The following is a 57,128-nucleotide window of genomic DNA, read 5'->3' as shown; positions in this document are numbered from 1 at the left end:
TCGGCGTGAGCGTTGCCCATTGAGAACAACAAGGGTATTGAGCTAAGTATTGCGGGTAGGCGCATATTTCATTCCTTGAAATAGTGAGCGTTTCACTGAAAACAGTTAGGTAGAGTGTAGCGAGATGAAAGCTAAAGCGATAGCGTAAATTAACGCCAGAGTTTGCAGGCCTGAAACGAAAAAAGCCTGCATAAATGCAGGCTTTTTAAAGGTGGTGCCCGGAGGCGGAATCGAACCACCGACACGAGGATTTTCAATCCTCTGCTCTACCGACTGAGCTATCCGGGCGACGGGCGCTATTAAACGAATTTTACCGGTTTAAGTCAACCGAAAATGGTAAAAAAAATGAAATAATTGGGCATCGGCTAAATGCCGTACAACAACTGCTAAAAGATTAAACAAAAAGGCGGCCTAGGCCGCCTTTTTGTTTAGTTTGGATACGTAGGTGATGGGTAATCACTGCTCTCTTAGCGGACATTGGGTAAATGCCTTTTAGAGTGGGCTTAACATGCTGAGTGAGCGTGTTAGTCACAAGCAAACGGGTAAGCTTGCTGTTGTTCCCTTGTATTTTTCACTGTGATTAGTGTAATTAAATATAAGGGGCGAGTGTTTGCTAAGATTGTTGGTATATAAGTTTATTGAGCAACAACTGTTGTTTATTTCCCGATAATGAGGTGAAATAAACCTCAAGTTTAATGAAAGTTAATGATGAGGTGATAAATGCGCTTAGATCGCACCGACAAAAAGATTTTGGACCTGATGCAACAAAACGGTCGGATTAGTAATCTTGAGTTGGCGGAGCAAATAGGCTTATCGCCTTCGCCTTGTTCAAGGCGAGTAAAAGCCCTTGAAGATGCTGGGCTTATAGACAAGCACGTTACTCTGCTCAATGAAAAGAAGCTTAATTTAAACCTTACCGCCTATATTCATATCTCTATGGATAGGCATACACCAGAGCGCTTCGAAAACTTTCAAAAGATCATCAGCGCTTACGAAGAAGTGATGGAGTGTGTATTGGTTACCGGTACCGATGCAGATTATCAGCTAAAAGTTGTGGTACCGGATATGGATCATTACCAAGCCTTTTTACTGGGTAAACTGACTCGTATAGACGGAGTAACAGGTGTGCGTTCAAGCTTTGTATTACAGCAAGTCTTAAACAATACCGCATTGCCTTTATCGCACATAAAATAAAAGCGCCAGAAGCGCTTTTATATTTTTACTTGTTTAGCTTAGCCTTGTTGGCGTTTTAGAAAGGCTTGGCGGCAGCCATCATAGTTTGCGATGAGAATATCGCTTTCAGCTTTTTCATAAGGCAGTAAGCTGCCTATTACCATGCGTTTTTGACCGGTGCCAATGGTTTCGCCCGCTTCACTAATCACAAACTTAAGTATAGCAACACCGCGTTTACCATTAGGGATAAACTCACCGCCAGCAAATTCAAGCTGAGGGGAACAAGTGGGTAAGCGTTCAAAATGTAAACTCATGTTCTCGTATATGACTAAAGGGCGTTTACGGTTGAGCATTAGGCCTTGTTCTTCCAGTAGAGGCACCAGAATATGCGGGAAATTTTGGCCAGAAAAGCGCACGTAATCTTTAATTAAGTCACCAATAATGGCTTGGTCTTTTAAGTTGTCACCGCTGCGGGTGAGCTGTAGGTATTCTTTCTCGTTCTGGTCGACGAGCTGACAAGCATCTTGTTGTTGCTTGATGCTTAGTGGAACACCATCTGTCACCATCCCTGCAAAGGTAAACTGCATATCTTGGTTAAGACCTAGTTCACTTAGCATAACTGAAAACAATAAGTCGCCCGGCACACAAAAGCGTGACGAGTCTGCATCGTGAATGGCGTTGAAGTCGTTCGCGACTCCTTTGGCGAAGTCACAGGCTTGTTGTCGACTAAAAACAAACTGTTGATCTTCACGGCTAAAATATTGGCTTAAATTCATATTCGATTCACTTGCTTAACTCGGCGACCGGCGATTTTAGCAAAATTTACTCATAGGGTGGTCATATCAGTATAAAAGTTTTTTTTTATTTTTTTCATCGCTGAATATTCTGCACCAACTTTTAGCACTTTTAATAAGCAGTTCTTTTCATTCATTTAATTAAATTTATCCACAAGGAGATAAAATTATAAATTGAGTCTTTTATCAAAAAAAGGCTTTTCAAGACCCTCTTTCTGCCCTACCTTTACACAGTAACCACATTAAAAGGGTGGTGTTCGGGGGGCGTTTTTACCTCGATGATAATTTCAAACTATCAGGGAAGAGAGCGAGCAAGGTATGGCAAAGAAGTCACGCTATTGGGGAACGCTAGTATTGGGTGCAGTTATTGTATTGGTCAGTGGGGCTACTACCTGGGTGGCGCTATTTGATAAAAATGCGCCCGCTTTCCAATTAAGTTTCGTGTTTCATCGCCCTGATGGCAGCACTACGCTTAATGTTGATTGCGAGAACCTCCGTTATTCGCTACGCCAAACCTTTAACGACCAAATTGCTACTAGTGAATCAGTACAGCAGCTTTCTATGTTGGTCTGTTCAGACATTTATGCGCTATTAACTCAAGTTCCCAAGCAAATTGCTTCGCCTAATTGGGGTGAGCAGGGCAACGAAAAGCTGATTCAATGGACTCAAGGGCAAGATGTGTGGATGTGGCGCTGGCAAGGTAAGTATGAGCCTGCTTTACGCCCAGTATTCAACGAGCTAGATGGTTTAATACAGCGAATGCCTGATTCAGCTTTTGCGGGAGGTACTAGCCTTAGCCCTCAGTTCCGCTAGCTTTAACTAAGGATAAGGTATTGTCTTTCAAGCCATTTAAATACGGTAATAAAGCACAGGCCAGCTTGGCAGAATCGTGGCGCACTATGTCACTGTCTTCATCAATTAAATCTGCGTAAATCACTTGGTACTTTTGCTGAAGAGTACTCAAATCTTCAACGTCTACTACTTGGGCGCGCTCTAAATTGTAGCTAGCGATCATCTCATCGCTGGGAATGTGATTGTTTACTACGATAGCGTCAAGTGAGCGGCCAAGGTAATGCTCTAAGTCAGAGATAAAGTGCTCTAAATTATAGCCATCAGTTTCGCCAAACTTAGTCATGATATTACTCACGTACACCAGCTTTGCTTTGCTGTTTACAATGGCTTGTTTTACTCCGGGTACTAATAAATTAGGGATAATGCTGGTAAATAGGTCGCCAGGGCCTAATACAATTGCTTCAACCGTATTGATGCGCTCAATAACCGGAGGATATACGCGTACTTGTTCTGCGTGATGGGGCACTAAAAATACATTGGCGATTTTTTCGCGCTGGTCACCGCGGGGTAAATCGATAGCGCTTTCACCAAAAATACGCTCGCCGCTCGTTAGCTCTGCGACCAATGTGGATTTATCAATGGTAACGGGCAGAATCTCGCCTTCAACATCTAGCATTTGGGCTAAACCTTGAATGCCTTCAGAAAACGAACCACTGTATTGAGACAACATGGTTAACAACATATTGCCAGCGCTGTGGCCTGATAAGCGTTTGCCTTTGGTAAAGCGTTTTAAAAGGAGTTTACGGGCGAGCTCTCGGTAGGGAGAAAGTGCTAATACGCACTTAAGAATATCGCCTGGAGGCAGTATGCCTAGCTCATCGCGTAAGCGCCCTGTGCTGCCACCGCTATCGGTCATTGATACTATGGCGCTAATCGCTAGGTGATCGGCATCTCTCAGTGCCGACAGCAGTACAAAGTGGCCACTGCCGCCGCCAATAGTGGCAATGGACAAAGGGCGATGTGGAAAATTAGGTGTCACTATCTACTCCGAGATCTTGGTCGCAATCCAATTTGCTACTAGGTAGCCTAATTGAGTTTAGTACACTAAACAAAGGCGTTTAACTTGGCAATGATATTTCTGTCATAGTCTTGCAATCAAAGCGTCACTTTTTGGTCAACTATCCCTCTTAGATTAACCTTAACAAGGATAGTTTGGCGAATCGTATGGCTACTAAACAGATCTATCAAAGCTTATGGCTTTCAGATATTCACCTTGGTTGTAAAGACTGCAAAGCCGAAATGCTGCTGCAACTGTTACAACAAACTAAAGCGAAACGTATCTTCTTAGTGGGAGATATTGTGGATGTTTGGGCGCTTAAGCGGAGAGTTTATTGGCCTGAATCTCACAATCAAGTGTTGCAGCACTTAATGAATTTAGCCAAAAGCGCGTGTGAAGTGGTGTATATCCCCGGTAATCATGATCAATTATTTAAGGCATACGACGGTATGGATCTCGCCGACGTGACAGTGAGCAAGCAGTATCTGTACACCAGCATCACGGGTAAGCAGATATTGATGGTGCACGGTGACCAATTTGATGAAGAAGTATGCTTTGGTCGCTTTTACGCTAAGTTAGGCGATAACCTCTACGATTTCTTATTGTTCCTTAATCGCTCTTCGAGCAAAATTCGTCACGCTATGGGGTATCCCTACTGGTCGTTAGCCGGTTACATCAAAAGCAAAATTGCTAAAGCCACTGAAGCTATCGCTCGTTACCGCGATGCCGTGGTGAATGAGGCCGTTAAGCAAGGCGTAGATGTGGTAATTTGCGGCCATATACATCACCCTGAGTTAAGCCTTCAAAAGGGGGTGGTATACGCCAACGACGGCGATTGGATAGAAAACTGTACCCTGTTATGTGAAACCATGGATGGTCAGTTACAGTTACGCCGTTGGGACGACCGATTAAAAACCACTGTGGAATTGGTGGCTGTTGCCTTAGCTGAGCCGCAAGCACAAGCCTTAAGTGCTGAAAAAGTAGCTTAATTGATTATTAAATTGGCAGTTGAGCGCTTTGTGCAATTTTTTTTGCTTTGAGCGTTGACAAGCACCATGAAAATCCGTTTAATAGCGCTCGCTCGATACAGCGTATCAGCAGTACCAACAGTGTGCCGATTTAGCTCAGTTGGTAGAGCAACTGACTTGTAATCAGTAGGTCGCCAGTTCGACTCCGGCAATCGGCACCATCCATTTAAAGCCTCGTCTTATGACGAGGCTTTTTGGTTTCTGGCGTTTTAGTTTTGATCTTCACTTAGTCATTTGGCATTTGTTAAGCGGTGGTTTATGCTCGCAAGACTTGATGATGGTTAATAGGAAGCCCAATGCTAAAGGCGCTTAAAGAATTGCTGCAAGCCACAATTGATGGCTCTACAGACGAAAATGCCCCCAATGTAGAGTTAGCTGCTACCATTTTGTTGGTGCAACTAAGCCAAAGTGATAATCAACAAAGCAATAGTGAATCTGCGGTGATTATGCGCAAGATAAAGCGCTTGTTTGAGTTAACAGACAAAGAAGCGGAGAACTTGTTTATTCAAGCGCAGACCCAAGCTACTCAAGCCATTTCGGTATTCGACTTTACCCGCCACGTTAAAGAGCTCGAATACCAACAGCGCTATTTGTTTACCGAAGCACTGTGGAAAGTCGCATACGCCGATGGGGTGATTGACCCTCAAGAAGAAGCGCTCATCCGCCAAGTGTCAGATTTAATCTACTTAAGTCACAGTGACTATCTCAAAGCTAAAATGTCGGCTCAGCCCTCTTAAATTAGTGCTGGTGGCTGGCTACAGTTTGGTGTAGTTGGCTGGCCATATCTTGTAATTGGTTGGCGATGCCAGTGAGCTGTTCGGTATTGTCCAGCAGCGCAGAGCTGCTTTTTGAGTTGTGCTGACTAAAATCAGATACCTGCGAACTCACATCAATAATTTCTGCCACTGTTACCGCTTGCTGCTGCATCACTTGAGCCATTTGGCCTACGCCTTCTGAAATATCTTTTACCAGGGTAATAATGTTATGCAGAATTTGGCCACTTTGTTCCACTACTTGGTGACCTTGTTGCACATCAGCGGAACAGGTTTCTAATAAACTGCGGATTTGCTGAGTTGACTGACTACTGCGTAGGCTTAGCTCTCTTACTTGGTCGGCTACCACCGAAAACCCACGCCCTTGCTCGCCAGCTCGGGCTGCTTCTATCGCAGCGTTTAACGCCAATAGGTTGGTTTGATTGGCAATGTCACTAATAATGTCGGTTACGCTGTTTATTTGTTGATTACTACTGAGGATTTTTTGCATCGAATGCTCGGTTTGGCTAATCGCTTGAGCGCTTTCCTCAGCGTTCCCAGATGCTTGCTGAGAAAGCCCTAATAGCTGCTCGGTAGCTTGATTAGCTTGCGCTAACACTTTTTCCATTTGAGACAGGTTTTGGTTTATCTGGCTAATAGATTGATGCTGGTCAGCCGAACTTTGGGCAATTTGAGCGGCTTTATTGTTCATTTCCTGCACTGTGCTCGACATATCCGTAGCCGAACTTACCAACTGGGTAGAGCTATCGCTGGCGTGTTCCACAACTTGTTGTAATTGGTGTTTAGAATGTTCAGAGGCTTGGGCTATATTCTGGTTGGTTAGCTGGGCTTGTTTGGCTTGTTGATAGGCCTGATCGCGCAAACGTAATGCATAGTTTTGGCCTATCCACAGTAATAACAGCGGTAATAGAAAGCCTGAGAATAACTCAATGGTCATCGCCTTTTCAGGCAATTGCATCTGCGGAAAGCTCGCCCCGTTAAAATGAGCAAGCAACATCGCCAAACCTAAACAGAATAATATGGCTGTCCATACATTGCCCCATAAGCGGTTCGTGGCAAGGTAGCTCAGTAGAGAGAGGGTGGGTAGCCAATACAAGTGGGGAGAATCAAGCAAGCCACCCGATTGATAGATGATATTCATGGCATGCAATACCATCCCACTTAAGGCCAAATTGCCTACCAGCAAATAGTGCCAGCCTGCGCGCAATAAACCACTTGCCACAAGGGCGATAACAATCAACGCCAAAGAGCTAAATATCAGCGCTTGCTGCTCATATTTCTGCCATTTAAAGGCGCTGTAAATACCGACCAATAAACCAAAAAATAAGTAAAACAACAGAGTCTTAATCGCTTGCTGTTGATCCTCGGCAATAGCGCTGCGCGGTTTAAAGATATGTCCGTATATCTCAACTGGGTTTAGCATAATTGGGCTCTTAGTTTAGTGAGTGAGGTAAAACAGGTCTGTCCACTTAGCGATACTGAAAGTGCATTAACAAAAACGCAACATGCATAGAGGTGAAATGTGCGTGAGTTAAAAAATATACAGCTAGCCTGCTGTTTGAATTTTTTTGACTGAATTTTCAGCGTTTTTACTAATTTCGAACAGAAAGTGTTGCTTCTTTGTCCACTTAAACAAAAGCACGAGATAAGCCCTTTACCTTTAAACTGGCTTATGTATAATTCGTTTCCGTTGCAGGGGCGTAGTTCCAATGGCAGAACGTCGGATTCCAAATCCGAATGTTGGGAGTTCGAATCTCTCCGCCCCTGCCAAAATTTAAAGGCCAGCTTATTAGCTGGCCTTTTTCATATCTGCTTTCTCTTATGTTTTCTAACGCTTAGCCCAAACCAAATGTGCTAATTGTATTTCAATGTCACTGATCGGCAGTTAGAATAATCACGTTATAGTTTTTTTCACTTGCGGATGAAATTTAGTGATACAAGCTCACCCTGTGACGGCGAATAATTCAACTTCGCCTCAAGTCGCCGTAGTAGGTGGTGGAATCGCCGGTTCAGCAGCAGCGCTTAAGCTGGCTGAGTTGGGCGCCAATGTTAGTCTGTTTGAAGCAGGTCCCAGCTTAGTGAATGGGCCTCCGGCTTGCCATTTACATGCCGGCGGTAACCTGTACCGAGAAATCTCCGACGAGCAATGCCTTAAGCTGCTTGAGCAATCAATTAATACCTTGCGGGTGTTTCCGCATGCGGTCAATCTTCGCCCCACCGTGATTAGTGTGCCGAGCAACGACCCTGGTGAGCCAGAGGCGCTATTGCCACGTTTGCGTAAGGTGCAAGCTCACTATGCGCAGCTTATTAAAAGCGATCCACAAAACCAAAAGCTTGGCCCTGCTGAAGATTACTACCGTTTATACAATAAACAGCAGCTTGAAGAGCTAGCCACACGAGAAACGCCGCAGCAGCCACAGTCAATGGATGAGTGGATGATCCCAGTGGCTAAACATCTCGATTTATCGGCATTTAAGTTTCCTTTTGTACAAGTGCAGGAATACGGTGTAAGTTTGCTGCGCGTAGCAGCCATGGTAAAACTGGCGACTGAGCAACTGCCCAATTGCCAGGTTTATACCCAATCAAAAGTAACGCACATCGAACAGCTCAAAGGAGATAAACCACGCTGGCGAGTGGATTACCAAAGCGAGCAGGGCAACCACAGTATAGAAGTAGATTACCTGATTAATGCCTGTGGTTACCGCAGTGGCAGCATCGACGATATGGCCAAACTTAGCCGCAGTCGCATGGTCGAATTTAAGGCCGCTTATTTAGCTAATTGGCCCAGCCAACAAGGCCGTTGGCCAGAGCTAATTGTGCACGGCGAGCGTGGCACACCTAACGGCATGGCACAGCTAACACCTTACCCAGATGGTCTATTTCAGCTACATGGTATGACCGACACCATCACCTTATTTAAAGGTGGTTTGGTAAAGTCTAGCGAGAGTAGTGCTCAGCCAGAGTTAAGCCCAATGCTTACGCGTAAGTTAACCCAAGGCTGGCAAACTGAAGAAGTAGAACAGCGTACCGCCGAGGCGGTAAAACATATGTCGCGTTACTTGCCGAGTTTTAGTGATGCAAGTGTGGCTGGGCGGCCACTATTTGGCGCACAACAAATACCGGGTAGTGATCCAAGCCTGCGTGCAGCTAGTGTATCTTTTGATAAAACCCACTATGCGCGTACCGAGATTGTTAAGTTTTCTTCAGCCCTAAGCGCCGCCGAGCAAATTATCGACAACATCCGTGATTTGGGATTGCTTGGTGATAAACTTGCGCATTCAGCCTTAAATGAATTAAACAGCACCCAAGGCTTGGCCTATAGCCAAGTTTTATCGCTAGCCGAGCAATTGGCAGCGCAACGCAATTACCCGTTGTCTTTAGCTCGCTAAGGCAGTGAACAAGATAAACAAAGGCTAGCACTGCTAGCCTTTTTAATAAGGAGCTAACCATGCCTATTCAACATTTTGAGAGTAAAGCCCGCATGAGCCGAGCGGTAGTGCACAACAACACCGTTTATTTGTGTGGCCAAGTGGCTAAAGACACCAGCCATGGCATTGCCGAACAAACGCGAACCACCATAGAAAAAGTGGAAGAGCTGCTAGCCAAAGTGGGTTCCGACAAATCTAAATTGCTTAGCGTAACTATTTACGTGCGAACCATGGACGATTTTACCGAAATGAACAAAGTATGGGATGCATGGGTCGCCGACGTTACCCCGCCAGCACGCGCCTGTGTGCAAGCCCATATGGCCCGCGAAGAAATATTGGTAGAGATGTCGGTAACCGCAGCGGTATAGCCTTCATTCAGTGGCCCATTGGCTTAATGGGCTGAATGACTTGGCTTATTAATAATGGTTTTGTAAATTAAGGCTTGTTGTCACTCAAGCACAAGGAAGCGTTTATCTTTACTCTTAAACTTGATGATTTATCTGGTGCACAAATTATTGCGCTGCTGCAAGAGCACCTTAATGATATGCACGCTACCTCGCCACCAGAGAGTGTGCATGCCCTAGATTTATCCGGCTTAAAACACCCAAGTGTGCAGTTTTGGACAATATGGGACGGTGACAAACTGGCTGGTTGCGGGGCCACTAAACAGCTTGATGAACAGCATGCTGAGATTAAGTCTATGCGAACATCTGCCGCTTATAAGAACCAAGGAGTGGCGTCTACAGTGCTACTGCACCTTATTGAACAAGCAAAAACCAGCGGCGTTAAGCGACTCAGTCTTGAAACCGGTTCTATGGACTACTTTGTACCAGCCCATGGTTTGTACTTGAAACATGGCTTTGAGTTTTGTGGGCCGTTTGCTGATTACAGCGAAGATCCTAATAGCAAATTTATGTGTTTGAACTTATAGTTTTTAAGGCTGGCATAGTACTTATTTAACAGGACTTTAGTTGGTTTATAACATTGCCTAGCAATGTTATAAACCCGTATCTTAAGGCGTTTACAGTACTTTTTGCATGTTGTTCTGCGCTTAGTCTAAGGCTCTACGCGTTATCAACAACACTAGGTGAAACCTAAGCAAATCGTTCTAACACTAGCGCAAATTTTTCTGGAATATGACTGCGCTCTTTCAAGTTATATACACTGTTTAACGAACAATTGGCTTTCATCGCAAAAACAGAAGGTGGTATGCCTTTTTTGCGTAATGCTTTCCAAAACTGCTTTCCATTAAGCGTGCTCATACTATCTCAATTACCCTCAAGTAAGTTGTTGAACTGATTAATAAGAACGGGCGTTAAGGCAAAAATGTTCACTGGCCTTAGTGTTTTTCGCTCGTTTACTGCTAGCAAATTAACTGTGCGCGGGTATTTAACGAGAATTATATGACAATTTAATTACATCATTATGGTGTTTTTGCGGCATGTTATCTGGATCAGTGTTTAACTAATTTTCACAAATATGCATTTTTTTGTTTACTTTTATTTAATGGTAAACATAATGATAACGATTCTCATATGCATTTTGAAAAGGAAGACAATGCACCTATTTAAACTTGTACTCGGTTCTTCAGTATTGCTAGCAAATATTGCTTACGCTGAGGTAAAACAAAATGATGTTGTTGAGCACTATGCTGAATTAGCCCACGCGGTATACAGCGATTCACTCAGCAGCGCAGTAACACTGCAAACAGCTACTCAGCAGCTAATTAACGCCCCGTCAGAACAGTCTTTAAATGCTGCTAAGCAAGCTTGGTTAGATGCACGTCGTTTTTACCAACAAAGCGAAGTATTTCGTTTTGGTAACCCAGTCGTTGACGAATGGGAAGGGCAACTTAATGCATGGCCGCTAGACGAAGGCTTAATCGACTATGTAGCAACAGACTACCAATATGAGTTGGGCAACCCTGGCGCCACCGCCAACATTGTGGCAAACACTAGCTTGCAAGTGGGCGAAGACACTGTTGATTTAACAAATATTACTCCAGAGCTATTGGCCTCTCTAAACGAACTGGCTGGGTCTGAAGCAAACGTAGCCACTGGTTACCATGCGATAGAGTTTTTACTTTGGGGCCAAGATTTACATGGCACTAAAGCAGGAGCTGGTGAGCGTGCTTACACCGATTACGCCAAAGGCGACACCTGTACCAATGGCCATTGTGAACGCCGTGCGGCTTACTTAGCGGCAGTGACTCAACTGCTAATTGATGACTTAAGCTGGATGAGCAAGCAGTGGCAAAAAGGCGGCGATTACCAAACTAAATTGATCGCTGAGCCTAGCGAGCAAGCGCTACGCCGCATGATGTTTGGTATGGGCAGTTTGTCTTTGGGTGAGCTAGCGGGCGAGCGTATGAAAGTTGCACTAGAAGCCAACTCAACCGAAGATGAGCACGATTGCTTTAGCGACAACACTCACAACTCGCACTACTACAATAACCAAGGTATTAGTAATGTTTACTTTGGTCAGTTCAAACGTTTAGACGGCTCTACCTTAAGTGGCCCAAGTTTGAACGATTTGGTAAAACAAAAAGACTCGGCTGTTGCAGCCAGCAATACCAAAATGTTTAATCAGTCTATGGCAGAAACAGCCAAGTTAGTGGCTAGCGCCGAACAAAGCGGTGTCTACTTTGATCAATTGATCGCCGCCAGCAACACCGATGGTCATGCCTTAATTAATGGCACCATTTTAGCGTTAGTTGAGCAAACACGCGCCATTGAAGCCAGTGCAAAAGTATTAGGTATTGAGAACCTGAATCCTGATACCGCAGACCACGAATTCTAAAAAATAGCATTCAATAACATTAGGGAGCATAAGCTCCCTTTCGTGGTTTTTGTTCCACCATTCTTGGGAGAGAGTGAGCGTGAAAAATATTTTATTTACAACTGGCTTAGTGTTGCTAGCGGCCAGCTTTAGCAGCATTGCCAACCCTAAAAAGCCCGGTGGTGATACCACTACTACTCGCATCGACGAAAATGCCTTCTCCTTGCCCGCCGCCAACTTAGACTTTGAAGGTAGGCTTAACTTTAGTACCGGCAATAGCTTCTTTCGTAACCCTTGGGTAGTGGCGCCTGCCACTACCATTGCGCGTGATGGTTTGGGCCCTCTGTTTAATACTAATGGTTGCCAGAACTGTCACCTTAAAGACGGCCGCGGTCACCCAGCTCCGGTGGGCGCTTCCAACGCGGTGTCGATGTTAGTACGCATTAGCATTCCGGCGGTAAGCGACGAACAAAAAGTCACAGAGGCGCAAAACGGGGTCGTGCCAGAACCAACTTATGGCGGACAAATTCAAGACCAAGCCAACCCTGGCATTAAGCCAGAAGCACGAGTACGTTTTGCCTATACCGACAAACCGTTTAGCTTTGCCGATGGCAGTAGCATTACCTTACGTGACCCTGAGTTGATAGTAGATCAGCTGGGTTATGGTGAGATGCACTCCGATACCATGTTCTCGCCACGTATTGCCTCACCAATGATTGGTTTGGGTTTGCTAGAAAGTATTCGCGAGCAAGACATACTGGCCAACGCAGATCCAGATGACAGCAACAACGATGGCATTCGAGGCCTTGCCAACCGAGTGTGGGATGCGCAGCAGCAACAATTCACCCTTGGTCGTTTTGGTTGGAAGGCCGGCCAACCGAACTTGATGCAGCAAAACGCAGCGGCATTTAATGGTGACATAGGCATTACGAGTTTGTTGTTCAGCAAAGATCATTGTACTGCTGCTCAAACCGATTGTTTGAAGGCGACCTCGGGCGTAGATCCCGATGGCTCAGAGGTGAGCAACAAGCTACTGGGGTTTGTTGAGTTTTATACTCGGCATTTAGCCGTGCCTAAACGCCGTATTGAAGATGCCGAGCAAGTGGCGTTGGGTGATTCCTTATTTAGCCAAGTCAGTTGTGATAGTTGTCATAAACGCAGTTTTACTACCGCCAAGCGTGATAACTTACCTGCATTAAGCGAGCAAATTATCTACCCCTATACCGATATGTTGTTGCATGATATGGGACCAGAGTTAGCCGACGGCCGTGGCGAGTACCTTGCCAACGGGCAGCAGTGGCGTACTCCACCTTTATGGGGTGTGGGGCTTACCGAAACGGTAAATGGCCACAGCCAATTACTGCACGACGGGCGCGCTCGCAATGTTACCGAAGCGATTGTTTGGCATGGCGGAGAAGCTGAACCGGCCAAGCAAGCCTTTGCCAAATTAGACAAAACCCAGCGCGAGGCGCTAGTGGCGTTTGTTAATTCACTCTAAGGATTGACCATGAATAAGCAGTTTTTACGCGGCCTTACCCTAGGCGTACTAGGGGTACTGGGGCTTAGTTGTGCCAGCGCGTATGCTAAAACATCACAAACAGAATGGCTGCAGCAGGAGCAAATAAGCATTGCTAAAGCCAGTGCTAACTTGCTTGAGCAAGCGCACAGCTATCAGCAACAAGTTGAACGTTACTGCGCCGAGCCAAGCGTGCAAGGTTTGCTAAATACCCAGCAAATGTGGAAGCAAAACTATTTAGCGTACTTGCCCTTACAATCAAGCGCGTTAGGCCCGTTGGTCGACTTAAAGTTAAACTGGGCAATCAGTTACTGGCCAGACAAAAAAGATACTACAGGGCGCAAAGTAAAAGCGGCTTTGTCTAATGCGCCAGCGCCGCTAAGCGATACCCACAGTAATCTTAGAGTTCATGAGTATTTGTTGTTTGAAGCAATTAGCGATCACCAACGTTGCTCGTTATTGCCGGGTACAATAAGCCGCTATGTTAGTGCGATAGAGCAGGTGCACGGTGGCCTGCAAAGTAGCGAATTAGCAGCCTTAGAAATAGCTCAACTGCGCAGCGACGTACTCAATAGTTACCGGCTACAAACTAGCGTGATGTTACGTAAATATCGCGCTATGTACTCGGCCAAACACCAGCGACTGCGCCCTTATCAAGGCGAAGCGTGGCGTGCCGACATTAGTGCTCAGTTATTAGCCGAGCAATTAGTATTGCTGCATAACAGATACGAGCAAGACTTAGCGCTGTACTTAAGCAGTGTTGACGCAAAGTTGGCTAAACAAGTGAGCGGGCAATTTAACGACTTAGTCCCGTTAATGCCAAGCCAAGAGCCTAGCGGTGACAATGCATCACTAGAGGCGTGGCAATTGGCCGAGCCTAAGCTCGCCAAGTTAGATAGCTTGTTTGCTAATCAAATACCGCAGGCCTTAGAGATAGAGTTAGGGTTTAATAATAACGATGGCGACTAAACTTAGCCGCCGTAGCTTGTTGCAACAGATGTTGAGCTTAGCTGCGGGAGCCAGTTTATTCAGCCCCGCAGGCATTGCTCATGCTTTAACGAGTGAGGGCGCGCAGGCCGAAGAATACCTATTGTTAGGCTGCACCAAGCAACACGGTAAACACCAACTCAGCGCAATGGCTAGCAATGGCGATTTGCGTTATCAGTTAGATTTGCCTGCCCGTGGTCATCAAGTAGCCGTTGCTAAAGCTGAGCAACAAATCGCAGCGTGTATTGCACGCCGCCCGGGCCATTTCATTCATGTGTTTAACCCCCATACTGGCCAGAAAATCCATGAACTTACGCCGCCAGCATCGATGCATTTTTACGGGCATGCGGTGTTTTCTGAAGATGCAAACAAGCTTTACGTTACCGCAGGTTATACCGCTAATAGCCAAGGGGCTATATTGGTGTATCTACAACAGGAAAACACGTGGCAACTAAGCCAAACATGGCCACTCGCTAGTTTAGGCCCCCACCAATTATTACTCCTGCCGGGCAAACGTTTGGTGGTGGCTGTCGGCGGTATTCATACTCAAGGTAGAGACAAACTTAATCTTGATGATATGCAGCCAGCGTTAATGTATTTAAACAGTGAATCGGGTGAGCAATTGCTTAGCCGTAGCCTAGATAATTCACAGTTAAGTATTCGTCATCTTAGTTATTTGCCGCAAACAGATACTGTGTGGCTGGCATGCCAAGGGCAAAACCCTAACCAAACAGTTCGCTCGCTAATCTACTCCCACAAAGGCGAGCAAGCCTGCCAAGCCTTAGATCCCGATGCGGATTATTGGTCTTTGTTTGAACACTATATTGGCAGTGTGGTGTGCAGTAATGGCACAGTGTTAGCGAGCTCCCCGCGAGGCGCTAAATTAGCGGCCTGGTCTGAAGCTGACAGAGAGCTTCAACAACTAATACATGTTGATGATGTATGTGGATTAGCGGCGCATGAAAAGGGCTGGGTGGCCTCAACCGGTCAAGGCCAGCTGCTTAACACATCAAGCAAGTTAAAGCGCCAACACACGGCGCTGCAATGGGATAATCACCTTAGCATAGTGGCAACCTTATAAAAGTTTAACAATGTCGTTTGCTGCGGGGGGAGGCGCTTCTGGTTACCTTGTCTGAGTCCCTGTGGGAAAACTTATCGAGCAATCAATATGTTAGCCAATGGGCTTATGTAGAATTGTCATTAGCAACCTTAATCGTAATGCATTTCAACATACTTATTCAGGAGAAGTTAAGATTGAACAGCAGCAAGAAAAGCTGGTGATCATCAACCACAACTTGTCTGATGATACGCATAATGATGATTTGAGTTTTGGGCTGGGCTTAGAGCTAACCGAGCGCTTGATGAAGCAATATGGTTGGTACTATTTAAATCACGCTACAACTAATGGGCGAAGAGTTGAAGTGCACTTTAGTTCTTCTTCATGCTGCTAGTTTAGGTGTTGGCTCGTTTACAAACAAAACCCGCTAACTAGCGGGTTTTGTCGTTTCTATATGGGCAATAAATAGATTATGAGCTGTATTGCACTGCGTTGGTATGTGGGTCTACATAGCTGTCTTTAGCTGCAGACAATTCAAAGTTACTCTTACGGCCGTGCTCTTCAAATATTTCTTCTAAGGCGAGTTTCTGTTGGGCATTGGTTTGCTCAAATCGTATATGCAGTTGTAACTTCTGCTGCCCTTTTGTGGTTTTCTTCTCGATAATTTGACCGGCAATATCAAACTGTTTATTGCGGCCTTTGTGCAGATACGACAGGTTTAACACCAAGGGTTGATTGCTTTGTATTGACAAGTTACTTGGCACAATAACGCTTACGCCGCCCAAGCTGATGTCTTGAGTTAAGCCTTGCGCCCGCTCGCGGCCTTGAGTCATTGTAAAATGTAAGCCTGTAGGCACTCGAGGGTGGCTGCGTTTCTCATCTTTCTGTTTGGTTTCTGCTTTTAAATTGCTATCTAACGAGAAGCGTTGCAGTAAATCGGTAACATTATTCGCCACTTTAGCGAGTTGACCAGCCACTAAGGCAGAGGTTTCTGACTTGTTGTGGCTTTCTTCGATGATTTCTTGCAGATCACTTTGAGTCTGCTTAAGAATAGCTAATTGTTGGTTTTGGTTCTCAACTTGTTCATCAATGTTTTGCTGCGCCTCGGCCACCAATTGAATCTTCTCTGTTACCTCAATAATGCCTTGCTCGGTTTGTTGAGAGGTTTCGCGGCTCTGTTCCACCTTGCTGGTCACTTCACCCATGCTATTAACCACTTGCTTAACACCCTCTGTAAGCTGGGTAATAAGCTTAGAAATTTCATTGGTAGAGCTGCCTGTTCGCGCCGCTAAATTGCGTACTTCGTCAGCCACAACCGCAAAGCCTCGGCCTTGTTCGCCAGCACGCGCGGCCTCAATGGCGGCATTTAAAGCCAGTAAGTTAGTTTGGTCTGCAATGCCTCGAATAGAATCTACAATGCCGTACACTTCTTCGGCGGTGCCACTTAGTTCTTGAATAAAACTACTGGCTCGCGTGGTTTCTTCAGAAGTGGTGGTCATCATCGAGATGTTTTGACCCACGAGTGCAGAGGCGTTAGTGGACAGCTGATTACACTGGGTGACCATGGTTAGGGTTTCGGCGGCAATTTCACTGAGGCGTGATGTTGATTCCTCAAGCGTTTGCGAATTTTCATACATGTTACTAAAGCGCTGCTGTTCGTTCCTATTCGCTTGGCTTATTTGGGTTGATAGCTCTGATACTTGGTTAGACGACAAATTAATACTGCTAGAAGCTTGTTGAATTTCACCTAGTGCTTCTTGTAGTGATTGACGCATCAACTCAATGTGATGGGCTAACATTCCAAGCTCATTTTTACTGATGATACTGTTTAGCTCAGGATCAGATTTTAAATCGCCGCGGCTAATTTTTCGACTAATAGCAACTAAGGAATTTACTGGAACGGTGGTATCTCTAATCACAACCCACGCCACTATTGAACTCAATAACACCATGACTAGCGCCAGACCAATACTGTTGTTCACTAGGCTATTGAGTTTGTGTTCAGCGTGATCGGCGTAGATCAACACGGCTTTGTTCATCGCAGCCATGCTTTTATGGTTGGCTGCAAGAAATGCTTCGGCATTTTGCGTTGAGGGATTTTGTTGCAAGCTGGCGGCAGCACTTAGCTGCGTTTTCCATAAAGAATCTACTTGGCGTAGCTGGTCAATAAACGGCTGGTGATTAGGCCGAGGCAGCTCTATCGCGCTTGTCATGCCTATATCGGAGAAGGTTCGGCCACCTTGTAGCAGGGCTTTAAGTGATTGCTGATAAAGGGCCACGGTTTTGTCAGCTGCCAATAAACCGGGTAACTGTTGGTCTTTTTGAGTGCTTCTAAACAACTCTTCAGCAGAGAATTTTTTGGTTAGCATTCGCTGGCGACCAGCAACATTTACTATTAAGGCGTCTGCGTGATTTTGTTTCAGTGAACTGGTCACTAGAATCACTTCACCTAACATGGCTGCAGCGAGTAGCACTGGCAATACAAATAATTTCTTGCGAATCGAGATCGAGCTAAGCATAGTTGCTATCCCTGCAAATTAATAACGTAGTCATTATAGTGCATCTTATTCATAATATTAATAATACTATCGGATAGCATGACCTTACTCACTGCGCTGCTTTGCAACAGCTCAGTTTAACGCCATGCAAAGGGTGCTGGTTCGTCGGTTAGCTCGCTTTTGCTTGCTTGGATCGTAACAGGTGCAAGGGATTACCTTTAGTAAAGACCAACAAGTTACCCAGCAGCACAGTCGCCACGCCCATTAGTGCAACGGGTGTCCATTGGTAGCCTTCAAATAGGGTGGATAAACCCAAAGCAACCACTGGAAACAAAACCGTAGCATAGGCGGCTTTTTGTGGCCCTAGGCGGCCCACTAGCACTAAGTAAAAGCTAAAACCAAGTACCGAACCTACAATGGCTAGATATAGCAAACTACCTAGGTACAAGGGCTCGTTGCTAAAAGCAAAATCTTCACCACTGATTAAACCCCATAACAGCAACAACATTGCACCGTAAGCCATGCCATAACCATTCACCGACAATACCGACAAGCCTTGTTTTTGTTGCTTAGCCGACAGCATATTGCCTAAGGAGAAACAGTAAGTGCCCGCTAGCGCCATTAATAAGCCCATGAGCTGTTGGCTGGCGGTATCACTTTGGCGCATATCTGGGTAGAACAGCAATACAATGCCGCTAATGCCTAGTATCCCGCCACTGATTAAACGTAAGCTGGGCTTTTGGCCATGAAATAGCCAGCTATTGGCCATGTTCATAATGGTCGCAATAGAGAAAATAATTGAGATGAGCCCGCTAGGAATGTATTGAGCTGCGTGGTAAAACAACATGAAGTTACAGCTAAACAAGCATAAACCCAGCAGTAAACAGCTTAGGTGCTGTTTAAGGTTAAGTGATTGTAAGCGGCGGCTTAATACTAGAAACACCATTAATACCAACGCGGCAATGGCAAAACGGTACATAATGGAGTTTGCGATGGGAACATCGCCAATTTGATAGGCAATGGCTAACCAAGTGGTGCCCCAAATAAACACTGTGGCGATGTAGATAAACGCAATCATGCCAACACTCCTTGTTCACTCGTTAAACGAGAATGACTAAAAGTGTAGTGTCTCAAGCTTAGGCTGAGAAGTATTACAAACGCTTGCTATAAACGGCGCTTTTTATAGATTCTTGCGGTTTAGTTTAAGCCATAGTTCAGCTTATGAAGATAAGATATCTTTAGTCAGCTTTAAGCGGTGTTTGCCACGGCTAGCTTTGGTTTCTAGGTAGTAGTGGTTGTCTACTTTACGGTAAACACCAGTGCTTTCTAGCTCGGTAACCTTAATGCCATTTTCTTCAAGCGCGGTTTGTTTACGTGGATTGTTACTCAATAACTTAAGCTGCGACACGCCCATTGCTTTAAGCATTTGTGCTGCTTCGCTAAAGTCACGTAAGTCGTCGTCAAAACCCAGTTGGTTATTCGCCGAGTAGGTGTCTATGCCTTTGATCTGTAATTGATAAGCATCTAGCTTGTTGTATAAACCAATGCCGCGGCCTTCTTGGCGCATATATAAAATAATGCCGCCTTGTTCAGCCATTTTCTCAATGGCTTCATTGAGCTGCTCACCACAATCGCACCGTGATGAACCAAAGACATCACCAGTTAAACACTCTGAATGAATGCGTACTAAAGGTGTGGTTTGTTGGCTATCGGCACTTTTGAATACCAAGGCTACGTGCTCTTTGTCGCTATTAAGTGCGGTAAATGACAGCATTTCAGCAGGAATATCACTACGTCGACCCACCTGAAAGGGGACTCGAGTGCGAATACTGCTAGGGTTTTCTGATTGCTTCATTTATGCGCTCCATTACAACTGCCTATGGCGAGGGCGAAGTGTATAAATTCATTATACCAAATGCAAAGCATTCCTAAGTGGAAAACTCCTCGCCCTAATTTAAGTTGATTTAAAATGCCTCGTCTACGTTGAAATAGAAGCCTCTTTCACCGTCGCCAAAGCCCATATCTAAGCGCAAGTTAACGCGGCTTTTTACTTCAAAGCGATAACCAAAACCTGCGTTTGGTAAGATTTCTTGAGAGCTGAATTGATCAACCTCTGGCGCGACAGCGCCTGCACCGAGCCAAAATACCATGCCATGTCGGCCGGGCAGGTCCCAACGGTATTCGGCTTGGCTCATTAGCATTTGTTTGTCGCGATAGCGGCCAGTGGCATAGCCACGTAAGGCAGAACCCCCACCCACAGTAGACAACATATGCCAAGGCACGTCACCGTTGGTGAAGCGGCTTTTAAATTGCCAAGCAAATACGCTATCTCTTGGTCCCATCTGCAGGTATTCGCTGTAGTTAAGGTTTAAGGTGCGAAAATTTTCACTACTGCCAAAAGAAGGGTGGTAAAAGCCAGCATCTAGTTCTATCAAACGCCCGTTGTAAGGATTCCTCACCACGTCGCGCGTATCGTAGTTGCCTTTAAAGGTTAACCCCACCGCAGTGGAACTTTCATCAAGTATCGAGCTATCAACCAAGCTATCGTTTGTCTCAATGTTATTTGCCTTGGCGTAACTAAAATCAAAGCCACCACCAATAAATGACGAATCCGCCACCCGTTTTAACAAAGTGGGGCGCAATGAAAACTGACGATGATTGAAGTCGACCTTGTTATCACTTTGGTGATTTTCTTGATAACCCACACCATAAAACACGTCGGGAGCGTCGGCGATTTCTGCATCTACATAGAGCCGCCATTGGTCTTCTTTTAAGAAGCTGCGATTATCAATCACCACGCCCATTGAACCGTTTATTGAGGCAAAGCCGTTTATCACCAATGACGAGGTTTGGCTAACATGATCATCTTTATCGACTTGATATAAACCAATTGCCGATATCCCCACACCCAAAGACATTTCTGGGTTGTAAAAGGGACCTGGCAACACGCTAAAGTCGATGGGTTTAGTGTCGTCATAACCGCCATCTGCGCCAAGTTTATCCAATATATTGTCTACCCAGCTAGGCTCGCTATTTTCTTGTTCGCTGGGTTCCTGCATGTCTGAAGCGCTTACCAAACCAGTAAAGCCGAATAAGACACTTAGCGTTAGATTACGCAATGGCTTCATTTAGTTGACGGTTCCTTGGTCGAAGTGAGCTTGTAGCTCTATTTCATCCTGTAGCTGATTAAAATGACTAATCGCTAAAAATTTACGGTTACTAAAGCCACTTTGCCAAAGGTGTTTAGGAATATGGCTAAAGTTGCCTTGGAATTTAGGTGCCACTGTTAGCCACTGCTGAGCAACCCCGGCTAAATCAATACCATAAACCGTGGCTGGCAGTGAAAGAGGTAAGGGGCTTAAGCGCTTAGCGTAAAGAGGCGCTAATAGTGGCCAGCTTTCATCCGCTTCGGCTAAGGCCTGCGGCACGATGTAAGGCGCTTGTTGTTTGCCCAATTGGTAGTGACGTTTTAACAGCATAAATTTACTGGGTAGGGCGATGTTTGAGTCCCACCAATGTCCATCTATAGCATCAAAAAAGGCATTGGTTTGTGCTTTAGAAACCGGGTGTAACTGGGTAATAGAGGCCGATAGCCATTGTGTCATGTGCTGGTTGTATAGCTCACGACTCATGACTAGGTTGTTCATTATCAAGGCCAAGCCTATTTTAGCGCCAAGCATATTCGAATAAAGATCTTCGGGTGAGTAGGCCGACACCGTTTCAGACCACGGTTTCCAGCTGCGATAGCCATGCCATTGAGCAATTTCATGAGCTTCTGCCATTGAGTAAGCCATACGAGCCGCCAGCTGTGCGGCTAGCTCTAGGCGTTGCTGTGGACTTAGCTGGTCGATTGAAAAAGCTTGGAAACGTAACTCTCTAGGGCCAATTTCAGCCGGCAGCTCAATACTAAAAGCTTGGCCAAGCTGTGGGTAAATGCGTTGGAACAGCGCCACGGTATTGTCGGCGGTATCTCGCACGTGCGCTAAGTCAATAAAACCGCCGCGAAGGGTATAGATTTGGCCGTTATTTTCACCGTGTCTGCGGCCGTTAGGCTCGCCACGTTGTAAGCTCCAAGTACCGGCCTCGTATGCATGTGGGCCTATTTCATCCAGCGATAAAGTATTGGCGTAGCGAAACATAGGCACTTGTATACTGCCTACTTTCACTTTGTGGTTGTTGCCAAATGCGCAGCAGGGGCGCACGTCTTCAGGCATTCTTGCTAAGCTAAATTGCAGAGGCGTTTGCTGGCTAAGTACCACCATATCTGGCTGTTCAGTTAAGGCTGCTGCTACAGCTTCTTCACTGGGATGGTTGCGGCTTTGCCAGTCACTAGACGAGCAAGCGCTAAGCGTACTCAACAGGAGCAAAGTAATCAGCGTTGTAAGGCGCTGCTGGACTGCGATGGCAAGCCTATTAATAAAGTTTGGCATTATTGAATAAATAACTCGATAGCTTGGCTAACTGTGGCAGGGTGCTCATTGCTAATGTTATGAGGCGCTTCAGGGATCACCACCATGGGGGCATCCAAATAGCGGGATAATTGCTTACCTTGTTCCAGCGGAAATACGCGGTCATTTTCACCCCAAACTAATAGGGTGGGTGGCATTAATTTGGGATCGACTTGCGGCGCGAGCTGATCGCGATAGCTGGGTAAGCTATCAATCAGTTGGCGCTTTTGATCTTGCCAAAGGGCGAAATAGCGTTGATATATTTGCTCATCAATGGCGTGTGGCAATGGAGGAAAACGGGTGAATACGCCTTCGAATAGGTGGCGCATTTGTTGGCGGTTTTCCGGAACAAAAATGTCTGCTGGGTGGTCGCGGTCAAAACGTTGGCTTAACTCTGCTAAGTTTTGGTCACTAATAAAAGTGCCAGGGCTGGCAAGTATTACCGCTTTATCGATGCCTTGCTGGTTTGCCATCATATCGTAAGCCACTAAGCCGCCGTAGGAAATGCCTACCAAGTTGTAGTGTGCAACCCGCAGCTGGCTGAGCAGTTGATTTACTGCTGCGCGCTGGGTGGTAATGTTAGCGGTGCCTTGGCTAAATGAGTCACCAAACCATGCTAAATCGGGAGCAATAATAGTGTGGTGCTGACTAAGCTCTAGCATCATGGGTAGCCAAGTGGTAGTAGCGGTGCCGCCAAAACCATGCAACATCACTAAGGGTTTACCCTGACCACCTACCCAGTAACGCAGTTCTCCGCCTTCGGCTAGGTGTAGCTCACTCTGGGTGAAACCTGCCTTGGTAAGCTGTGAGTGATCAAGTTGCTCTTTCACTGACAAAGCCGAACAGCCACTCAAGCTAACTGCCAGCAATACAGTGAGTAACCAAGGTTTTAGCTGAGCTAAGTATGTCACTAGAAACGGTATCCTAAGCCCAGCATAAAGCTACTGCGCTTGCCAAAACCGACTTCGAGTAAGGCATCAACATGTTCTGTGAGTGACATTTGACCACCAATCAGAGCATTCCAACGTTCTTCTAAGTGCTGGGTTACGGTAAATTTACCGCCAGAGGGCAGTGGCGGTGGCAGGTTAATGCCTATGTCATCTAAGTTACCGCTAAAGGTTTGCTCTACGTTTTGATACATTGCGCCACCCCAAATCTGGATGTCGCGGCCGCCAGTTTCCCAGCGGTATCCTAAGCGCGGGGTTACCACTATGGTGCTAATCTCACCGTCAAGTATGTCTAAATCGGTATTGGTATAGTTCACATCGAGTAAGGCAAACCAATTGTCTATACCGCCTACCAAAGTGGTACCTGCGCCATAGGTAATGCCACTAAATTCAAGGTTAAAATCAAAGGCCGGGCCGATAGGATTTCCTGCTAGATTCACCTGTACGTTGGCAACACTGCTGCCTTTGGTTTGGCCTAATAGCCCATATACGTTGAGAAATGGCAGTACCCAAACATCACCACGCAAGGTGAGCGTTTCCGATTCTTGAATAGCGTGGCTACCCTCAACGCCCACTAAGTTATCAATAACATCACCTAAACCAGAAAACGCTACGCTATCTACTATTAGTGGCTGCGACATGCTCATGTAATTAATGCTAAAGCCATAAGGCTTTGGCAATTTATGGCCTAAATCGATGGCTTCTTGCGCCCAAATAGGAAAGTAAGCATCGTATTGCTCGGCTTCAGGTGTGGGTTCTAACAAGCTTTCCGCAACGCTGAGTAATGGGGATAACAAGGCCGCAGTAATAAGGCTGCGCAACACGTTGAGCATTTTCATTTACAAGTGAGTCTCAAATAACACGTTAATAAAACTAAGCAGCGATCGCCAAAGTCACCTTGCGAGCAAAGTGTTTACGTCCGTGTTGTTTGGAGGGTGGTGCGTTGATAGATTCGCGCACAACAGATCCTGAAAGGCTTACAGGTTCTTTGCTTAAAAATAAGTCGGCAAATGGTATTTAAGTTCAAATCCGATTGCAAGTAATTACTCTAATTGTTGGTTTTGCATTCTTGGCGTTAAAGATTATGATGGATATCACATTAAATGGCGGCGCTAACCATAAGGAGATGGGATGCCAAACCACAAGACCCACCATCAACTTATTCAGCATAGTCACGTATTTGAACGTTTAAATAATGCCCGAGCGGTGCTGCACAATAGCGTTAATTTAGGTGAGCAGCTGGGTTTTGCCCGTTGGTCTAACTGTGACGACCGTACCTCTTACCTAAAGCCTGAGCATCATACCTTGAGTGTTTACTTATCTGGCGGCTACCGCACTAAGCGGGTGATAGGTAAAAAACAGCTGGGTGGTGGGGCACCTGGAAAACTGTGCTTAATGCCTGCAGGGCACGAGTCTCACTGGCAAGTTGACGGCGAGCTGGGCTTTGTTCATCTGTATTTTAGTGACCTTGATCTAAGCCGCAGTGTGGAGCAAGTGTGGGATAAAGGAGCCAGCCAAATACAGCTGCAAGATAAAACCTTTATCGACGACCCCGCAGTAAACAGCCTAATTCAGCAATGGGCCTTAAACCTTAATTGGCAAGATAGCGGCGACCGGCTTGCTTTGGACCAAGTGAGCCAATTGCTGCTTGGGCATATTGTTAAACACTACGTTGATAAAGCACTGCCAAGTTTGGTCATCAAAGGCGGATTAGCGCCCTTTCAATTACAGCGCTGTAAAGACTATATAGAAGCCCACCTAGCCGAAAACATAAGCCTTAATCATCTGGCGCAGTTAGTGGATCTCAGTGACTACCATTTTGCGCGAATGTTTAAACAAACTAGCGGGCTTAGCCCACATCAATATTTAAGTACACGGCGAGTAACAAGGGCTAAGCGCTTATTGCAAAATGAAGAGTTGAGTTTGGCTGAGATTGCCTATCAAGTGGGGTTTTCTTCGCAGGCGCATTTTAGCGCCCGCTTTAAGCAGCTTACCGGCTTTAGTCCAAAGGCATATCGACTATCCAGACTTGGAAAGTAGCTAGGTTTAAATAATGACCGGAAAGTCTTGTTCAGGATGGCGTAAAATCTGTGCTTGGTAATCAAATACTTGATGAATATTTGCTTGGGTGAGTACTTTTTCTGGCTCGCCATCGGCACACATTTCACCGTGTTTTAGCAACAAAATTCGTTGGCAGTAGCGCGACGCTAAGTTGAGATCGTGCACCACACTAATTACCGTTGCCCCTTGTTGACTCAGTTTTGAAGCATGCTCCATAAGCACTTGCTGGTGGCTTAAATCTAAGGCACTGGTGGGCTCGTCGAGCAGCAATATTTGTTGCTCCACTGGAGTAGTCGCCAGCTGCGCGGTGACTCGCGCATAGTGAACTCGCTGTTTCTCGCCTCCAGAAAGCTGCGGGTAGGGCGTATCGCGGTAATGCCAAATATCCATCAGTTCTAATTGCTGCTTAACCACCACTTGCTGCTGTTGATAGCTAAGCTTGCTGTTCAGTAAACCTAGCGCCACGACTTCGCTCACGCTAAATGCAAAGCTGAGTTCAGAGCTTTGCGGTAGCACTGCCAAGTGGCGGCTTAGTTCGGGTTTGTCCCACGCTTCACGCTGCTGGCCAAGAATATTTATCTCGCCGCCGTGTTGCTTTCTATCACCACAAATCAATTTAAGTAGGGAGCTTTTACCAGCGCCGTTTGCGCCTAACAACGCCGTATGTTGGCCGGCATGAAAGTTCACCGACAAATCACTAAATAGCTGCTTTGAGCCTAAAGATAACTGAATATTACTGAGTTGAATGCTGTTTGAGTTGCTCATACTGTTTCCTAGGCTATCCGTTGGCGTTGCTGCAATAGCAAGAAGATGAAAAACGGTGCGCCAACAAGCGCGGTAACAATGCCTACTGGCAATTCGGCTGGGCTTATCACTAAGCGTGAAATCAGGTCCGCCAGTAATAGCAAGGCAGCACCCAATAAGGCGCTAAAAGGAATTAAGCGTTGATGGTTCGGCCCCATTAACATGCGTACCAAATGCGGCACCACTAAGCCAACAAAGCCGATTAAACCCGAAACAGAAACGGCTATGCCCACCCCTAAAGCAGTGAAAAAGATCAATTGGCTTTTTAACTGCTGTACTTTAATGCCTAAATGGCCTGCTTCGGCTTCACCCAGTAGTAAGGCATTCAAGGCCTTGGCTTTGCGCATAAACACCACACACAAAATAACTAGCGTGACAGTAGCCAGCGCAATGTTGCTCCAGGTTGCGCCGGCTAACGATCCCATTTGCCATAGGCTTAAATCTCGTAGCATTTGGTCGTTAGCTAAATAGCTGAGTAGGCCAATACCGGCACCGCTTAAGGCGCCAATGGCAATACCTGCCAATAACATCATCACCACCGAAGTGCCGTTAGGCGTGGTGCCTAAACGGTAAACTAATATGGTGGTCACAAAGCCGCCGATAAAGGCAAATAGGGGGATGGCTAGGGCGCTAACAAATTCAGGTAATTGCCAATCTATCAAACCAATTAACACAATGGCCACCGCCGCGCCTGCTGCGCTGCCACTTGATACCCCAATAATGCCGGGGTCAGCTAAAGGGTTGCGAAATAAGCCCTGCATTACCGCGCCACACATGGCCAATATTGCGCCAACAGCAATGCATAATAAGGTGCGCGGCAAACGAATACCGGTCACCACTAATTGGTAATGCGCAGGAGCGTCGCTAGCAAACTCAAAAGGTAATAGCGCCACTAAGGCATCGCTCACAGGTATGCTCATTGGCCCTTGGGTAACCGACAGTAAAGCTGTGGCGAGTAACAGCAATAACGCCGCGGGCATTAGCCAACCGGAAAACACCGAGCCATTGGCTGATTGTGGAGAAAACAAAGACATTAATAAAACCTATTAAAGCACCAGTAGCGGTTAAGCTGCTGGTTAAAAACACTTTTAATTCAAGCTAGCGCTTAAACGAGAAATCTAATTATTGTAAGCGCTGAGTGAGTCGCACCGCTTCATCTATGCTTGCCAAGCCTAAGCCACCCACCAAAGCATGTCCATCAATAGCAAAAATCGCTTTGTTTTTTCCGGCTGGCGTTGCGGCTAAAACGGGGAAGCTGCTTAACACACCATCTACGCCACCTAGCATCTCTAAGCTTCGTTGGCTAAATAACAGTAGCTCTGGCTGCATCGATAAAATCGCCTCATCAGACAAGGGTTTATAGCTGTTGATATGCGGCTTGGCTAAGTTTACCGCACCGGCCAGTTCCATAATGCTATTGGCGGTGGTGTCGCTGCCTGCCGCAACTAGCTTTTTGGCGTCATGGCTTAAAAAGAATAAGGTATTGGCGGCTTTAGCTGTTTGAGCTTGCTGTTCTAACTGGTTTAACTGGCTGTTGAGCTGAGCTTGTAACTCCTCACCTTGTTGTGGGTGTCCCATTAAATCCGCTAGTTGTTTAATGCGCAGTTGTAGGCTCTCAATGGTAGATTGGCTATTGAGCTTATGCACCGCAATACCGGCTTGTTGCAACTGAGCAATACTGCTATCTGGGCCCATTTCGTCACTACCAATAATGCTGTCTGGTGATAGCGCTAATAGCCCTTCGGCGCTTAATCGGCGGTGATAGCCCACTACCGGCAGCGCCATATCGCCTGGTAATTCACTGGTAGAATCTACTGCAATTAGCTGCTGCTGGGCGTTTAAGGCCATAATAATCTCAGTAATATTGGCACCAGCACTGACCACTCGCTGCAGCGGCTCTGCTTGCACGCTAGGGCTGATAAGCAAATTAAGGCCAACAAGGGCAGAAGCTAAAAACGAGGCGTGGCGCTTAATCATGATTCTTTATCCATTAAAATTTGAGTGGTCTCAATGTTCTGTTGCTGTAATAGCTCCAGCATTTTTAATAAGTGTTCTACTGGCACTTGGCGCTCGCTGGCCAAGCTAACAGTGGGTTTATCTCGGTTATTAGTTTGCAGCAGCAAGGCTGCTTCAAACTCTTTAAAGTGTTGATAGCGTTGCTCGCCTAATCCCCAAATAGGATTGCTTTGAAACAAACTTAGTTGAATGCTTGCAGGCTCGGTGGCTAGGCTTGTTTGGCCTTGCTCGGTAGCAGGTAAATCCATATCCATTTGGTAAACCCGTGAGTTGGCGGTGAGCAACAAAAACACCAATACAATAAAAATAATATCTAGCAAGGCGGTTAAGTCGGGCACCATGCTAAAGCTGTTGTGCTGTTCTTCTACGCGGATCATGCAGGTGCTTGCTCTAGCTTAGGTTCAGCCGCTGTAGGGTGAAACGCTGATAAAGTACGTGCATCATCGGCTAGGGTATTCACCCCTTCAATCATCAGGTTTGCTTGGTTAATAATGGTTTCTAGCTCATGAATAATGCGTTCTTTCCACAAACTTAAGCCGTGGGCAAAGGCTAGTGCTGGCACGGTCACTAATAAACCGGCAGCGGTGGTATACATCGCTGTTCCCAAACCTTGCGACAGCGTGGCGGGGTTAACTGCTTGCTCGCTAGTCGCCAAGGCATCAAACATTTCTATTAAACCCAGCACGGTACCTAGTAGACCAAGTAGTGGGCTAATTAAGGCCAAAATGTGTAAGGCTTTTAAGCCTCGTGCTAGCTTTTGTTGCTGTTGGCGTAACCATACGGCGGCTATTTCTTCGCGCAGGGCTTTGTTTTGATTTTTGTGCACTAGCAATAAGCAAATAGCCTTGCGGGCTAAGCTATTAGAGCTAGAGAAGCATTGTTTGTTGTCTTTTTTGCAGCTGCCTTTCTCGCTAGTTAACAAGTGTGTCGCTTGTTTTAACCAGTCTCGTTTGTGGTTACTTATGTGGGTATAAGCAAGGCTTACGATTCGCTCAATAATAATGGCGCAGGCCAGCACCGAACAAAATACAATCGGCCAGCGTAAATCGCCTAACTGCTCGGCAGTAATAATATTGCTAACAGCGCTTAGCTGATCGTTAGAGAGGTTTTGCATAGGGTTAACTCAACTTAAATCGAATAGGAATAAGGGCGCGAGAGGCCTGTGCTTGGCCGTCTACCATTAGCGCTTTAAAGCGCCACTTTTTTACTGCTTTAAGGGCGGCTTTATCTAAGCTTTTCACCCCAGAGCTGGCGTTAATTTCTCGTTTGGTTTGTTGGCCTTTAGGGTCAAGCCATACTTCAACCATTACTGTGCCTTCTAAACCGCGCTTTTTAGCGAGGCGAGGATATACCGGTGCAGTGGGCGGTTTAGCAAAGCGCGGTTGGCTGTTTAAGCGAGGCTGCTGAGCCAAACCAGAATCCACTTCAACCTTACTGTTTACTTGGCTAGCGGCGGCAGGCGCAGGGTTTAGCTTTTCAGTAACAGGCTCGAGCTTATCATCTGGCTTTGCTGCGAGCTCAAGGGGTTCTGCCAACGTCTTTTCAACTTGTTCCCGTTGCGTCGGTTGGGTAGGAGAGGGCTCTGGTTTAGGGCTTGATTTGGCAATTTGGCTTTCACGTTTACTGTCCTTGGCAACAAGAGGCGTTATTGGTTGTTTTACAGGCGCAGGCTTAAGTGGTTGGGTGTTTACGGTTTCCATTGGCGCTAAGGTAGGCTCTGGTTGTACTGCTGGCGCAGGCTCAATAGGTGCCTGTTCTGGCACTAGCTCTTCTGGCTCTGCGGCAGGCGCAGCAACAGCAGTACTAATAGCCACAATACTCAAACTTGGCGCAGCGTTTTGCCCGCCTGCACTTAAGCTTATTTCTCTAGGTTCGGGCTGCTTATAGATAAAGTAGCCATGAATAGCCGCCGAAATAAGCACGGCCAAACTAAGCTTCCCCATTTTTTGCCCTTACACGGTTAATTCTTAAAAACTGCGCTTAGAATAATGGCAAACAAAAAATAAGTAAATACAAATGATAATGATTTGCATTTGATTTGAGGGTGGGTTAAGGTAATTTCATCTTTAGTTCTTCAGCTTTACGCGGGTGAAGACGCAAGTAGTAACAGTAGATAGGAGAGTTAAATGGCATTAACGCTAGCCGAAGTAGTAGAGCAACATAGCGAAATGAGTGTGGCTCAATTGGCAGAAAAAGCGCAATGCAGTGAAGCCGAAGTGGTAGAGCAACTTCCCCAAGAATGGGCATGTTGGTTACCTAACGAACAGCTTCAATGGCTAATGTACGACTTACCCAGTTGGGGGCCATTAACCACCATTATTCAAGTGGCAGGCTCGGTATTTGAAATAAAAGATAATTTTCCAAGTGGTAAGCCTGGTCATGGCTATTACAATTTAATGGATAAACAAAGCCACCTACACGGCCACTTAAAGCTTGAAAATATTGCTAGCATTGCATTAGTGAGCAAGCCTTTGCGCGGTGTAGAAAGCTACTGTTTCCAGTTTTTTGATGATAATGGCGCCACCATATTTAAGATTTACCTAGGCCGAGATCGCAAACGCGTTTTATTGCCGCAGCAGGTAGAGCGTTTTGAATTATTGAAACAGAACATGGCACTAACGGAACTAGAGAACCAACAGTAATGATTGATAAAAAAGAACGCTTGGCATCACGCCTCGGCCCAGAAATCGCCGAATTTATTGCTAAGCAGCAGAGCATATTAATTGCGTCTATGGGTGAAGATGGTTTTCCACACAGTTCATACTCGCCGTTTATTAGCTACCAAGGTGCGTTTTACATATTGATTAGCGATATATCTAAACATGCTGATTACCTGCGCGCCCATAACAAAGCGGCAGTAATGCTTATTGCCGACGAAGCCGATACTAAGCAAATTTATGCGCGCAAACGCTTAAGTTACGACGTAATAGCTAAGCAAGTCGAAGACGAACCACGTGAGCAAGTATTGGATTTACTAGAGCAGCGCCATGGCGAAATAGTGGGTAACTTACGCCAACTCGCCGATTTTAAATTATTCGCATTAACGCCAGTAAAAGGGCGTTATGTAAAAGGATTTGGTCAAGCCTTTGATATTCAAGGTCTTGATGATGTCGATTTTGTGCACTTGAAGGAAGGGCATAAAAAGCGAGCTTAAGGGCTCGTGGGTTTACACCCGTTGGGACTTAGCTGTCCTTGTACGTAAGTACTCTCTCCACACTCAGCGCAAGCTGAAACCTTGGGTCTTATTTGACTGTAGCTGCACTAGTATTGGTGCAGCTTTTTTTATGCCTTTAGAACTGCCAAATTAATGAATCTAGGTTTACCTAGGCTAATGGCTAACTTATTTTTGGACAAAAACGTTTTAGACTATTTAAACTAATATCGGTGCTTCGGATTAGCGTAAGTATGGAAGAATTGGAATTTGCACCTGCTATTAGGTGCGCTTACTGATAAAAGAAAGAACACCAAACTGATACTAAAATTACTGAAAGCAGTATGAAACCTATTTTTAATCTATGACTATTTTAACTAACGAAAACTTCCAATAGGTGATCATAACGATCAGCAAAAGCCAAGGTACAGCAAACCAAAAATAAGATGTTGTACCCCAACCTTTTATGTAGGCATATATTACAAGACTAATACTTAAAACCAACGATATGCAGTAAATAAACCAAAGCGCAACAGTTAATGACTCGGCAAATTGCGATATCGTATACCCTCTTACAGCGGAGGCCATGAATATTAAGCCAAAGCCCAAAGCTCCACCGAAGGTAAATTGAATAAATGAAAATAATATTACAACCCAAAGAGACATTTCCCCCTCCTTCGACCTAAAAAGTAGCTTGCGAGTAGTACAAAACTACTCGGTTATCTGTATCAAGCTTGTACTGGGACATAGGCTATGTGACTAGCAATATTGGTATCACGAGTCATACCATTGCCAGAAAATATCTCCCACGCAGTAATATCTTTAGCAATTTGATGCCTGTCGCTCAATAATTTAGCTATATCAGCATCACTTTTTTGATACTGATAAAATGCAGAAATCATCTGAAATCTGATTTATCTAGACTTTTAGTAAGGAGTCATTAATGGGAATTAATATACTTTTAACTTGGTTGTCTGTGATTTGAAAGGCTTGAGGTCTACTGCTCATGATATGGCTAGTTCTCGATTTATTATAAATCTTAAAACCTTTTTCAGCGAAAGCCCCTGCATTCATGCTACGACACAATACAATGTTTTCATTATCAAACGAGCTTTGAGTGGTGTGCTGTGTTTTTGGTATATTTTCATTCCAAAAATCAGAGGTGATAGATTGAATTATCCACGGTAGCGCTGATAACGGTATCTCAGTTTGGTTCTCTGTGTCATTGTTAATTCCTCGACTAACTCTGTAAACTATTAAATAGCCTTTTGCCTTATAGTAAACAACTTCATCTTTACCTTCATTGCTAGAGACTCTAGATAGCTCTTCAAAAGACTGAGAATAAGCATTGGATCCAGCTAGATCAAATTTCATGGTAATCTCTTTAGTTTAGTTTTATTTTTTCTATTTTCCCTTCGGAAACTAGGGATTCAATAGAGTCAGGGTTGTTTTGTATATCAAGCATTTCAAGCGCACCAGCGTTGGGGCTTGAGCTCATTTCTGTATACCCTTTTCCTGTAAATATTTCCCAAGCGCCTATTTCTGATAATACTTCTTGCCTATTGATAAAGTCTTGTGCATCTTGAGGGTCCTCAAAATATTTACAGGCAAAAGCTTCGGCTTCATCTGACTCAAAACTTTTAGACCAGTGCTTTCCTTCCGCATTTAGTGAAGAATTAAACTCGTTCCAGTGACCTCTAAATTTTTTGGAGTATTCGGGGGTCATTATACGGTCTATTTGCCCTTGGGGTATTTGGCCCAAGAAATCTTTTCCTAGCTTTTCTTTCATATTATCAAAGGTTGGTACGAAAGCATCAGTAGGCATTGCTTGGGTATCAATTACATACATTACATATTTCTCATTTGGATCAAAATTTGTTCCAAATACGTCCGCTATTACAGCTGGGTCAGTATCAGCTTTTTCAACTTGATCGAAGGAGCTCATCCATAGAGGATGTCTGCCGGAATCTCGCTTGTGTCCAATAGGGTCGGCTTCGCTGCTTGGTGCATTAGAAAAACGCACTAAGAACCGATCTTTTGGTATCTCTCCTAAAGCAGCCATAGTTTTAATCTCAGCGTCTGAGTACCTTGGTTGATACCCATTCTTTTCAAGCTCTCTTCCTGCGTCTTTTAATCGATTTACAGCATCACTTAATGACTTTGGTGGTACCCCCTTAAGTGGATCAACAAGAGCCTCGATGTCCTTAGTAAACTGATTATTTTTAGGCACTTCTGCACCCGTAGGTTTATCTATTTGTTGTTCTACTGTACCGCCTTGACCTAACGGTTCTGGAGTGGGAGCTTTTCGAGCAACTACCTTTGTAGGCAAGGTGGCAACAGGCATGCCTCCTTCCATATTAGAAGGCGGTGGCGGCGTAAAGTTTGAACCTTTAAGTACCTTAACTTCACCGTTCACAATGCCATTGCTTAGCCAGTCAATTTTTTGCTGCAAGCTTTTGTGGCTGGCCATGTAATCGCCAGACACCTGAAAGTACAGTTTATTTAAATCAAATTGACAGCCCCACATAGGGCTATGGTTTTGCAGTAAGGACTGCGCCCAATAAATATCGATGCTGTGATTGACGAGTTCACCTAGGTTTTCCATTTGACTTACATGCCTTGGCAAAAACATATAGGACTGGCCAAAAGCGTCAACTAACAGGGTTTGATTAAACTTAGATTGCTCGAAGGGGTTAGCGTTTGGATGCATTAGTGCCTCTCAAACACGCTATCGATTTACTGACTTAAACATGCGATTCCTTGCTTGCTTATTTGATAAAGATTGACTTAAGAGTCAATAAGGCCGTGATGCTATCAGGCTAGTAATAAGGGAGTCAATATAGATGTTGAAATACGTATTAAGCTTATCGCCAGATATGAGAAAAATTTGCTGCAAATACGAAGATTTAGTTTGAGCTATTTTAGGCTTGAAACTCGTAATGGGGCAAAAACACTTAGTCATTGGAGATTGACCTTTGCACTGCCTCTGTTGGAAGCAACGGATTATTCTAAGCACGTTTTGAAGATAATGCTTTGTGAGCTAATCAAACGGAAACTTGGCTGAAAGTAAAGCAGGCTTTGTTTTTAAGCTATCATGCCAATGAACATAAATAGGTAAGCCCATTTAAGGAATCAAGATGATCTTTTCAACAACAGACAGCATAGCCGGTAAACCTACCCGCGAAGTATTGGGCGTAGTCACCGGCAGTGTGGTGCAGTCTAAACATATTGGTCGCGACATAATGGCGGGATTTAAAAGCATTGTAGGCGGCGAAATTCGTGGCTATACCGAGATGCTGAGTGAAGCACGAGACGTGGCGATTCAACGGATGGTTGAAAGTGCTAAAGAGAAAGGTGCTGATGCGGTGGTGGGTATTCGTTTTACCACCAGTGCCATTATGGATGGGTCTTCTGAAATTATGGTGTTTGGTACAGCGGTTAAGCTAGCGGTGTAAGCCCTGCTGGCCGAGCGTACTCGGCCAGAACAATTTTCTTATGAGTTAAATACCACGGTTTTAGGGGGTAGGGTTAACTGCTCTTTACGGGTGAATACCGCCAGCAATACTGGGATTATCACCAAGGTGACGCCAGTAGCAAACAGCTCGCCAAAGACTAAAGATACCGCAGCAGGCTTTAAGTATTGCGCCTGTTCTGAGCTTTCTAGTAGCAAAGGTAACAAACCACATACGGTGGTGATAGTGGTAAGGAAAATAGCCCTTAAGCGGCTGGTGCCAGCTTCTACTAAGGCTTGTTTAAGTGGCATACCCCCTCGATAAAACTGGTTGAAGCGCGTGATTAATACCAAGGAGTCATTAACCACAATGCCGGTCATGGCCATCATGCCAAACATCGACAAAATGCTAAGTGGCAGGTTCATCATGCCATGGCCAAATATAGCGCCAGCAAACCCAAAGGGGATCACCATCATTATTATTAATGGTTGCCAGTAGGATTTAAGCGGCACCGCGAGCAATACGTATATTGCCAGCAAGGTCATTATCATCGCTTCTTTAAAGCCGGCTTGTGCTTCACCGAGTTCTTCAAATTCTCCGCTGGGTTTAATTTTTACACCGAGAAAACGCTGTTCTATTTCGCTAAAACTGGGCGCTATTTTAGCTAGCACTTCTTCGGGTGATTGAACACTGCGGTCTTGTCGCCAGCGTAAATTAACCACTTGTTCGCGGTTAAGTCGGTATAAGCTGTCGGGTTGTTGTTGATAATGAAAGCTAGCCACATCGGCCAGCATCACTGACTCGCCACTGTCTAAAAATATGTTGGTTTGCAGCAATTGTTGCGGGGTGGTTTTGTGTGCTTCGCCATAGCGCACTACTACTTTGGTTTCTTGGCCTTGTTGTAATAAACGGTGGATTTCTCGTTCGCCAAAAGCACCTCCGGCAAACAAAGCCAACTTGCGTTGGGTTAAGCCTAGTTGATGACCAAACTCGTTGAGTTCTATACGTAATTGTTGCCCGCCGCCTCGGCCATCGTCGTAGATATCTTGCACCCCAGCTATGCTATTGAGTTCTTCTCGCAAGGCCTTGCTGGCCATAATGGCGAGCTCGCGATCGCTTGAGCTAATGGCCAGATATACTCCGCCTGCAGGTTCATCGCCCGCGCTAAATTCGGTGGCGTAAGCGCCTTCTATCTCGCCACTAAGTTTGCGCCAGCGCTTAAGTAATTCATTATTAGGCAGCTGGGTAAGGGCTTGTTGGCTTATCTGTATGGTGGCTTCTATTGCGCCGTAACCGTCTGACCAAATGAGCAAATTTTGTATTGGCGCTTGGCTAAGTTGATAGTCATCTTGCAGTTGTTGATTAAGTCTTAAACCTGTTTGCTCTAACTGGGTTAAGGCTTTTTGCTGTAAGGGCAGGGGAGCGCCGTCTTCTAAGCTTACATTCGCGCTAATATAGCGGCCAGGAATATCGGGAAACGCTGAGCTACGAATGACCCCGGTAGACCAAAATCCATAGGCTAAAATCACTAACGACAAAAAGCCGATGAGGGTGGCGGTTTTATGGTTAATGGCACTACGCAGTACGGGGGCGTAAAGCTTAGCATTAAAGGTAGTTAAACTTGCCTGCGCGGCGTGTTGTAGCTTTGCAAACCAAGAGGTTTTAGTGTTTTTGGGGGCACTGCTTGGGTAGCGAATAGCCGCCAAATGAGCGGGCAAAATCAGCTTGCTTTCGATCAGTGAAAACATTAGCGCAAAAATCACCACCGCAGAGAAGCTGGCGAGCAATTTAGCCAGCTCGTTATCTATCCATAACATTGGCGAAAATGCCGCCATGGTGGTGAGTGCGCCAAATACGGTGGCTACTGATACCGACTCTAATCCTCGCCACGCCGCTTTTAGCGGGTTGTTGAGCTTGTCTCGTTGCTGGTGAATGCTTTCGCCTACTACTACCGCGTCGTCCACTAAAATGCCTAAGACTAAAATAATGCCAAATAAGGTGATGTCGTTAATGCTGTAGTTCATCACTCCCATAGCGGCGAAGGTGCCGAGCAGCGCAACGGGTATGCCTACCGCTACCCAAAAGGCGACTTTTAGCTCTAAAAATATGCCCAGCAATACCAGTACTATTAGCAAACCTTGCCAAGCATTGAGGCTTAACCGACCTAGCTGGTCTTCAATATAGGGCGCCATATCGGCCATGGTAGACAGCGATATATCGCTGGGCAGTATGGCTTGCTGCTCGGCCAATACCTCGCCAATTGCTTCACTAACTGCTAATAAATTGTCTTGCTGGCTAGTGCTTACTAACAGCGCAATAGCCGTTTCTCCATTGTTGCGAACAATAGATCCGCTAGATTCATAGTCTCGATAAATATTGGCTACGTCGGCTAAGTTTACGCTGCCCTGCGGCGTAGACAGTATTTCTAGCCGCTTTAGCTGACTGACGTTTTCGGCATATCCGTCGCCACGTAAGGTAATACGACCCGCGGCGCTTTTTAGCTCGCCGCTGCGGGTTTCAATAGACATTGCTTCGATGCGGTTCGACAGTGCTTCAATGCTTAAACCATAGTTTTTAAGTTGGCTTAATTTGGGCTCAATCACCAGTAAAGGTGTACGGCTGCCCCAGTTGCTCACCTTGGCAATGTTAGGGTGTTTTTTTAGGGCTAATTCAACCTGGCGAGCAATAGGCTGTAATTGCTTATCTGGCCGAGGCCCAGAAATAATGATGAACGAGGCTAAGTTGGTAAATTCGTCGCGATTGATTTGTGGGCGTTCGGCTTGTACAGGAAAGTTAGCAATTGCGTTCACTCGATTACGTACATCTTCAACTAAGCGGTTTAGATCGGTTTCCGAGGTTTTACGAATACGTACTTGAGATACGCCCGCCGACGATTCGCTAACGATTTGTTTAATGCCGCTTAAATCGCTAACTGCTTGTTCTATTCGCTGGGTGACGCTTTGATCAATTTGCTGAGCGGTGCCACCGGGGTAAACCACGGTAACCGCTAAACTCGAAGGGGCAATTTGCGGGAAGGACTCCACCCGTAAGTGTTTTAGTGATAACAGCCCACCTACCACAATTGCCAGCATCAACAAATTGGCGGCAACGGGGTTATGTAAAAACCAACGACTAAGCCATCTCATTGCGCTACCTCCTGCTCAAATTGCGGGGTAACCCGTAAGCCTTGCAGCATGGATTGCAATGGAAACAACGCAATGACCCGCGCCTGTTTGGGCTGCTGAGTAAACTGCAGCCATACTTGGTTGCCGTTCTCATTCACAATGTTTACTTGCTCTAGCGCGAGTTCGTTATCGGCATTAATACTCCATACTTGGCCATCTTTAGTAAGGGCGCTAATGGGCAGTTTCACTACGTTCGCTTGAGCCGATAAGGTGACTTCTATATTCACTTGTTGCTCGGGCAATAAACGTGGTGGATGTTGATAGGGGTTCGCCACACTGAGTACCACTTGGCGCTGGCGAGTAACGGGATCTACCTGCGGTGCAATATAACGCACCGTGGCCGGCCAGCGCTGATTTTGCCGATCTACCACGGTTATTTGCGGCGCGCTTAAACTGGCTTGCAAGCGGCGCCAGTGTAAATCTGACACTGGCAGCTTTATGTCTATGCTTTCGCTGGACGCGAGATCAAACAGTAACTCTCCTTGCTCAATATGCTGATTAGGACTGACGTAAGAATGCATAATAATGGCGTTAAATGGCGCGTTTACTTGGCTATCACGTAAACGTTGTTGAGTACTTTTGTAGGCTAATTGGGCTCGCGCTAACTCGGCCTTAGCGGCGGCCAGTTGTGGTTCTTTGCGCGCAAAAGCTGAGCGGTTATTTTTATCGAGCATGTTCACGGCCACGGTTTGCTCGTGTTTTTGTTGCAGATAGTTAAGTTCGGCCTGCTTTATTTGGCTGTTAGCACTGCTTAACTCTGATTGTAAGTGAATCGGATCTAGCTTGAGCAGCTCTTGCTGGCTAACCACTAAACTGCCAGGTTGAATACGCTTATCTAAGCTCACTATTTGGCCACGAGTTTGCGCTTTAAGCTGGCTAAACCAACGCGCTTGGCTAATCCCGGTAAACACTAAAGTGGGCGAATACTCTTCAGGCGTAACCTTAAGCGCACTTAGCTGCAAATATTGGGCGGGCTTTTCAACATCGGGCACCGCTTCTGGCTCCATCAATACAACGGTGGTTAACGACAGTAGCAATAAGGCTAGCGCTATTAAAATGGGTTTAGCAGCCGATGTTTTCATGGGGTGTCCTTGGCAATAACAGTAAATTTAAAAAGCGAGTGAGGTAACAGATGCAGCCATTATATTGCTGAGAGGCTGTTCAAAAATGTCGCAACTTAGCTGAGGTTTTGTCTTGGCTAAGCTGACAAGTACTGACATAAAGGAGTATGGTGCAGTACAAAGTGGTTTGAATGAGTTGATCAAGCTGCTTATCGCTTAAGACTATGTTAATGCTATATAAAATTAAGGAAAACACAGTGGATGTGACAAGTGCGCTTGGTTGTGTGCTTACTTCAACACTGGGTGAGCTAGAAATAGTGAAGTTTCTTGGTAAGGGGAAGTCTGGCTATTCTTATCTTGCTCAAGGTGTTGAGCAGCAATACGTGGTAAAACTTATGCACAGTGAACCATGTGCCTATTATTCATTTGGTGATGCCAATAAGGTTGAGCTTGAAGTGGCCGCCTACCAAAAACTGGCGAGTGCGGGCATTGCCATTCCTAAGCTTCTTGACGTGAACCTTGAAGGCAATTACTTGGTTAAAGACTACATTGATGGCGATCTTGTCACCGATTTAGTGATTAACGATGCTTTACCAACACGATGTGTAGAGCAGGTGTGCGATATGTTTAAAGCCCTAAAGCCACAGGCATTAAACATCGACTATTTCCCCGATAACTTTGTAATGAGCGATGGCACGCTTTATTACGTAGATTACGAACACAACCCTTATGAAGAACAGTGGGATTTAGTTAACTGGGGTTTGTATTACTGGGCAAACCCAAAAGGGATGAAGGCATTTAAAGACACTAAAGATTCGAGCCATATTAATGTGAGTGCCGATTCAGGCCAGCCACTAAAACAAGGATTTACGACCAAGGTAACTACTTGGGTTGATGCTTATTGTTAGGGGCTTAAATAGAGCCTAAATGTTTAGTGAATAAGGGCGATAGCGATAAGCCGCTTAGGTTAAAAATGATGTTTGGGTTTAAGCACTAACTCGCTATGCTTTGTTACACTTGAACCCTTAGCTTTACTAAGGAAAACTAATGTCGATTACTCACCAGCTTTCTTTATTTGTAGATGTGGTGCAGCAGGGCTCTTTTGCTAAGGCTGCCGCATTGCATGATATGGATAACTCGTTGTTGTCGAAGCAGATTAAGCGGCTAGAAACTGAATTAGGTGTACAGCTATTAAACCGTTCTACTCGCTCTTTTTCTCTTACTTCGGCGGGTGAAGAGATTCTTGAAAAAGCCCACTTGATGATAGATACCTTGAGTGATATTCAAAATATTGCGGATTCATACCAATCCCAACCGAAAGGGATTTTGCGGATAGCTGGGCCAATATTTTTTGGCCAGCAGTACTTGCAGCCCGTAGTCTCGCGTTTTATGAAGCAGTATCCCGAGGTAAAAATAAGCCTATCTTTGGAAGACCGCCGTTCAGATATTATTGCTGATCACTTTGATGTGGCATTTCGAATCGGTAAGTTGAGTTCCTCTAACTTAATTGCCAAAAAAATCGCCAGCACCCATTTTGCTATTGTGGCTTCGCAAGGGTTTATTGAGCAATATGGTTGCCCAGAAACACCTGAGCAATTAGTGGCGTTACCCGCCGTAATTTATAGCAATGGCGAAAGAAGCTTAGATCAGTTTAGAGTGAGTGAAGTGCCTCATGGCGAACAGTTTAAGTCTTACCGTATGCGCGGTAATTACAAAGTGAGTGATGTTCGAACCATGATTGATGCGGTGCGCGATGGCTTAGGTTATTCGGTGATAGATTTGTTTAATTTAGAAAGCCCCATTGCGCAGCTTAAGTTACAGCCTTTGCTCACGAACTATAAAATATCCACCATGGATACCGGCATTTATGCGGTCTATCCGCACCGTAAGCAAACTTTGCTGGTTCGCGAGTTTATTAGTGCGGTACAACAGTACATTGGTACGCCGCCATTTTGGGTAGACCACTTGCCAAATTACAAGTCACTTTACCAATAAAAGCAAAGTAACAAGCCGCTATTCCCAAGGGTATAGCGGCTTTGTTTGTTTTCAAGGCTAGCGCTACATAGGCCTTAAAAATCCTCTAGAACAATTTTTCCTTTGGCTTTATGACTCTCTAATAGCTGATGGGCTCGGCGTAAATTCTCCGCGTTTATTTTGCCAAAATGCTCGCCCACTGTTGTTTTTATGCTGCCTTGGTCAATCATTGCCGATACCTGATTAAGCAAGTCGTGCTGGGCTTGCATATCGCTGGTAGAAAATAATGAACGGGTAAACATAAGCTCCCAGTGCACCGATATACTTTTGGTTTTAAATGGCACAATATTGAGTGACTCTGGGTCGTCGATTAAACCAAATTGCCCTTGTGGTTTTAGCACTTTTTCAATTTCTAAGAGGTGCTGTTCGGTATTGTTTAGGCTAACAACGTAGTCCACCTCGCTTAAGTCGAACTGGCTAAACTCTTGGCTTAAAGGGTTGCGATGGTTAATCACATGGTCGGCACCAAGATCTTCTAACCATGAAATGGTTTCTGGTCGCGACGCGGTAGCGATGAGCTGCAATTGTGTAAGCTGTTTGATGAGTTGCACCATGATTGAGCCAACACCACCGGCTGCACCAATCACTAGTATGCTTTTACTGCTGTTATCCTTCGCGACTTTTAAGCGATCAAATAGCATCTCCCAAGCGGTAATAGTGGTGAGTGGTAGGGCGGCTGCTTCTCCAAAAGAGAGTGAGTTTGGCATACGGCCAACAATGCGTTCGTCTACCAATTGTTGTTCGGCGTTACTGCCTTGGCGCATTAAATCGCCGGCGTACCATACTTTGTCGCCAGGCTTGAACAAGCTCACTTGCTCGCCCACCGCTTTAACAATACCTGTGGCGTCCCAACCCAATACTTTCCATTGATTTACTTCGGCAGGCATATTTAGGCGGATCTTGTAATCAGCAGGGTTTACAGAGATAGCTTTTACCTCAACCAGCAGGTCGTGACCTTGGGCAACTGGCACTGGTAATTGGATGTCTTGCAGAGAGTGAGTATCGTTGATGCTTAGGTTGTGTTGGTAGCCAATTGCTTTCATATTCAAGCCTCGTTGTGAGTGGTGATGAGCGAGTGAGGCTATTATGCGCAGTCGCTTTAAGGGGAAAAAGAGCCAACAAGACCAATCATTATGGCGCGTAACGTCCACAATAGTTTTACACCGCAACGCTAGGTTTGCTGGGTTTACCAATATTGAGATAAAGCGTGGTTTGCTACTTTAAAACACACTCTGCACAAGCTAAGTCTGTTCTAAAAAATGTGGGTTCTTAGGGAATAAAAAAGGCCGCCTAGCGGCAGCCCTGATTAGTGAAGTAGCCATTAGCTGGATATTTTGAAGCGATTAAGCTGCTGATTGAGTGATTCAGCTTGTTGCAGCGCTACTTTGGCATCGGCTAATGATTCGGAAGAGTTCTCTAAGTTGATTTTAGTCTTGTCTGCGAGTTCATTCAGATTACGGTCTATATCTTCGGTAACGTGAGTTTGTTGCTCAGTAGAGGTGGCAGTAGCGACTGATACATCGGCCACTTTAGAGGTTGATTCTAGGATCTGGTTTAGCGCCTCTAGCGTTTGATTGGCCAAGTCTACAGTACCCTCGGCTACCGAGGTGCCTTTGTTAATCGCTTCTACTGCTTGCATTACGCCGTTTTGCAGGGCTTCAATCATTTTTTGAATATCTTCAGTAGATTGTTGGGTTTTACTGGCTAAGTTTCTCACTTCGTCAGCCACAACCGCAAAGCCGCGTCCTTGTTCGCCAGCACGAGCGGCTTCAATAGCGGCGTTAAGTGCTAACAAATTGGTTTGCTCTGCAATGCCTCTAATTACGTCTAATACCGACGCAATGCGGTCTGAATCTTGAGATAGGCTTTCCACGACATTGGAGGCTTCTTGTACGGTGTTTGAAAGTAGGGTGATGTGCTCAACCGATTGTTTAGTAATGGTTTGCCCTTGTTCGGTTTGGGCATTTACCGAGTTTACTTCTTCGGCAGCTTGGTTGGCATTGTTAGCGACTTCGCGAATGGCGGCGGCCATTTGTGTTACCGCTGCAGCAATCATCTCTACAGATTGGTTTTGCTCTTTACTTACTTCGGTGGTTTGCTCTGATTTTTGGCTAATGCCCTCTATCGATGAGCTTAGTTCTTTAGAATATTGGTTTACGTTGCCAATCAGCCCTTCTAGCAAGTTTACAAATTGATTGAAGCTGCTGGCTAGTTCGCCAATTTCGTCTTTGCGTTGAATCTCTAAGCGCTGGCTTAAGTCACCGTCGCCCTGCGAAATATCGTTTATTCGATCGGTAATGCGAGTGATTGACTCGGTCAGAATTTTCGGTCCAAAGTAAGCCAGTAGGATGGATAAAACAACCGCAATAGAGGCCACAATGGTTAAGGCGCTGAGTTGTGAGTCAACCGCCTCGTTTGATTCATCTTCAATTAACTCGGCTAAGGCTTCTGCCGCTTCGGTGGCGTGATCGTATAGGCTTCGTAGGTCTTCAAAGCTATGCAGGCTTTGATCTTTACTCAGAGCAATAGCTTGTTTTTTATCATTGGCTTTGAGTAAGGTAAAGACTTGAGTGCTGTCTTTCATCCAACGGTTAAAGCGTTGAGTAAAACTTTCTAAGCCTTGGGTAGAGTCGGGATAATCGCTTAATAGTTCGTTAAACTTTTGCATTCTATCTTTCGCTTGTTGGGCGTTTTCTTGGTAGTTTTCAAACAAGCTTTGGTAGTCTTTTTCATCGGCTTCTAACGCTTCTAGTTCAGCGACTCTTGCTTGGTAAAGATCTCGGTCAGCATTTAACACCGCCGCTAATGCCGGTAATATTTTCTCTTCAACTGTTAGCAAATTGTGTGAAGTGCTCTTACCCACGTTAAACCCGATCAGTGAAACGAGTATTAGCAGTAGGGCGTTAACGGCAAAAATTACCGAGTACCTAAACCTCAAGCTTGTAAAATTCATTTATACCTTCCGACAAAATAGACACTTAATAAAAACTGTTAAATCAAGGTTGTATCAACACAAGACGCTATAAAGTTTAGTTAAGATTTATTAAAATGAGATGTTAGGTAAGGTTTATTCTAAAAAATAGTTTATTGTTCTATTTGTTATTAGTGGCTTTGAGGTGATTTTCAGCAGTTGGTGGCAAGTATACAAAGCTAACAGTTGCCCGAAATAAATGAAGGCTTAAGAGGCGGTAGTTAATCGTAATACAGCTCATCGTCTAAGATGTCTTCTTCAATGATGTCTTGTTCTATCACTTCTTCTTCAACAATGAGATTCTCTGTTTCACAGGTATCATCCAGGTATTCGCCATCTATTGAGCCACTAACGACACCGGCCCCTCCGCCAATAGCAGCACCAGTGGCGGCTCACCGACAACTCCGCCAATCACTGCTCCATCTATCGCGCCATCGACCCCTTGCACAATGGTGTGATCGGTTTCGTAGTCGCAGTAAGCAAAACTAACTGAAGAAAAAACGAAGCCGAAAAGCAAAATATACTTGTTCATAAGTATTACCGCGTAGTTGAATGTGCCGCTAGATTAAACGCGGATAAGCCGCCAAAACAGTAACATACGGTATTTATCGAGTTGCTAAATCAAACGAATCGATGGCAAGGGAAACTGCCCGAGCTAAGCGGCTCGGGTGTTATGAAAGACTTGAAGGTGACTGGCTTCTGCCTTAGCCAAAACGGCGTTTAATGTAGCTTATTGGCCAGCAATTCTTGTAAAGCGTTAGGCAGATAACTACGTAGCTGACGACTTAAGCGTTGCTGATGTTTTTGCCACAGGATCCCTAAATAGATAATGGCTAGGCCAACCAATGTAAGAGAGATAGGGAATAGCCAGCTGTCTTGGAAAACATTGTCTGCCAAATGATAGAAGTAGGCAAAGCAGCCAAAAGCACCAAATACCACAAACACTCTGCGCGCTAAAATGACTCCGCATAACATCATTGCTAGGTTAATTGAGAAGTACGCCAGCTTCGCGAGCTCGCTGTCTGAATGTTGCAGGCTTAAGCCGCACCAAAAGGTAAGTACACCAAATAAGTAAATCCAAAATGCGAAGTCTTTAGAGTGACGACTGCAAATGTCTATCCAAAACGCCAGCAGTGTCATGGCTAAACCAAAGTAGAGTGATACAAGGGATCTAAACTCCCAATTGGGACGACTGCCAGTTAGCATGGCGCATATGTCCATACTCATGTACCACAGTGTTACGGCAACAGGCAGCAGCATAAATGGGTAGCGATAACGCCAGCTGAGGATTAAGCCAACCACTAAGGTAGCGAGCTCCATGTATATCCAGTGCCAATGAACATATCGGTGGTAGTCTTGATACTGATCAGAGCTTGGCCACCATCCCATGGCATGCTGAAAACCATAGGTTGCTAGCGGAGTTAAGCAAATGACAAAGGTTGCGCAAATGCCCGCAGGAATGGCATAACCTTGATGTTTAAAGCGTTGGCAGAGCATTAAGCCTAAAACTGCATATACAATGCTAATGCCTAATAAACCCCAACCTCCAAAACCTTCCCAAGCTAAATTCATGAACAAGGTCATTGCGCCAATAGCGATCAATCCGCCAAAGTAATACAGCAAATGAGTAAGATTAAAGCTAGGTGTATCTGCTTCTTGCTGCTCCAAAAACTCAAGTAGCTGGGTGGCTTGTTGAGGGCTAATAATGCCTTGTTGTGCTGCTTGCTGTAATGATTGCTGAGAAACTCTCGCCATAGCCTGTTACATCCTTTTGCTATTCAGCCTTAAGCTTGCCATTGTTTATAAAAGAATTCTTAGAGTTTTGTCAAAACTGTTGATGGCTTTAAAAATAGTGTAATGATTTGACAGCTAAGTCCTTAGGCAACTTTACTTAAAGAGTTTGCTTAATCTAGAAAGGAGTGCTGCATTGTTTAACAAGTTAAAAGCTGGGGTCATCGCTTCACTGGTATATGTAGCTTGTATAACACCTGCTATGGCACTTGATTTTACTTTTTATGCCATTAATTCAAGCCCGGCAGGTTATACCCAAAATGACCTGCAGCAAGGCTACTACGTAGAAATACTGCAGCGAGTGGCCAAGCATTTAGACCTTGTCGACCCAAAGGTTGTTATTGCGCCGTATCCACGAATAGTCAATGCATTAATTCGCAATCAAGATGGCGTGGTTGTTACCTGTTTATTCCCCAATGAAAGCTTTACTGAAAATATTTACCAACCCCGAAGGGTGGCCAGTTTTCAAACGTCAATTGTCAGCCTGCCTGGTGCGCCGATTAATTGGGACAATTTAGCAGGTAAAAAGATTGGTACCTTGCGTGGTGCGAGTAAAGTGTATGGCGACATTTTTCATCAAGCAGTCGAAGATGAACAACTAAAACTGGTAGCAATGTCTAGCTATTCTCAAGCCTTAAAGATGCTTGAAGCCAAGCGTATTGATGGTTTTGCTGGAAATTTAGGGGTGATTTTAAGCTTGGCTGAACAGCAGCAGCTAGCTTTGGCTGCGCCAGCCAACATTACTAAACGCGATTCCATGATTACCATATCGGTATCTCCCTCGGTAAAAAATGGTAATGAAGTGGTGGCTCAAGTAGATGAAATAATTCAACAAATGATAGCCAGTGGAGAGATTCAAGATATTGTAGAGCGTTATCTTCCTGATGAAATTCAACAGCGTTAATCGGCGTCATGTTCAGGGCGAAGGCCTAGTTAGCTATTCCAGCGGCAAAGCTTAAGCTAAGCCATATTGGCCTTTTATCTATCCAGCTCTACTACACTTAGATGACGTTTTGATGATTGCTGGCTAACGGAGCGGCTGATGATTCGACGCTGTTTTTGGATAATAATGAGTGTTGGATGGCTGAGCATTGCCAGTGCTTTTGCGTCTGATTTGTGGGTGGGCAAGGTGTGCCCTGTGACTTACCAACAAAATACGCTCGGTATTTTGGTGTTCTCTGAAGCTTGGTTCCACAGTGGTCGCCAACAAGCTTCATACATTGCTCGAGACAATGCTACAGGGGTTGGCCTCGAGATCCATCTATTTGCTAACCGTTTGGGGGAGGTAGAGCTGGAGAATCAGGCGCAATGTACTCAATATCGCATGTTGCAAATTCGCACCACCAATCGGCGTTTGCTTGATGATGAACGCCAAGCCCAAATAGACGCACCATTACATTTTGTTGAACCATTTTACGATGCATCGCCGCTTGAACATGGCGCTGGCATGCATAACACCCCCAGCGATACCAGTGATAAACCTTGGAATTCGCCGCCAAAACGGGCGTCCACTTTGGCTATCTACGATACGCCATTTGTCTCAGATGCCTTGGGTAAAGTAGGCGAAGACATTCAAGTGGAGTTTGAAACCTGCGTGGTGTGCCAACGAGATAGCGGTTTTGACAGTATTCTCTCTTGCGGGCGTTGGGGGTACAGTCGCGAATACATGGACGAAAACACCGGCTGGGCCGAGCCTGAGTTTCATGGTACAGAATGTTTAAATAGCCCAAGTCGCCATTACCAAGAAACAGTGAGTTTATCGGAAGAGTTTCCCTACAGTTATTGGTTAGATTGGCGTTAGTGTTAGCTATCTATATGCGGATACTTACGCCGGTAACGGGCTAACATGCTTTGATTGCCTAGTAAGCCGCCTTGATGGATATACAAGGTAGGAATACTACTGTTTTGCTCACTCAAAAAGTTATCTAGGCATTGCCAACCAATAGGGTCGTACAGTAACTCAAACTCAATCTGTGTTTGTTGTTTGAGCGTAAGCCAGGTTTGATAGTGTTCTTTATACAGCTTGCCAAAATGGTACTTTTTAGGTCGCGGTAAGATATGTGGGTGGGTATTGGTATTGCTGTTCAATTGGGTAAACTGCAAACGTAAGTAGTCTTCATCACCTACACAAGCACAGCTAAATACTTCGATGCAGGGATTCATTTGACTAAAGTACTCACTTAAAAATAAGGCTGTGGTACCGGTACCTGCTGGTAACATGACATTTAACGGACCAATGTTTTGCTCGTGCTGCCATTGTTCAATTTCTTCTGCCAGCATCACTACGCCTTCTCTGGCGTATTCGCAACGTCCGCCTTCGGGAACCAGTAATTGCTGAGGAGATAAACTGGGTCGAACAATGCGCTGCATAAAATCATCTAAGTTGGCTTGTTGCTGTCCTTGCAGGGCGCTCACCTCAATAATTCTAGCGCCTAAGTCAATCGCCGCTTGATAGTTACCGCATGGGTTTTGTTGTAACCAACTAGGAATATGATCGACATAAAACTCACACTTCCAGTCATTTAGTTGTGCTAGCGCAGCTAAAGAGTATAAAGAGTTTGCCTGTGCTGAACCGCTGCCTACAAGGGTGCTAATACCTTCTTGTGGGTGTTTGAGAAAGTGATAAAACTTGCGGGCTTTGTTACCCGAAAATTGCGGGTGCAACAAATCGTCGCGCTTAACAAATACCGAGTGTTGGTTAAACGTAACGGCTTGCACAGGAGAAGGTTTAAACAAACAAGTACCTGAACTGTAACAACGTTAGTTTTTAGTTTACGTTGAGGATTTTAAACTGAAAAGTAAAAACTAAGTTTGCGCTTGTTTGAGGCGTAAAAATTAGCGTTTTGTCATTATTACATCAAAGTGTGAAGATTTGGTGACAAAAATCCCCCGGTTAAATGATCCTCTTAAAATATTGATGATCATATCGCTATCACCACTGCAGCCCAGCAATGGCGGGAAAAGTTAGATTTATGTGGATGATGACTAAAAGCTAACAAATAAAAATAGGAGCCTTTGTTGAATTTTCACTTGTCAATGAGAGTAACAACTGCCTATTTGAATCAGCGCGATATAATTCACTGAATTAGGTGGATTATTCCAAACAGCTTTTCCCACAAAAACGGTGCACAAAGCTGTGGATAAAATTCTCTATCCAGTGAACTCAGTGGCTTGCAGCGGATCCGATTTTAGCGTCAATATTGTCACCTAAAATTAGTAAAAAATTCTTTTTTGCTGCTTCTTCGTTAAGGTCCGTTGACATTTTTCTGTTAGTTAAAATAAATACAAAAATAGAACGATTGGAGCGCTCAAATTTTCTCTTATAACAAATGAAACAATATCATCAAAAAGCACGAATATGCTCAGTATGGATTTAAGTTATTGATATTAATAGCGCTTATTTGTAGCCGAAAAATGGTCTTAAGTGTCCAAAGCCTACTTGGTATCTAGCTGATTGAGCGCCGCAATGTGAATCGGTTACTGTAAACTGATGAGTTCGGCCAGCTAAACTACCAAGTTTTAACAAGTTTATTGTTCGATTTGTTGATTACGCTGTTTTCTATTTTCTAGATGAATTGGTTGCACAGACTCAGTAAATGTTAACAACTTGCGCTTTTGTGAATAAGTTTACGAGAATAGTGGGGGATTATCCCAAGGTATTGAAATTTGTTTGGCTTAAATAGCCCCTGTCTGTAAATCATTGGTTTATAGGATCCGTTTTACTGATTACGCTTATTGGCATTTGTGAACAACAAGACTGTGGTTAAGCAAAGGAGTCGGGTAAAGTAGCCCTTTACGGAGGTGCAATGAAACAAATACATCAACTACTGGCAGATGGCCAAACCAAACAACAAGTTTATGAATATGCTGAACAGCAGCAATGGAATTTACGTAAGGTTACTAAAATATTGGCCAGTGAGCCTGAACCTGGCTCATTAAAGCTTTACGCAAAACCTAAAGCACTGTTGTTAGCAGTGCTACAGTTTATGGTGCTAAGCAAGTTGGTTTTTGGTTTTATGGTTGCTGAGCAGGTCAGTGGTCAATTATTGTTGGCGCTGCTAATGCCAGCACTTGTGCCATTGCTGATTATTTTTATGATTTATAAAAACGCGCCAAACGGCTATTTATTGCTTATGGTGTTTGCGGGTTTTTCTGTCTACCAAAGCTTGCCTTATATCTTTCAGGTAGAAGGCATGATTAATGTGGTGTTAAGCGCAGTGTTTGCCGGCTTTACGTTCTACCTAAAAAAACGACTATTTCCTTTTCAAAATTTGTTTCATACAGCAATTACTGGCCGAGGCCACTATATTTACCAACAAGCGCCTATAGTGGATATAAACGATGATGAAAAAGAGTAAACAGCTTGCTTAAGCGTTTACAACTGCTGATTCCACCGCCGGTATGGTTACTGTTGTCGGTGGGTTTAGCCTATTTGTTAGCTATGTTTAGCCAAGGCGGGTTTGTTCCTGTAATGCCGAGTTGGCTGGTAAACCTGCAGTGGCCGTTAGTGATACTGGCCAGTTTAATTGCTGTGATGAGTGTGTGGGGTTTTGCTAAAAAACACACTACCATCAATCCTCATCATCCCGAGCGCAGTAAGCACCTGGTGATTAATGGTTTATACCGTTATAGCCGAAATCCTATGTATTTGAGTTTGTTGCTGTTACTGATTGCGTGGTGTTTACACCTACAAGCTTGGCTAAGTTTACTAAGCTGTATTATGTTCATTGGCATCATCAATCAGCTGCAGATAAAACCTGAAGAAAAAGCGCTTAAACAGCATTTTTCCGAACAATACCTACAATATTGCCGCAAAGTTAGGCGCTGGTTGTAATAAAACTCGGCTAATTTAGGTTTTATTAGCAGTGAGTTATGCCAGATCAACTTGGTAATTTCCGCCCTTACGTTACACTACAGCAATCATATAATGTGATGTTGATCTCCTTTTGTTCAGCTGAAAAGCTTTGCAGCCTTGCTGTTATGCGGCGGACTAGGGATAACTAGCACAGATTTTTTAGAGTAAGCTAAAACATGGCTAATCCAATTTCAGCGCGCAAAGCTTGGGTGAAGGGATCTTTACCTCTTGCCGAATACGCCGCTTCTTGTACCGAAGCTCAACTACAGGGCTTATCTCCACAACTGCGTAACTTGCGTCAAAATGGCGTAGACGCGTTAGTTGTACCGGTTCATTGGCGCTATATTGCGCCATTTAGTGCTGAGCAGTTAAGCCAAGCGAGCTGTTGGTCGTCACTGCAGCGTTTATCTGCACACTTGGTGTCTCATGGCTTTAAGCTGCAGTACCAATTGTTTTTCTCTTCTGATACTCAACAAGGTGTAGAGCAACGCCTACCAGATTGGTTTTGGGGTTCTATGCTGGCCAAGTTGCCTGCAACGCACTCTGCCGATGCGATTAAGTATGTAAACCAATATGGCCGCGACAATACTCAAAGCCCGAGCCTATGGGCTGAAGCTGGTTTAATCGACATGTTTAGCCAATGGATGAGCAACTTTGCCGAGCATATGGCTGACTTTGCCCCTCGTTGCGACGCCATTTTGTTAGGTCTTGGCCCAAATGGTGATGCTTGTCTCCCTTGGGGGGAGCGCGATGGCCAACCGATTTACCAAAGTTTTAGCCCTACTGCGTTAGCGGCATTAGCGACAGATATGAAGTTGCAATATGGCTCGCAAGACGCATGGCTAAGTCTTTGGGAATTAAACGGCGAAGCGCCGTGGCAAGAGCAGTTGGTAGACAATTTACAGCGCTGTTATCAGGCTAAAACTACCAATACTTGTTTTAAAGAATTTAATACTTGGTATGCCGAAAACTGGCAAGGCTATGTGGGTAAAATGCTGGCTCAAGCAAATACTCGCTTCACTAAAGCATGGGCGCATAGTCAATTATGTTTGAACATTCCTTTCCCAGAGTTAACGGCGAGTGAGCACCCGTGGTTAGGTTGTTTAACCGGTCTTAATCCTCAGCCCTGGTTGGAGCGTACACAGTTACTCGATTACCAAATTGAGCAATTGGAATGCTGGCATAAAAAAGCTGACGGCCGCTTATTGGTGGTTGCTACTGGAGCAGAATCTAGTCATGCCACCCGAGTTAACCAAGCCTTAATAACGGCGATGCGAAAGCTAAAAATTCCAGCATTGGTGCAAAACTCTCAGCCGCAAGCGTTGTCTAGCCATCCCGGATGGGATCAGCTGTATCATTCGGTGCTGCATGGCAGTGCCTTTGATGGTTGGATATTTAACGACATGTCGCAGCTTAATGAGCAAGCGATAGTGAAAGGGCGTTTATCGCAGCTTAATAAGTTTAAGTACCAAATTACTGAAACCAAGCAACTGGGTAAAAAGCAGTTCCGCGTAATGGGGCCGCTACACCTTAAAGTGGCTAACCAAAAGCAAATGCTTGATGAGGAAAACTGGAAGCTGTTTGAAACACAGCTACGCCAATTACGCAGCATTGGTGTTACCGCTATTTCTACCGACATTTGGTGGGGTTTGGTTGAAGGTGATAAACCGGGTAAGTTTGATTGGAGTTATTACGATCGCGTAGTGGCATTGCTAAAACGCTTGGGTTTACAGTGGGTGCCGATTTTGTCGTTCCACCAAGCAGGTGGCAACGTAAACGACGACTTCATGCAGGCTATTCCACTATGGCTATGGGGCCGTTTGTTAGAAAGTAACGATCAGCTTAATTCGGTACAAGATCTGCAATACGTATCTGAAACCGGCGATGCTTCCATGGAGTATGTCTCGCTTTGGGCCGACGAGTTTGTTATGCCTTATTACCAGCGATTTATGGAAGCCTTTAAACAGCATTTCATCAATCAAGCCGGTTTAATGGATGAGATTAACGTCAGTTTGGGTCCTGCCGGTGAGTTGCGTTATCCAAGCTACAACTCTCATGACTGGGGTAATTACCCTAACCGCGGCACCTTGCAGTGTTACAGCCGCTTAGCTAAACAAGATTGGCTAAACTACCTTAAACAGAAATACCATAGTATTGCCGCGCTTAATGGCAGTTTTGGTTTTACTTGGGAAAGCTTTGAAGAAGCCGAAATCCCCGATGCTGAGTGGCTATTTAGCCACAAGCGTTATATTCACAATGCTTGGGCTCGCGAGTTTTTAACTTGGTACCACAAAGCCTTGGTGGCCCATGGTAGACGGATATTTGAAAACGCCTTAAGTGTGTTTGACGATGACGCTTTTGGACAGGTACCAATTGGTATTAAGATCCCGGGTATTCACTGGGTAGTGAGCGATCCTGAGTTGCCGCGTGCAGCTGAGATCACCGCTGGCTTAATTGCTGTGCATCCCACCTTAAGCAGCACTAACCAACAAGAGTACTTAGGTTTACTTAAAGCCTTGTTACCAGAAGGTAAGCAGTCTCGTGCTGCGATTCACTTCACCTGTTTAGAGATGATAAACAAGGATTACGAAGGTTATTCACGCGCTGCTGATTTGGTGGATTGGATGGCCGATGCCGCCGACGAATGCCAAGTATCGCTAATGGGCGAGAATGCCTTAGCGGGTGAGTTGTACGGCGAACAAGGTTGGAAGCAAATGGCGCGCGCCTTAACCCGCGCACCAGGCTATGACGGTTTAACTCTGTTAAGGATGCAAAACTTCTTTGATGATGAACCTACGCCAATGCGAGAGCTTAAAAAGCTGATTAACCGCATTTCCTAAGGTTTAGTTCGCTAACTGATTAAGCGCAGTAACTTAACTGCGCTTTTTTTATGGCTGTTGGTTGCTGAACATCGGCAGTCAATTTAGCAAAGCTTAAGTAGTGTTGGTGTTCTACGTAGGGGCCAAAAGGCGCAATAGCATGGTAACCATGTTTGAGATAAAACTTCACCGCGAGAGTATTGGCTTGTCGAGTGGCTAAATTTATTTGTTGGTAGCCAAAGGCCAAGGCGGTTTGTTCTAACTCCTGCAATACCAGTTTGCCAGCTCCCCGCTGGTGAGAGTAGACCCGCTTTATCTCACAAACACTGGGTTGTAAGTAACGAAACCCGCCACAAGCAATGGCTACACCATTGCGTTTAGCTAACAAGAATACTGCTTTGTCATCGTAAAACTCGCCTTCATCAAAGCGCTCAAAAGCGGGGTTTCCAGTTAATTTAAGCAAAGAAGCTGACAACGCATCGATTAATTCTCTACTTTGAAAACTCTTGGGATCTGCACGACAAATTTCTATCATTGTTTTATCAAAAATTTAATCATTACATACAATTAATTAATGCTAGTCTTACTAACGAATGTTGCAGCTTGGTTAAAACTAAATGATCTTTTCCTTACTTATCGGGCGGTTGATTGAGCTGTCATATTTGGTTTTGTTGGGTTTTTAATCTGTTAATGGTGGTTTGTTTGATTTAATCATCCATTTGTTTGCTTCTGTTTGCAGTAAAGTGCGTCGCAATTAAAGCTTGGGAGGATTTATGATAACAATTGAGTTGCTGGTGGTATTAGCGGCCATATTTTTAGGTGCACGTTTAGGTGGCATTGGTATTGGTTTTGCGGGTGGTTTAGGGGTATTGGTATTAACCCTAGGTTTAGGCATGACCCCGGGCACCATTCCTATTGAAGTGATCCTCATTATCATGTCGGTGATTGCGGCAATTGCAGCAATGCAGGTAGCCGGCGGTTTACAGTTTTTAGTGAATATTGCCGAACGGGTGTTACGCAGTAATCCTAAGCAAGTAACCTTTTTGGCGCCAATAGTGACCTATGTAATGACCTTGTTTGCCGGAACGGGACATACTGCATTCTCTACTTTACCTGTGATTGCCGAAGTGGCTAAAGAGCAGGGTATTCGCCCGTCTCGCCCTTTAAGTATTGCGGTAGTCGCCTCTCAAATTGCGATTACTGCTTCGCCTATTTCGGCGGCAGTAGTATTAATGAGCGGTATGCTTGAAGACAAAGGTGTGGGTTACATTAGCTTGCTGATGATCTGTATTCCTGCGACTTTCGCTGCTTGTATGGTAGGCGCTTTTGTTGCCCAATTTATGGGAAAAGAGTTGAAAGATGATCCTATCTATCAAGAGCGCTTAGCCCATGGTTTGGTGAGCAAACGTGAGAAAACAGCCGAGCAGTTACCGGCAAGTGCTAAGCGTTCGGTTATGATTTTCTTGGTGGCGATTGTTGCGGTTGTGTTTTACGCCACTGCGATTAGTGATGCTGTAGGCTTAATTGAAAACCCTACTTTGCCGCGTAACGAAGCGATTATGGTATTCATGCTAACCGCTGCGACTGCTATTGCGATGTTCTGTAAAGTAGATACTGGCGAAGTGGTTAACGCTGCTACTTTTAAATCGGGTATGAGTGCTTGTGTATGTGTGCTGGGTGTCGCTTGGTTGGGCGATACTTTTGTATCTGGTCATTTAGAAGAGATTAAAGCCTTATCGGGTGGTTTGTTAGAAGATCACCCTTGGATGCTGGCGCTTATTTTGTTCTTTGCTAGCATGCTTTTGTATTCTCAAGCCGCTACCACTGCAGCCTTAATGCCGTCGGCCTTTATGTTAGGGGTAAGCCCAGAAGCGGCAATTGCGTCTTTTGCAGCAGTTAGCGCACTGTTTGTATTGCCAACTTACCCAACCCTATTGGCGGCGGTAGAAATGGATGATACTGGTTCTACTCGTATTGGTAAGTGGGTATTTAATCATCCTTTCTTTGTACCAGGCGTGGCCACTATTACTAGCTCGGTTATTCTTGGCTTTATATTGGCAGGTATTATTTTATAAGCGCTTGGCTGTTTCCTAAGCAAGGCTTAGTAGAATGAACAATAACGCTCAATATGGTCTGACTATATTGGGCGTTTTGCTTTAAGACGATTAGATGCTTATTCGTTGAATAGTGGTGTTTCTTGAACCCGAGCTACGTTTATTAGGGTCATAAAAGGTTTCTACTATCTCAAACCCTGCCTTTCTCATCATGCCGCCAGAGGCGAGATTTTCTTCATGGCGCTCTATATATACTTTGCTACATTGTTGTAAACTCGCGAGGCGAACCGCCTCTTTAAGGAGCAGGCTACCGAGGCCTTTACCGCTTTGGCTCGCCGCAATTACCACATCGTTTATATAAGCAATGTTTGATAAGTCATCATATTGGTTTAGTTTTTCAGGACACGCCCGCTTAAAAATCAGAATCGCAAAACCCACAATTGCCTTATCTTCCAATAGAACAGCCACAGCATCTCCATTAACGATAAGCGTAAATTGTTGGTTGATGCTTTCTTCAGTGATGTAATTCCACAGGTTTGGTCCTTCAGTGAGTAATAGCTCTTTCATGGATTGAAAGTCGGTGTTCAGTAGCTCTCGAGAATGAATGTTCAAATGGTGGTACTCCGTGTAAAGCGCGGCTTATGCTGAAGCATTATCGCCCAGAGATACCCTAAAAAGTAGGGAATCATTGACTGAGGTGCGAGACTACCCTCAGTAACCTTCGCCGTTTTCACTAAGTGCTTGAGTCCGCTTAAAACTTGCTGCTTTTAGCTAATAAAACCGCTGAGATATTATCGGGCTCACTGCAACTGATTAGCAGATACCATATACTATTAAGTAACTATTAAAACTACCTTCTTTATTGAGTGAATAATGGAAGTTGAGCTACTCGAAATTCGAAACTTTATCAGCCAATACCCCCCCTTTGATGAGTTGCCCGAAGAAGCCCTCATTGAAGTGTCGAAGAGTGTCGAAATTTCTTACTACCGCGCTGGCAGTATGATTATTGAGTTTGGTGACAAAATACATGATCTGTTTATGATCCGTAGTGGTGTGGTGGAGATTTATCGTCGTAATGGCGAGCTGTATAACCGGCTTGACCAGGGCGGTGTCTTTGGTCAAATGGGGCTGTTAACCAGCAATAAAGTTCGTTTCCCTGCCAAGGCGATTAAAGATACGCTGTTGTATTGTATTCCAGAAAATATTTTTGAAGATTTTTGCGAACGTTACGATGTATTTGCCGATTTTGTGGAAGTAGAAGGCACTATTCGCTTGCAGCAGGCGGTTGAAGACAATAGTGATGACGCGAACTCGTTAACCACCTCAAAGGTTAAAACCATTCTTAGTGGCGAGCCTGTAATGCTAGCGTCCACTACGACTATTCAAGACGTTGCCACTACAATGGCTGAAGAGAATGTTTCTGCGGCGCTGATTCATGATCCAAACCTTACTGATGAAGGCGGTGACAGTTTTGTTGGCATTATTACCCAGCGCGACTTATGTGCCAAAGTGATAGCGCAAGGTTTAGACGTTGAAACCCAAGTAGTAGAGGTGATGTCTACCGAGCTAATATCTTTGGATCACAACGCTTATATTTT

Annotated in this window: 56 protein-coding genes and 3 tRNA genes (2 of these 59 running past the window's edge); 27 read left to right on the top strand and 32 right to left on the bottom strand. The window is 45.0% G+C overall.

All coding sequences use genetic code 11. The features are described from left to right. Both FFR00_RS03240 and FFR00_RS03235 read right to left on the bottom strand, forming a co-directional pair. A protein-coding gene (locus FFR00_RS03240; RefSeq protein WP_137671910.1) for a glyceraldehyde-3-phosphate dehydrogenase crosses the window boundary here: on the bottom strand, positions 1–65 show its start. Its footprint begins 1,096 nt before the window's first position; only the first 65 of its 1,161 coding nucleotides appear in the window; its start codon is at positions 63–65; its stop codon lies beyond the left edge, outside the window. Positions 66–212: 147 nt separating this feature from the next. Continuing rightward, positions 213–288: transfer RNA gene (locus FFR00_RS03235), tRNA-Phe, on the bottom strand. A 432-nt stretch (positions 289–720) separates the two neighbouring features. Between FFR00_RS03235 and FFR00_RS03230 the strand changes: the two genes are divergently transcribed. Then, positions 721–1,194: an Lrp/AsnC family transcriptional regulator gene (locus FFR00_RS03230; RefSeq protein ID WP_137671909.1), complete on the top strand. Its 474-nt coding sequence runs from the start codon at positions 721–723 to the stop codon at positions 1,192–1,194. Between the two features lie 38 nt (positions 1,195–1,232). On the opposite strand, the gene FFR00_RS03225 is transcribed toward FFR00_RS03230, so the two are convergent. Next, on the bottom strand, positions 1,233–1,949 hold the full coding sequence (locus FFR00_RS03225; RefSeq protein ID WP_137671908.1) for a DUF3581 family protein: 717 nt from the start codon (positions 1,947–1,949) through the stop codon (positions 1,233–1,235). Positions 1,950–2,285: 336 nt separating this feature from the next. Here FFR00_RS03225 and FFR00_RS03220 point away from each other — a divergent pair, with 336 nt between their 5' ends. Then, the gene (locus tag FFR00_RS03220) at positions 2,286–2,780 is read left to right on the top strand and encodes a hypothetical protein (protein ID WP_137671907.1); all 495 of its coding nucleotides are present in this window, start codon (positions 2,286–2,288) and stop codon (positions 2,778–2,780) included. Here FFR00_RS03220 and yvcK read toward each other — a convergent pair. Continuing rightward, on the bottom strand, positions 2,761–3,798 hold the full coding sequence (gene yvcK / locus FFR00_RS03215; protein WP_161985075.1) for a gluconeogenesis factor YvcK family protein: 1,038 nt from the start codon (positions 3,796–3,798) through the stop codon (positions 2,761–2,763). The genes FFR00_RS03220 and yvcK overlap by 20 nt on opposite strands. Before the next feature lie 185 nt (positions 3,799–3,983). Between yvcK and FFR00_RS03210 the strand changes: the two genes are divergently transcribed. From FFR00_RS03210 to FFR00_RS03200, 3 genes are all read left to right on the top strand, one after another. Beyond that, positions 3,984–4,805 carry a UDP-2,3-diacylglucosamine diphosphatase gene (locus FFR00_RS03210; RefSeq protein ID WP_137671905.1) on the top strand — a complete coding sequence of 274 codons (822 nt, stop codon included), beginning with the start codon at positions 3,984–3,986 and terminating at the stop codon, positions 4,803–4,805. Positions 4,806–4,929: 124 nt separating this feature from the next. Continuing rightward, positions 4,930–5,005, top strand: a tRNA-Thr gene (locus FFR00_RS03205). A 135-nt stretch (positions 5,006–5,140) separates the two neighbouring features. Beyond that, entirely contained in the window at positions 5,141–5,581 is a 441-nt protein-coding gene (locus FFR00_RS03200) for a TerB family tellurite resistance protein (RefSeq protein WP_137671904.1), read from the top strand. 1 nt (position 5,582) lies between these two features. Here FFR00_RS03200 and FFR00_RS03195 read toward each other — a convergent pair whose 3' ends face one another. Beyond that, a complete protein-coding gene (locus tag FFR00_RS03195) occupies positions 5,583–7,040 on the bottom strand; it encodes a methyl-accepting chemotaxis protein (RefSeq protein ID WP_137671903.1) in 1,458 nt (485 codons plus the stop codon). 271 nt (positions 7,041–7,311) lie between these two features. On the opposite strand from FFR00_RS03195, the gene FFR00_RS03190 reads away from it, so the two are divergent. The 4 genes from FFR00_RS03190 to FFR00_RS03175 all read left to right on the top strand — a co-directional run bounded on the left by FFR00_RS03190 (position 7,312) and on the right by FFR00_RS03175 (position 9,976). Next, a tRNA-Trp gene (locus tag FFR00_RS03190) sits at positions 7,312–7,387 on the top strand. A gap of 161 nt (positions 7,388–7,548) precedes the next feature. Further along, entirely contained in the window at positions 7,549–9,006 is a 1,458-nt protein-coding gene (locus FFR00_RS03185) for an FAD-dependent oxidoreductase (protein WP_306766878.1), read from the top strand. A gap of 59 nt (positions 9,007–9,065) precedes the next feature. Beyond that, positions 9,066–9,413 (top strand): RidA family protein, encoded by a 348-nt coding sequence (locus FFR00_RS03180; RefSeq protein ID WP_137671902.1) that lies wholly within the window; start codon positions 9,066–9,068, stop codon positions 9,411–9,413. A gap of 77 nt (positions 9,414–9,490) precedes the next feature. Further along, the gene (locus FFR00_RS03175) at positions 9,491–9,976 is read left to right on the top strand and encodes a GNAT family N-acetyltransferase (RefSeq protein WP_235836144.1); all 486 of its coding nucleotides are present in this window, start codon (positions 9,491–9,493) and stop codon (positions 9,974–9,976) included. Between the two features lie 163 nt (positions 9,977–10,139). Here FFR00_RS03175 and FFR00_RS21610 read toward each other — a convergent pair whose 3' ends face one another. Beyond that, positions 10,140–10,307, bottom strand: a complete 168-nt coding sequence (locus tag FFR00_RS21610; RefSeq protein WP_154675868.1) for a hypothetical protein — start codon at positions 10,305–10,307, stop codon at positions 10,140–10,142. A 295-nt stretch (positions 10,308–10,602) separates the two neighbouring features. Between FFR00_RS21610 and FFR00_RS03170 the strand changes: the two genes are divergently transcribed. From FFR00_RS03170 to FFR00_RS03150, 5 genes are all read left to right on the top strand, one after another. Continuing rightward, entirely contained in the window at positions 10,603–11,844 is a 1,242-nt protein-coding gene (locus FFR00_RS03170) for an imelysin family protein (protein ID WP_137671901.1), read from the top strand. A gap of 79 nt (positions 11,845–11,923) precedes the next feature. Further along, positions 11,924–13,321 carry a di-heme oxidoredictase family protein gene (locus tag FFR00_RS03165; RefSeq protein WP_137671900.1) on the top strand — a complete coding sequence of 466 codons (1,398 nt, stop codon included), beginning with the start codon at positions 11,924–11,926 and terminating at the stop codon, positions 13,319–13,321. A 9-nt stretch (positions 13,322–13,330) separates the two neighbouring features. Beyond that, positions 13,331–14,308, top strand: coding sequence for an imelysin family protein (locus tag FFR00_RS03160; RefSeq protein WP_137671899.1), 978 nt, complete (start codon positions 13,331–13,333; stop codon positions 14,306–14,308). Beyond that, a complete protein-coding gene (locus FFR00_RS03155; protein ID WP_137671898.1) occupies positions 14,298–15,407 on the top strand; it encodes a DUF1513 domain-containing protein in 1,110 nt (369 codons plus the stop codon). The genes FFR00_RS03160 and FFR00_RS03155 overlap by 11 nt, the downstream gene beginning before the upstream one ends. Positions 15,408–15,504: 97 nt before the next feature. Beyond that, entirely contained in the window at positions 15,505–15,777 is a 273-nt protein-coding gene (locus tag FFR00_RS03150; protein ID WP_137671897.1) for a hypothetical protein, read from the top strand. A 76-nt stretch (positions 15,778–15,853) separates the two neighbouring features. Here the strand turns inward: FFR00_RS03150 and FFR00_RS03145 are convergent, their stop codons facing one another. From FFR00_RS03145 to FFR00_RS03115, 7 genes are all read right to left on the bottom strand, one after another. Continuing rightward, complete coding sequence (locus tag FFR00_RS03145; protein WP_137671896.1) at positions 15,854–17,902, bottom strand: methyl-accepting chemotaxis protein; 2,049 nt, start codon at positions 17,900–17,902, stop codon at positions 15,854–15,856. Between the two features lie 148 nt (positions 17,903–18,050). Beyond that, a complete protein-coding gene (locus FFR00_RS03140) occupies positions 18,051–18,959 on the bottom strand; it encodes a DMT family transporter (RefSeq protein ID WP_137671895.1) in 909 nt (302 codons plus the stop codon). Between the two features lie 141 nt (positions 18,960–19,100). Next, positions 19,101–19,736 carry a GTP cyclohydrolase II gene (gene ribA, locus FFR00_RS03135; RefSeq protein WP_137671894.1) on the bottom strand — a complete coding sequence of 212 codons (636 nt, stop codon included), beginning with the start codon at positions 19,734–19,736 and terminating at the stop codon, positions 19,101–19,103. 109 nt (positions 19,737–19,845) lie between these two features. Beyond that, positions 19,846–21,009, bottom strand: a complete 1,164-nt coding sequence (locus tag FFR00_RS03130; RefSeq protein ID WP_137671893.1) for a BamA/TamA family outer membrane protein — start codon at positions 21,007–21,009, stop codon at positions 19,846–19,848. Further along, positions 21,010–22,248 carry a DUF4056 domain-containing protein gene (locus FFR00_RS03125; RefSeq protein ID WP_235836143.1) on the bottom strand — a complete coding sequence of 413 codons (1,239 nt, stop codon included), beginning with the start codon at positions 22,246–22,248 and terminating at the stop codon, positions 21,010–21,012. Between the two features lie 62 nt (positions 22,249–22,310). Beyond that, on the bottom strand, positions 22,311–23,240 hold the full coding sequence (locus tag FFR00_RS03120) for an alpha/beta fold hydrolase (RefSeq protein WP_137671891.1): 930 nt from the start codon (positions 23,238–23,240) through the stop codon (positions 22,311–22,313). Beyond that, positions 23,240–24,115, bottom strand: coding sequence for a virulence protein (locus tag FFR00_RS03115; RefSeq protein ID WP_235836142.1), 876 nt, complete (start codon positions 24,113–24,115; stop codon positions 23,240–23,242). Before FFR00_RS03115 ends, FFR00_RS03120 begins: the two co-directional genes overlap by 1 nt. Positions 24,116–24,407: 292 nt before the next feature. Here FFR00_RS03115 and FFR00_RS03110 point away from each other — a divergent pair, with 292 nt between their 5' ends. After that, complete coding sequence (locus tag FFR00_RS03110) at positions 24,408–25,316, top strand: helix-turn-helix domain-containing protein (protein WP_137671890.1); 909 nt, start codon at positions 24,408–24,410, stop codon at positions 25,314–25,316. Between the two features lie 6 nt (positions 25,317–25,322). Here FFR00_RS03110 and FFR00_RS03105 read toward each other — a convergent pair whose 3' ends face one another. From FFR00_RS03105 to FFR00_RS03080, 6 genes are all read right to left on the bottom strand, one after another. Then, positions 25,323–26,102: a heme ABC transporter ATP-binding protein gene (locus FFR00_RS03105; RefSeq protein ID WP_137671889.1), complete on the bottom strand. Its 780-nt coding sequence runs from the start codon at positions 26,100–26,102 to the stop codon at positions 25,323–25,325. Positions 26,103–26,110: 8 nt separating this feature from the next. Next, positions 26,111–27,175 (bottom strand): iron ABC transporter permease, encoded by a 1,065-nt coding sequence (locus FFR00_RS03100; RefSeq protein ID WP_137671888.1) that lies wholly within the window; start codon positions 27,173–27,175, stop codon positions 26,111–26,113. Positions 27,176–27,263: 88 nt separating this feature from the next. Continuing rightward, positions 27,264–28,118 (bottom strand): hemin ABC transporter substrate-binding protein, encoded by an 855-nt coding sequence (locus FFR00_RS03095; RefSeq protein WP_137671887.1) that lies wholly within the window; start codon positions 28,116–28,118, stop codon positions 27,264–27,266. Then, the gene (locus FFR00_RS03090) at positions 28,115–28,534 is read right to left on the bottom strand and encodes a biopolymer transporter ExbD (RefSeq protein WP_137671886.1); all 420 of its coding nucleotides are present in this window, start codon (positions 28,532–28,534) and stop codon (positions 28,115–28,117) included. Before FFR00_RS03090 ends, FFR00_RS03095 begins: the two co-directional genes overlap by 4 nt. Beyond that, positions 28,531–29,271 carry a MotA/TolQ/ExbB proton channel family protein gene (locus tag FFR00_RS03085; protein ID WP_137671885.1) on the bottom strand — a complete coding sequence of 247 codons (741 nt, stop codon included), beginning with the start codon at positions 29,269–29,271 and terminating at the stop codon, positions 28,531–28,533. Before FFR00_RS03085 ends, FFR00_RS03090 begins: the two co-directional genes overlap by 4 nt. A 4-nt stretch (positions 29,272–29,275) precedes the next feature. After that, positions 29,276–30,100, bottom strand: coding sequence for an energy transducer TonB (locus FFR00_RS03080; protein ID WP_201798674.1), 825 nt, complete (start codon positions 30,098–30,100; stop codon positions 29,276–29,278). Positions 30,101–30,283: 183 nt separating this feature from the next. On the opposite strand from FFR00_RS03080, the gene hutX reads away from it, so the two are divergent. After that, positions 30,284–30,799, top strand: coding sequence for a heme utilization cystosolic carrier protein HutX (gene hutX, locus FFR00_RS03075; RefSeq protein ID WP_137671884.1), 516 nt, complete (start codon positions 30,284–30,286; stop codon positions 30,797–30,799). Continuing rightward, positions 30,799–31,311, top strand: a complete 513-nt coding sequence (locus tag FFR00_RS03070) for a pyridoxamine 5'-phosphate oxidase family protein (RefSeq protein ID WP_137671883.1) — start codon at positions 30,799–30,801, stop codon at positions 31,309–31,311. The genes hutX and FFR00_RS03070 overlap by 1 nt, the downstream gene beginning before the upstream one ends. A gap of 354 nt (positions 31,312–31,665) precedes the next feature. Here FFR00_RS03070 and FFR00_RS03065 read toward each other — a convergent pair whose 3' ends face one another. The 4 genes from FFR00_RS03065 to FFR00_RS03055 form a co-directional block, all read right to left on the bottom strand. Beyond that, positions 31,666–31,974, bottom strand: a complete 309-nt coding sequence (locus tag FFR00_RS03065; RefSeq protein WP_137671882.1) for a hypothetical protein — start codon at positions 31,972–31,974, stop codon at positions 31,666–31,668. 62 nt (positions 31,975–32,036) lie between these two features. Beyond that, the gene (locus FFR00_RS21605; protein ID WP_154675867.1) at positions 32,037–32,210 is read right to left on the bottom strand and encodes a hypothetical protein; all 174 of its coding nucleotides are present in this window, start codon (positions 32,208–32,210) and stop codon (positions 32,037–32,039) included. Positions 32,211–32,226: 16 nt separating this feature from the next. Continuing rightward, positions 32,227–32,682 carry a hypothetical protein gene (locus FFR00_RS03060; protein ID WP_137671881.1) on the bottom strand — a complete coding sequence of 152 codons (456 nt, stop codon included), beginning with the start codon at positions 32,680–32,682 and terminating at the stop codon, positions 32,227–32,229. 10 nt (positions 32,683–32,692) lie between these two features. Continuing rightward, complete coding sequence (locus FFR00_RS03055) at positions 32,693–34,018, bottom strand: hypothetical protein (RefSeq protein ID WP_137671880.1); 1,326 nt, start codon at positions 34,016–34,018, stop codon at positions 32,693–32,695. A gap of 427 nt (positions 34,019–34,445) precedes the next feature. Here FFR00_RS03055 and FFR00_RS03050 point away from each other — a divergent pair, with 427 nt between their 5' ends. Continuing rightward, on the top strand, positions 34,446–34,763 hold the full coding sequence (locus tag FFR00_RS03050) for a heavy metal-binding domain-containing protein (RefSeq protein WP_137671879.1): 318 nt from the start codon (positions 34,446–34,448) through the stop codon (positions 34,761–34,763). Positions 34,764–34,801: 38 nt separating this feature from the next. Here the strand turns inward: FFR00_RS03050 and FFR00_RS03045 are convergent, their stop codons facing one another. Then, a complete protein-coding gene (locus tag FFR00_RS03045) occupies positions 34,802–37,906 on the bottom strand; it encodes an efflux RND transporter permease subunit (RefSeq protein ID WP_137671878.1) in 3,105 nt (1,034 codons plus the stop codon). Further along, on the bottom strand, positions 37,903–39,027 hold the full coding sequence (locus tag FFR00_RS03040) for an efflux RND transporter periplasmic adaptor subunit (RefSeq protein WP_137671877.1): 1,125 nt from the start codon (positions 39,025–39,027) through the stop codon (positions 37,903–37,905). Before FFR00_RS03040 ends, FFR00_RS03045 begins: the two co-directional genes overlap by 4 nt. Positions 39,028–39,263: 236 nt before the next feature. On the opposite strand from FFR00_RS03040, the gene FFR00_RS03035 reads away from it, so the two are divergent. Together FFR00_RS03035 and FFR00_RS03030 are read left to right on the top strand one after the other, a co-directional pair. Then, positions 39,264–39,914, top strand: a complete 651-nt coding sequence (locus FFR00_RS03035; RefSeq protein WP_137671876.1) for a hypothetical protein — start codon at positions 39,264–39,266, stop codon at positions 39,912–39,914. A 139-nt stretch (positions 39,915–40,053) separates the two neighbouring features. Next, on the top strand, positions 40,054–41,001 hold the full coding sequence (locus FFR00_RS03030; protein WP_137671875.1) for a LysR family transcriptional regulator: 948 nt from the start codon (positions 40,054–40,056) through the stop codon (positions 40,999–41,001). Positions 41,002–41,075: 74 nt separating this feature from the next. On the opposite strand, the gene FFR00_RS03025 is transcribed toward FFR00_RS03030, so the two are convergent. The 4 genes from FFR00_RS03025 to FFR00_RS03010 form a co-directional block, all read right to left on the bottom strand. Then, the gene (locus FFR00_RS03025; protein ID WP_137671874.1) at positions 41,076–42,083 is read right to left on the bottom strand and encodes a zinc-binding alcohol dehydrogenase family protein; all 1,008 of its coding nucleotides are present in this window, start codon (positions 42,081–42,083) and stop codon (positions 41,076–41,078) included. 278 nt (positions 42,084–42,361) lie between these two features. Next, on the bottom strand, positions 42,362–43,993 hold the full coding sequence (locus tag FFR00_RS03020; protein ID WP_137671873.1) for a methyl-accepting chemotaxis protein: 1,632 nt from the start codon (positions 43,991–43,993) through the stop codon (positions 42,362–42,364). Between the two features lie 355 nt (positions 43,994–44,348). Beyond that, complete coding sequence (locus FFR00_RS21795; RefSeq protein ID WP_201798673.1) at positions 44,349–44,543, bottom strand: hypothetical protein; 195 nt, start codon at positions 44,541–44,543, stop codon at positions 44,349–44,351. A 188-nt stretch (positions 44,544–44,731) separates the two neighbouring features. Further along, complete coding sequence (locus FFR00_RS03010) at positions 44,732–45,766, bottom strand: DUF2157 domain-containing protein (protein WP_137671872.1); 1,035 nt, start codon at positions 45,764–45,766, stop codon at positions 44,732–44,734. 172 nt (positions 45,767–45,938) lie between these two features. Between FFR00_RS03010 and FFR00_RS03005 the strand changes: the two genes are divergently transcribed. After that, entirely contained in the window at positions 45,939–46,706 is a 768-nt protein-coding gene (locus tag FFR00_RS03005; RefSeq protein ID WP_137671871.1) for an ABC transporter substrate-binding protein, read from the top strand. Positions 46,707–46,871: 165 nt separating this feature from the next. Beyond that, positions 46,872–47,603, top strand: coding sequence for a hypothetical protein (locus FFR00_RS03000; RefSeq protein WP_235836141.1), 732 nt, complete (start codon positions 46,872–46,874; stop codon positions 47,601–47,603). A 2-nt stretch (positions 47,604–47,605) separates the two neighbouring features. On the opposite strand, the gene FFR00_RS02995 is transcribed toward FFR00_RS03000, so the two are convergent. Further along, complete coding sequence (locus FFR00_RS02995; protein ID WP_137671869.1) at positions 47,606–48,538, bottom strand: pyridoxal-phosphate dependent enzyme; 933 nt, start codon at positions 48,536–48,538, stop codon at positions 47,606–47,608. Between the two features lie 1,070 nt (positions 48,539–49,608). Between FFR00_RS02995 and FFR00_RS02990 the strand changes: the two genes are divergently transcribed. From FFR00_RS02990 to FFR00_RS02980, 3 genes are all read left to right on the top strand, one after another. Next, the gene (locus FFR00_RS02990) at positions 49,609–50,160 is read left to right on the top strand and encodes a hypothetical protein (RefSeq protein ID WP_137671868.1); all 552 of its coding nucleotides are present in this window, start codon (positions 49,609–49,611) and stop codon (positions 50,158–50,160) included. Between the two features lie 5 nt (positions 50,161–50,165). Further along, complete coding sequence (locus FFR00_RS02985; RefSeq protein WP_235836140.1) at positions 50,166–50,636, top strand: isoprenylcysteine carboxylmethyltransferase family protein; 471 nt, start codon at positions 50,166–50,168, stop codon at positions 50,634–50,636. Positions 50,637–50,833: 197 nt separating this feature from the next. Then, positions 50,834–53,497, top strand: coding sequence for a family 14 glycosylhydrolase (locus tag FFR00_RS02980; protein ID WP_137671867.1), 2,664 nt, complete (start codon positions 50,834–50,836; stop codon positions 53,495–53,497). A 19-nt stretch (positions 53,498–53,516) separates the two neighbouring features. On the opposite strand, the gene FFR00_RS02975 is transcribed toward FFR00_RS02980, so the two are convergent. Next, positions 53,517–54,011: a GNAT family N-acetyltransferase gene (locus FFR00_RS02975; RefSeq protein WP_137671866.1), complete on the bottom strand. Its 495-nt coding sequence runs from the start codon at positions 54,009–54,011 to the stop codon at positions 53,517–53,519. A 238-nt stretch (positions 54,012–54,249) separates the two neighbouring features. Here FFR00_RS02975 and FFR00_RS02970 point away from each other — a divergent pair, with 238 nt between their 5' ends. After that, positions 54,250–55,551 carry an anaerobic C4-dicarboxylate transporter gene (locus FFR00_RS02970; protein WP_137671865.1) on the top strand — a complete coding sequence of 434 codons (1,302 nt, stop codon included), beginning with the start codon at positions 54,250–54,252 and terminating at the stop codon, positions 55,549–55,551. A gap of 90 nt (positions 55,552–55,641) precedes the next feature. Here the strand turns inward: FFR00_RS02970 and FFR00_RS02965 are convergent, their stop codons facing one another. Next, a complete protein-coding gene (locus tag FFR00_RS02965) occupies positions 55,642–56,142 on the bottom strand; it encodes a GNAT family N-acetyltransferase (RefSeq protein WP_137671864.1) in 501 nt (166 codons plus the stop codon). Positions 56,143–56,403: 261 nt separating this feature from the next. On the opposite strand from FFR00_RS02965, the gene FFR00_RS02960 reads away from it, so the two are divergent. Beyond that, a protein-coding gene (locus FFR00_RS02960) for a DUF294 nucleotidyltransferase-like domain-containing protein (RefSeq protein WP_137671863.1) crosses the window boundary here: on the top strand, positions 56,404–57,128 show its 5' end (the start). It continues 1,165 nt past the right edge of the window; only the first 725 of its 1,890 coding nucleotides appear in the window; its start codon is at positions 56,404–56,406; its stop codon lies off the right edge, out of view.

The sequence above is a fragment of the Agarivorans sp. Toyoura001 genome (assembly GCF_005405585.1).
Taxonomy (GTDB): Bacteria; Pseudomonadota; Gammaproteobacteria; order Enterobacterales; family Celerinatantimonadaceae; genus Agarivorans.
This window is presented reverse-complemented; position numbering and strand designations above follow the sequence as displayed.

Excerpts from the sequence above, each read along its gene's own strand:
- FFR00_RS03230 (WP_137671909.1), top strand. The coding sequence starts at position 721 with ATGCGCTTAGATCGCACCGACAAAAAGATTTTGGACCTGATGCAACAA.
- FFR00_RS03225 (WP_137671908.1), bottom strand. The coding sequence starts at position 1,949 with ATGAATTTAAGCCAATATTTTAGCCGTGAAGATCAACAGTTTGTTTTT.
- FFR00_RS03220 (WP_137671907.1), top strand. The coding sequence starts at position 2,286 with ATGGCAAAGAAGTCACGCTATTGGGGAACGCTAGTATTGGGTGCAGTT.
- FFR00_RS03210 (WP_137671905.1), top strand. The coding sequence starts at position 3,984 with ATGGCTACTAAACAGATCTATCAAAGCTTATGGCTTTCAGATATTCAC.
- FFR00_RS03200 (WP_137671904.1), top strand. The coding sequence starts at position 5,141 with ATGCTAAAGGCGCTTAAAGAATTGCTGCAAGCCACAATTGATGGCTCT.
- FFR00_RS03195 (WP_137671903.1), bottom strand. The coding sequence starts at position 7,040 with ATGCTAAACCCAGTTGAGATATACGGACATATCTTTAAACCGCGCAGC.
- FFR00_RS03180 (WP_137671902.1), top strand. The coding sequence starts at position 9,066 with ATGCCTATTCAACATTTTGAGAGTAAAGCCCGCATGAGCCGAGCGGTA.
- FFR00_RS21610 (WP_154675868.1), bottom strand. The coding sequence starts at position 10,307 with ATGAGCACGCTTAATGGAAAGCAGTTTTGGAAAGCATTACGCAAAAAA.
- FFR00_RS03170 (WP_137671901.1), top strand. The coding sequence starts at position 10,603 with ATGCACCTATTTAAACTTGTACTCGGTTCTTCAGTATTGCTAGCAAAT.
- FFR00_RS03160 (WP_137671899.1), top strand. The coding sequence starts at position 13,331 with ATGAATAAGCAGTTTTTACGCGGCCTTACCCTAGGCGTACTAGGGGTA.
- FFR00_RS03155 (WP_137671898.1), top strand. The coding sequence starts at position 14,298 with ATGGCGACTAAACTTAGCCGCCGTAGCTTGTTGCAACAGATGTTGAGC.
- FFR00_RS03150 (WP_137671897.1), top strand. The coding sequence starts at position 15,505 with ATGGGCTTATGTAGAATTGTCATTAGCAACCTTAATCGTAATGCATTT.
- FFR00_RS03145 (WP_137671896.1), bottom strand. The coding sequence starts at position 17,902 with ATGCTTAGCTCGATCTCGATTCGCAAGAAATTATTTGTATTGCCAGTG.
- FFR00_RS03140 (WP_137671895.1), bottom strand. The coding sequence starts at position 18,959 with ATGATTGCGTTTATCTACATCGCCACAGTGTTTATTTGGGGCACCACT.
- ribA (WP_137671894.1), bottom strand. The coding sequence starts at position 19,736 with ATGAAGCAATCAGAAAACCCTAGCAGTATTCGCACTCGAGTCCCCTTT.
- FFR00_RS03130 (WP_137671893.1), bottom strand. The coding sequence starts at position 21,009 with ATGAAGCCATTGCGTAATCTAACGCTAAGTGTCTTATTCGGCTTTACT.
- FFR00_RS03115 (WP_235836142.1), bottom strand. The coding sequence starts at position 24,115 with ATGAAAATGCTCAACGTGTTGCGCAGCCTTATTACTGCGGCCTTGTTA.
- FFR00_RS03110 (WP_137671890.1), top strand. The coding sequence starts at position 24,408 with ATGCCAAACCACAAGACCCACCATCAACTTATTCAGCATAGTCACGTA.
- FFR00_RS03105 (WP_137671889.1), bottom strand. The coding sequence starts at position 26,102 with ATGAGCAACTCAAACAGCATTCAACTCAGTAATATTCAGTTATCTTTA.
- FFR00_RS03100 (WP_137671888.1), bottom strand. The coding sequence starts at position 27,175 with ATGTCTTTGTTTTCTCCACAATCAGCCAATGGCTCGGTGTTTTCCGGT.
- FFR00_RS03095 (WP_137671887.1), bottom strand. The coding sequence starts at position 28,118 with ATGATTAAGCGCCACGCCTCGTTTTTAGCTTCTGCCCTTGTTGGCCTT.
- FFR00_RS03090 (WP_137671886.1), bottom strand. The coding sequence starts at position 28,534 with ATGATCCGCGTAGAAGAACAGCACAACAGCTTTAGCATGGTGCCCGAC.
- FFR00_RS03085 (WP_137671885.1), bottom strand. The coding sequence starts at position 29,271 with ATGCAAAACCTCTCTAACGATCAGCTAAGCGCTGTTAGCAATATTATT.
- FFR00_RS03080 (WP_201798674.1), bottom strand. The coding sequence starts at position 30,100 with ATGGGGAAGCTTAGTTTGGCCGTGCTTATTTCGGCGGCTATTCATGGC.
- hutX (WP_137671884.1), top strand. The coding sequence starts at position 30,284 with ATGGCATTAACGCTAGCCGAAGTAGTAGAGCAACATAGCGAAATGAGT.
- FFR00_RS03070 (WP_137671883.1), top strand. The coding sequence starts at position 30,799 with ATGATTGATAAAAAAGAACGCTTGGCATCACGCCTCGGCCCAGAAATC.
- FFR00_RS03065 (WP_137671882.1), bottom strand. The coding sequence starts at position 31,974 with ATGTCTCTTTGGGTTGTAATATTATTTTCATTTATTCAATTTACCTTC.
- FFR00_RS21605 (WP_154675867.1), bottom strand. The coding sequence starts at position 32,210 with ATGATTTCTGCATTTTATCAGTATCAAAAAAGTGATGCTGATATAGCT.
- FFR00_RS03060 (WP_137671881.1), bottom strand. The coding sequence starts at position 32,682 with ATGAAATTTGATCTAGCTGGATCCAATGCTTATTCTCAGTCTTTTGAA.
- FFR00_RS03055 (WP_137671880.1), bottom strand. The coding sequence starts at position 34,018 with ATGCATCCAAACGCTAACCCCTTCGAGCAATCTAAGTTTAATCAAACC.
- FFR00_RS03050 (WP_137671879.1), top strand. The coding sequence starts at position 34,446 with ATGATCTTTTCAACAACAGACAGCATAGCCGGTAAACCTACCCGCGAA.
- FFR00_RS03045 (WP_137671878.1), bottom strand. The coding sequence starts at position 37,906 with ATGAGATGGCTTAGTCGTTGGTTTTTACATAACCCCGTTGCCGCCAAT.
- FFR00_RS03040 (WP_137671877.1), bottom strand. The coding sequence starts at position 39,027 with ATGAAAACATCGGCTGCTAAACCCATTTTAATAGCGCTAGCCTTATTG.
- FFR00_RS03030 (WP_137671875.1), top strand. The coding sequence starts at position 40,054 with ATGTCGATTACTCACCAGCTTTCTTTATTTGTAGATGTGGTGCAGCAG.
- FFR00_RS03025 (WP_137671874.1), bottom strand. The coding sequence starts at position 42,083 with ATGAAAGCAATTGGCTACCAACACAACCTAAGCATCAACGATACTCAC.
- FFR00_RS03020 (WP_137671873.1), bottom strand. The coding sequence starts at position 43,993 with ATGAATTTTACAAGCTTGAGGTTTAGGTACTCGGTAATTTTTGCCGTT.
- FFR00_RS21795 (WP_201798673.1), bottom strand. The coding sequence starts at position 44,543 with ATGAACAAGTATATTTTGCTTTTCGGCTTCGTTTTTTCTTCAGTTAGT.
- FFR00_RS03010 (WP_137671872.1), bottom strand. The coding sequence starts at position 45,766 with ATGGCGAGAGTTTCTCAGCAATCATTACAGCAAGCAGCACAACAAGGC.
- FFR00_RS03000 (WP_235836141.1), top strand. The coding sequence starts at position 46,872 with ATGAGTGTTGGATGGCTGAGCATTGCCAGTGCTTTTGCGTCTGATTTG.
- FFR00_RS02990 (WP_137671868.1), top strand. The coding sequence starts at position 49,609 with ATGAAACAAATACATCAACTACTGGCAGATGGCCAAACCAAACAACAA.
- FFR00_RS02980 (WP_137671867.1), top strand. The coding sequence starts at position 50,834 with ATGGCTAATCCAATTTCAGCGCGCAAAGCTTGGGTGAAGGGATCTTTA.
- FFR00_RS02975 (WP_137671866.1), bottom strand. The coding sequence starts at position 54,011 with ATGATAGAAATTTGTCGTGCAGATCCCAAGAGTTTTCAAAGTAGAGAA.
- FFR00_RS02970 (WP_137671865.1), top strand. The coding sequence starts at position 54,250 with ATGATAACAATTGAGTTGCTGGTGGTATTAGCGGCCATATTTTTAGGT.